Here is a 56,451-nt window from a genome sequence, read left to right on the forward strand (position 1 = left end):
CTTTGTTAATCACAAGCTGGAACATATCTTTCGGCAAAGTTGCAGAAAGAAGTTCATTGATAAGACGTTGAGTTTGCGTAACAACCAGAACTTCGGGACTTGTCACGATCATGATGGCCGTTGCTTCTTGAAGAACAGCCATTTGTGCCGGGCCCAAATCAGTTCCGACGTCGACAACGACGAACTTATAGGCGCGAGAAAAGAATTCTAAAAGTTTGCCTAGAAGATCAGGAGAGATATTCAAAGATTCTTCCGGACCACGAACCGCGCCCACGTAAGCAAGACCGGATTGGTGCATTGTTACCAGCGAGTTCATTGGTTGAGAATTTAGGGATCCTTGGAAGCTTGCAAGTTCTTTCAGAGTTTTCTGAGGCTTAATACCCATGATCACGTTCTGATCACCCACGCTTTTACTGTCAGCGTCGATCAAAAGAACCTGAGAGCGAAGTTCATTCATGAGGGTGCAAGCAAAGTTAGCTGCAAAGACAGACTTACCTACGCCGCCTTTACCGCCAACAACTGCGATGAGATTACAATTCGGATTAATAGCCAATGCAGACCTCCAGTTCCTTTATCGGCTGGAATGGGAGGTCCGTTTACGAGATCTTAGTCGCGTAAACGGAACTTCTTCTTAATTTGCTCCGCACCCGAGCTCGCAGAAGTCTTCACAATTGGAGTCACAAAGACCACAAACTGGCTTTGTTGCTTGATGAAATCTTTAGATGCATAAAGGCTGATGATCGGGTTCTTTTGTCCAGCAGGACGATTGTAACCAGTCGAAGTGGAGTTACGGATCAAACCACCCACTGCGGCACTTTGACGGTCACGAACAGTCACGGTACTCGACATTTGATTTTTACTGACGATCGGAGCGCCTAGTGGTGTATTACCCAATAAGCTGCTCACTTCAAAGCTCATATCCATTTTCACGCTTCCAGATTTTTCCCCTAGAAGTGATGGAGTGATGGCTGTCACGATACCGACAGAGGCGAACGCCGTTCCTTGGGTACCGTCTTTACCGATAACTGGATAAGGTTGGTCCGTTACCTGTTTGATTTCACCCTTTTTACCGTCCTCAACGATCAAGCTTGTACTTTCAAGTACACGAGCGTGACCGTGTTGTTTTGCCCAGTTCAGTTTAGGCAACAAGTTAGAAACCGTACCTGTGATAGAACTGATAACTCCACCAGGACTGTCACCACCAGTTTGGAAAGTCATTTGCGAGTTGTCGCCTAGCTCTGGAGTGAACTGGAACTTAAAGGCTTTTGAGTAGTCCTTATTTAGCTCCACATAGTGAATAACCATCTGGATCATTTTTGCCGGTGGACGTGGAGCCGCTTCTTTAATTTGAATAAGGTTGATAACACCATCATTCAAAGGACGACGTTTCTTGATCGGGCCGCCGTCTTCGGCAGCATCAATCACGATATCCGGAAGGTATGTTTTGGCGATGATTTCGGCACGTTTGGCTTCTTCATCACTATTAGCCCAGCCTTGAAGAATGATTTTGTCATTCACGGCACGAACTTCAATCTCGGGGTTGTTGATATCACGAGCGATAAATTCAGCGATTTTCTTTTGCGCCAAAGGACTTAAAGTCACTAGCGAAGACGCCTGATCACCGAATTGTTTTACGACGTTAAAGATACGAGCTAAGTCTTTTGGAAGAAGGATCTGACCGTCAACGACAACTTTGTTATTAACGATCTTGATATTGATACCTTCGATATCACCTAAGAGCGCACGCATTTCACGCACGACTTTGTCGAGTTTACTTTTCTTAACGTCAATACGGAATTCCGCAACGACCTTGCCGTTACGTTTGTCATGAATTGTTAAAGTCGCAAAGCCTTCCGCCTTAGGGGTGAAGCGAATGACATTGAGGTCTTTAGCGTAAGCGGCCGTGACGACACGACGGAAGTCACCTTTAAATTCAATGCTATCCGGAAGTGGTGGAAGCTTTTCATCCTGCTCAATCCCCAAAGTCAGATTGATGAATTTGCGGGAACGATAAACGCCAGTGCCTTCATCAGCTACGGCTGACGATGGTTCTGCAACGAGTTCTTCCTGGGCCATTGCACATGGTCCCACGGCGAGACTTAACAGCAGTCCTGCAGTCAGTATATTTCGTCTCATATGTTCCCCCTTCGTTCCCCTTGGTCGACCCATCTACAGTGTTTGAAATCCATTGGTGCGCGGTCTTTGTGCTGGCGGAGGCGCAGTTCTTTGTTGTTGTACGGGTGGTGTATAAACGGGTCTCTGTGGCATTGCGATTGGAGGTGCGGCTGGCGCATCCATCGATACCATTGGTTTTCCGGCAACAGATTCCGCCGTCGAGCTAGGCATGCGCGGTGGAACGGTTCTGTCGTTCGGATTTCTTAAAGCAAAGAAGATATTACCTGGAGCTGTCGACAAGATATAGAACAAGTCTTGAGCTTCCTTTGGCGTCGCTTCAACCGTGATCGTCGTATATTTCGTATCCCCAGTTAAAGCAATTTGCGTTAAGTTTTTACCTGTTGAATCCAACTCAAACATACGTGGAATGTTATTCATAACACTCACACCCGTTGCCAGAACGACAACGTCTGAAAGCATCGTGAAGACTTCACGGCGTTGGTTTACACCCTTACCACTGTCAACAGCAGCAAAGATATCCACGCGGTCTCCAGGACGAATCAGTTTTGCAACACCACGAACTTCATCCACAGGAATTGCCACCGCACGTTTGCTCGGTGCCACTTGCAACGCAATACCTGTATCAGGTCCTGGTGTAAGAAGGTTGTTCTTTACGACCATTTGGCCTTTACGAATAGGAACAGCAGCCACGTTACCGATGATTTCATCAGGGATGGTGATGGCATCCGGCTGAATGAAGTCAGCAGGTAACTCTTTAGTTTCCACCATCGTATCGTAGATGGTTTGCATTTCTGCGATATCTTCTTTAGCAACGACCACACGTTTCGTTGTGCCGTAACGCTTGTCGTACTCGGCTTTCTTTTCTTGCGAATAGCTGTACAGCAGGAAGGTAGCAAAGACCCCTGCTGCAATCGAAAGCCAAAGATTTCGAGTCTCGTTAGATCCCATCACGTCCTACTTTCTATGACCCGCCACACTTGGCATCCAAACAGATACCATAGGCAGTCTTAATCCAGATTGGGTTGGCACCGACAGTTTGATTGCGTCCATCGCCAAGTCCTCTGGTTTTTTCGTGATCACTCTTGCTGTCAAACACCGTTGCTCGAGTATCAAAATTCATAAAATCAATCAGGCGAGTGGAGGCAATCCACTTTTCCCCACGGACTTTTTCAGAAGTCGTTCCATGGAAACGCATTCCGATGTCTTTAAAGTTAAAGTCCGAATTTCTAAAGTACGTCAGGTTCGCACGATGGCGGAAAGTTTCAAAAGTATAGTTGCGGGCAGCGATCGAATTCAAAATACCCGTATGAATCGCTCCAAAGAAACCCAACGAAAAATTCAAAAACAAAACAATAACGACGATGATGGGGATCATTTCAAAGACCGCCATACCTTTTTCGTTATTGATGATGGAAGGGCGACGTTGTTTTTTTAACATCCGTTATCCTCCATCGGTGTGTATTGGTTCTCTCCGATTCCGCCCAATACCTTATAGCGGGAATCAAGATTCAGAATATTTGTGTAACGAGGCTTGATTTGTTGCTCCCAACACTCTTTCTGCGTGGGTTCACGAATCAATAAGCCGGTTACTTTAGCGGAAAATCCTCTTTCCGGATCTTCTGCCGTTGAACCTAGGAACGCGATTTTCATATTCAAAATGCGCGTTTGAAAATCAAAGCGAACACCGACCTGCGGAACGCGGTCTTCGGTGTATTTGTAATCACCGCTAAAATCACTTCCATCAAGACCACTTCGCACGTCCAAGGCGCCAAGTTTAAACCAGGCTCCGTCGTTGGAACTGTTGAAAAGAGGTTTCAATGTAGGGTTGTTCACAAGTTCGTTATACTTGTCTTTAGCGAGCTGCTGTTGTTTTGTCGGATCGACATGGCTAGCAGCGTGAGCTCGTGCCGCCGAAAAGGCGATGTATTGAGCAATCTCTGCCATTGAAAGAGTGAAGTTCAAAGCAAAAAGAATAATGCACATGCCTGCGCATAACACGAGGGCAAAAATGAACTCAGCGGAGATCAATCCGCTTTCATTCTGCACTGGTTTAAGTATTCTTTTGAATGCTTTCATTCCCAATCTTTCTTAACCTTTCGGATCGATAGTCAGTGAGCGATCAATCTGATTCGGGTGATTGGCGCGCGCCTTATCCGGCGTTTCCCAGACTCCCGATTCAATCATTCCCGAGACCTTTTCCCAAGGGCCACCGATCAGTTTGGCGAGAATCTTTTGTTCACGCAGCTGATTGGTTCCCCAGATGAAAAAACTCACACCGACAACCATCAAAAGAACGGCTTCAATTACGAACTGACCTTTTCGGTTACGAAGAGGATCTTGTCTCAATTGTCACCCGCCCATTGAACGTGGTTACCGCCTTGTGGTTTAAATCCGTCACCTGTTGCGATTTGCTGTTCGATACGAGCGCCTAACATCGGGCCCGAATTGCGAAATGCATTTCCTGGGGCTGATAAGAAAGCTTTCAGCCCAAAGAAGAACACGCAGAATAGTAACAGGACATACTCAACGGTCATTTAATCTCCCGATTAAACGCGAATTAAACTACTCAACAGACATGATCGAGCTAGAAAGAGCTTCGATTTTGCCTTCCATAGTTTGTTTAATTCTATCTTTGAACATAACAACTAGAGCCACGACAACGACAAGCAATAGGATGTACTCAGTCGCACCTTGACCTTGTTTGTTCTTCAAAAGATTCTTAGAAAAATTCTTAAACTTCTTCATGGATGTTCCCCCTTTAGATAAATATCGGCTAATTTTGGGATTCTCTTTAGAGTGAGCATTACAAAACGCCGAGGGAACGCTGTCTCAATCTGGGAATATTGGGAAAATTCAGAAAATCAGAAAGTCAGGAAAATTGAAAAAGTTTTGGACAAAGCTGTTTCGACTGAGTTTCACTTGAGGCTTAAGTCGAATCGTCCAAAGATTGCACAGGACTTTATGCGGGGAAAAGGGGTCTTTCGCAGATCGAAAAACCCCAAAAAAATTATTTGCACTCTGCCTTATCAGCAAAAGTTTTTCCTAGATCAGTACCATCGAATTTGCCCGTGACCTTCTTTTCAGTCAAAGTGCCCTTGCGCACGATTTTAGAGCTTTTTTCAGCCCATTTTGTACAAGCTTCTGCCGAATCCAATTTTTTAGATTCTTCAGTTGGATTTTTGCCGTTGTACGGTTTGAAAGCTTCGGTTTCTTTACCCGCACAAGCTTTACGTTCAATCGTGATCACACAGTCACCGGCATAGGACACAGAGCTCATTAAAAGCAAAGCCGCTACCAAAGTGGTTTTTTTCATGTTTTCTCCTTTTTAAATTACGCCGCAGAAGAATCTTTTTCTTCCGCGTCTTTATTTGCTTCTTGTTCTTCTTTTTTATTTTTTCCGACTAAAACGTGCAGGTCCTTCATCATGCGATGCAGTTCTTCGGATTGTTTCTGCATTTCTTCCGAAGAGGTCGACACGGTACTCATGGATGTCGCCACGGCCTGAATGCTGCGATCAATCTGCGAAAGCGCTTTATTCATTTGTTCAATGCCCTGAGACTGCTCGTGAGATCCCTGTGCGACGGTTTGAATAAGGTCAGCAACTTTGTGTGAATTTTCAACTATGGCGTTTAATGACTCTTCACTTTGCGCGGCTAGATTGACGCCGGTTTTACTTTTCGTTGTGGCGTCTTCAATAAGACTACCGATTTCTTTGGCAGCACCGGCACTTTTTTGCGCTAACGCGCGAACGGCATCCGCCACTACCGCGAAGCCTTTCCCTTGCTCGCCCGCGCGAGCCGCTTCCACGGCGGCATTCAACGCAAGAAGATTTGTTTGAAAAGCGATGTCATCAATCAGCGTTAGAATTTCGCCAATTTTAGAAGAGCTTTTGGAGATTTCGCTCATGACTTTGATCAGCTCTTGAATTTTCAACTGTCCTTGATGGACTGTGCCTTCACCCTCTTTAGAAATTTCAGCGGCTTGATTTGAGTTTAAGGAATTCTGGCGAACCGTTGCCGTCAGCTCTTCCATCGAAGCGACAATTTCTTCGAGTGAAGCGGCAGTCGATGTGGAGTTAGAAGAAATCTGTTCACTCGATTGAACGAGCTCGGTCGCACGACTGCGAATAGTTTCAGAACTTGTTTCTAATCCAATGGCCACATTCTTCAATGAAGATTGAACTTTGCGGATATTCCAGATACTTGCACTAGCTCCAAGAAGAATAGAGATAGAAACAATAGCAATCAGGGCAATCATCGTGACCTTGAAGTTCTTTGCAACATTTTCTGTATCCTGAACCCCAATCATGTAGCTGTCGTCAGAAAGCTTTTTAAGCGCATCGTAGGCTTGAGAAAACGCTTTTTGAGAACTGCTTGTCAGAATTTTTTCTGCTTTGGATGCGTCTTCTTTATCAACCGCCTCTTTAAACTTTTCGCTCTCAAGTTGGTACTCGTCCCATGCAGTCAAAAAGACATCGTAAGATTTTCGAAGGCCATCCGTCGTCAATAAAGGATCTAATACTTTCGAGTAGATCGTAATGTTCCCTAAAAGACTGTCCATCTCTTCAAGGAGGATTTTTCGTTCATCTGTGCTTTGGGTCGCCAAAAGATTAAACTCTAGTTTGCGGTAGTTAACGAGATTCAAGTTAATATCTGCGGACTTGCTGACAGCGGGAAGCCAGATTTCCCCGATTTCGCTAGTGACCTTGTTTTGGTAGCGCAGGCGATCTAAGGAAAGAATGTTTGTAACCAGCGCGATCAGGATCAAAAGACCCGTAACAAACAGGAATCGACCCTTTAAAGAAATGTGGTTCATGGAAAAAACCTCCGATTTCTATTTCGGAGGCTCAAAAGAAATAAGAAGTCCTAAGGACAAAAAATGAGCCTTCCGAGGACGAATGCGAGGGTAAGTTGGCTTATAATAACTAAAATTTGTTTATTTTTTAGACCTTCGTTGGGGTGTCCCTATTGACGAAGGTCTTAAGACTCATTAGATTGGCTTTAAGGGAGATCTTCAGCATGCCAAAACAACTTGTGTTCCTTTATGCCTTTTGCGTCGTAATCTTGTTTCTAGTAAACGTCGCAGTTTCTTAGTTCTTCATTGTATAGATATCTGGATAATTTCTTCCGACTTCTTCGGAATCCATTCCGTATCCAACAACGTAACGATCATCAATAGTTCTGCCGATGTAATCGGCTTTAATCGGCAATTCACGGCGTGCTGGCTTATCTAAAAGAGTCACGATTTTCAAAGAGGCTGGAGCTGAAGCAAACAAGCGGCTTCTTAAGAAGCTTAAAGTACGGCCTGTATCAATAATCTCTTCGACGATCAAAACGTGTTTGCCTGCGATATTTACTGAAATGTCTTTGACGATTTTAATCGCGCCACCTTTTTCAACAGCTTGCACGTGAACGAAGTCCACTTGTTGAGGAAGGTCAACTTTACGCATTAAATCCGCTGTGAAATGGATAGAACCACGAAGAGGACAGATAAAAACCACATCCTTTCCATCGTAATCGCTTTCGATTTGTTCAGCTAAGCTTTCAACAATCTCTGCAATTTCGTCGCTAGTAAGGAAGGGAACCATCTGTTCTTTTAGTTGTGCCATTTCATGCCTCGGTTACAAATCAATTGAAGTAATGCCAGCTGCTTGCGCCATTTTCAAATAGCGTAAGGCTTCGGGGTGTTGTGGGTCCCGAATAAGAATATTCTCCCATTGTTCAGTGGCTTCAGCAATATTGTTTGAGTTGTAATATATAGCACCGAGCTTTAGGCGAGCTGGAATTAAGTGCGGATACTCACGAATCAACGCTTTTAAGTCCTTAATCGCGCGATCGTGTTGTCCCAATTGCACGTGAACCTCTGCGATGCGCATAGTAACTTCGGCTTTTCTGCTAGAAAGTTTCTGCGCCTTAAGCAGTTGTTCAAGAGCTTCGTTATAACGTTTGTACTGATAATAAAGATCCGCAAGCTCCTCATGCTTAGAGGCAAGCTTTTCATCGACGAATGGATCTTGTTTGCCGGATTTCTTTTCTAGCTGCACTTGGGCATCTAGGAAAACTTGCTTTCCTTCGTCGTACTTACCTAAATCATTCAAAATGATTGAAAGACCCACGCTGGCATCCGTGTAAGTCGGATCGATTTCTAAAGCGCGTTTGAAAGTTTTGATGGCTTTGCTGAATTGACCTTTATCGTAAAAGATCGTCGCAAGCATCTGATAAACTTCAGGATTGCGAGTGTTCTGCAAAAGCATCTGATTCAAAATGGGTTCAGCCATTTTGTAGTTCCCGTTGATGAAGTATCCACGGGCTTCAGAAAGCATATCGTCGTGAAGAGCATTCATCACTCGATCTCCTTCGTAGCGGCTTTAAATTCTTTGCTGTCCGGGAAGTCTTTCGCTAACAACTCTTGGTATTTTTTAGCGCGAGAGGAATCACCTATCTTTGCCGCACAAATAGCTGCACGAGAAAGCGCTTTCGCATCAAAACCTAGATTGCGATAGTTGTTATAAAGCCCTTCGTAACGAGGAAGAGCGCTGTCGAAGATCTTACGTTTGAAGTAAAAATCTGCGATGTATTCTTCTTTTTCTGCTAGCATTTTAATCGCAGCACTGCGCTTTTCTTTGGCTTCAGTCACGTACTGAGAGTTTGGATATTTCTTAATGACTTCCGATAGATTGAGAATCGCATCATTTGCCAGAGTTAAATCGCGATCAATCGTGGTTGGCAGCTGATTGTAGTAACTCATCCCGATGCGGAATTGAACGTAATCAGATTGGGGAGCTGTCGGATGAAGCTCTTTGAACATTTGATATGCGACTTGAGATTCAGCGTAAGATTCTTGTTTGAAGTAAACATCGGCTATCGCAAGTTCCGCCTTTGTCGCGAAATTGCTGTACGGAAATTTGTTTTTTACTTCTGTGTAACGACGAATCGCTTCTTCATAGCGTTCACTTTCGTCGTATTCTTGCGCGATTGCGAAAGCTCCGTCTGGAGTGTCGGAGTTTTTCTCAGTAGTTGAACAGCCCGAAACAAGAAGTCCCAAAGCCGCGACGATAGTTATGACTCGGAGCGTTTTTAGCATAGAAGTAAATCATATTAAGGTCCAGGTCCTGCTGTCAACGCGTCATCAGCACAGAGGCTTTTTTAACCCATCCGGTAAGAGATCCGGGGTAAGTAATCTGCACCCAGTCTCCTTGAGTTTGGAGAGCGACGACTTCCATTCCGCCAAAGAGCTCAAGAATAGCCACCTGATTGTCCCCAGGTGCTGTCTGCAAAGACACCTTTTCTTCAATGATCGTCCCTCGTAAAATCGTGGAATCATAGACTTTCAGCGCCAAAAGCCCTGTAAATATCACAAAGCTCAGCGTTAGAAGTGTACTGACCATCGGAAATCCCGGAGCTGATGTTTCTTCCTGCATCGCTTTTCTTCGACGCCCGCCATAAGAAATCAGTGTCCATCCCGCGGCAAAAAACGTGAGCGCGGATAAAATCAAATAGGCAGAAAGAGGAACGGGTTGAATCAACTTCGTGCGCACCGATTCATATGTTTCGATTTGGCGAGGAACTTCGCGCACTCCCAGTTGTGACAGAACAAATTTGAGACCTGCTTCCGCCGGCGATAATTCAGGATCCGAAGTCAGAGCTTTGCGCAGAAGGCCGACCGCCAGAGGTTTTTTTCCCAATTGAAACTCCGCGAGCGCTAAATTCGTCAATACGACGGCGTTATTGGGATCTTGGTCCAGTGCTTGTGTGAATGACTCGCGCGCTTTCGCATAATCTTTTGCAAGATATGCTTGAGTGCCTTGCTTAAATAGCTCTGCAGAAGTTGCCGTCTGCGCCATGCACAGAGCGGGCAAAATGAGTGACAGAAAGAACACAGAGAGAGATTTCAGTTTCGACATAGCCCTCTAAGTTTACAGATAAAAGTCTTTCCGTGTCTACCACGTGTCTTGTCTTAGTCTGGGCCCGGGAGTATCCTAATTGGGCATTTCAATAACAAAGGACAGTCTGACAGGGCAGGCCGTCGCGAAAGGTATTATGAGTTCTCTTGTAGGTCATCAAATACAACAATCCGAAAAAGTGAAAACCATGGTTCAAGATCTTGTGAACGAAGTCACAAAGTTGAACTCTCAATTGTCTGGCATCCGTGCGCCGATGGACGAATTTAAAGGTGCGGGAAAACAAAAAATCGATCTTGCTGGTCAATTCCGTGGTCGCCCTTTGCACTATCCATACATGGGCACAGGTGCGGGGCGTGGACCTTACGTAGAGCTTGAAGATGGAAGCGTGAAACTGGATTTGATCAACGGCATCGGTATTCACTTGATGGGTCACGCAAATCCTCGCGTGATGGCAGCAGCCGTGCGCGGTTCTCTTGCCGATATTTTGACTCAAGGAAATCTTCAGCCAAATAACGAATATCGTTTGTTCACAGAAAAAATCGTGAAACTCGCAAGCAAAAAAAGCCGCATGAAGTATGCTTGGATTGCAACATGCGGAACGATGGCGAATGAAAATGCTTTGAAGCTTTCTCGTCAAAAAAATTCTCCAGCAAGATTCGTGATGGGATTTAAAGATGCTTTCGCGGGTCGTTCAACTATGATGGCCGAAGTGACAGACAACCCGGCTTACAAACAGGGTCTTCCTGAATACAACGAAGTTTTGCGTGTGCCTTTCTATGACAAGCGTGATCCACGTTCAGGTGAAAAAGCTTTGAACGTGATGAAAGAGCACGTGGCAAAACATGAAGGCAATATTTCTGTTTTCGGTTTTGAGCCGATGTTGGGTGAAGGTGGTTATCAAGCCGCGCCTCGTGAATTCTTCGTTCCACTTTTAGACTTCTGTAAATCAAAAAATATCGCGATCTGGGCGGATGAAGTCCAAACTTTCACTCGCACGGGTGAATACTTTGCGTTTGAAACTTTGGATATCGGTCAGTACATCGACATCTGTACGATTGCTAAGACTGCGCAAATCGGCGCCACAATTTACACTGAAGAATACAATCCAAAACCAGGATTGATCGCAGGAACATTCTCTGGTTCGACTCCATCACTTTGTGCAGGCATGGAGATGCTTGATATGTTGGGTGAAGGTTATGTCGGTCCGGATGGACGTATTAATCAAATTCACCGTCGTTTCATCGATGGTATCAACCGTCTAAATGAAACTACTTGCAAAGGTATCGCACAAGATGCAGGCGGTATGGGTTTGATGGTGGCTTTCACTCCACTTGATGGAAAAAAAGAAACTGTGAACGCATTCTTGAATAAACTTTATGCCAACGGCGTGATTGCTTTCCCTTGTGGTAAAGATCCTGTTCGCGCTCGTTTCTTGATTCCAGCGATCATCCAAGACGCCGACATTGATATCGCGTTGAAAGTGATCGAAAAGACTTTGCTTGAAGGAGTCTAGTTGGATTTCATCGAAGCTTGCCGCCAACTGATAGCTATTGATAGCACGCCTACTCACGGCAATAGAGATATTGCGAAGTGGGTGGCGGCTTTTTGTCGGCAAAAAGGGTTGCACGTCGAGGAACAAGAGGAAATCGTCGGCGACCTGCTTCAGGTGAATGTAATCGCTCGCCCGGTGGCCGAGAGACCTGATGCTGAGTTCTTATTGCAAACACATTTAGACACAGTGGATCCCGGTCCTTTTTCTTTATGGACGGAAACCGGAGCTAATCCTTTTGATGCACACATCATTGAAGGCAAGATTCACGGTTTAGGTGCAGCGGATGTAAAGTTAGATTTTCTTTGTAAGCTCGAAGCGATGGCGGCTTTCGTGAATCAAAAGAGCTGGCGCTTACCTCCGGTGCTTGTCGGGACTTTCGGTGAAGAGTCTGGCATGCAAGGGGCCCTTAAGTTGATTCGTAAAAACAAAATTGCCGCAAAAATGGCACTGATCGGTGAGCCTAGTGATTTGAAAGTGATCAACGCAGCAAAAGGCTACGCGAGTGTTGAAATTCGCATACCGTTTTCTGATGAAGAGATGCACTATCGCCATGAACACAACTTGCGTGAAAGTACTTCGACTCAATCCAAGCTCTTCCGTGGAAAGGCGGCGCACTCTTCCACGCCTCACTTAGGTGAAAGTGCCATTGCAAAAATGTTGGAATATCTAATGATGCTTCCGGATTCTGTGAACATCATGGAGATGGATGGTGGAAACAACTTTAACACTATCCCAAGCCATGCCTTTTTAGAAATCGATATGCTGACGCAGATTAAAAATCCGATCTCGAAGAAGGTTTCTAACATTTATCGCGCGGTCAAAGAGCTGGAATTAGAGTTCTTGGATTACAAAGATAATGATTTTCATCCAAGCACTCCCACTTTGAATATTGGCTTGATAAGAACAAATGAAGACGACGTTCAGATTTCAGGAACGTGTCGTATTCCACCTATTATCTCGCATGAGATCTATGAAGGTTGGATGGATCGTTTGCGTCGCGTGTGTGAAATGAATGGCGCAAGTTTCCGTGTGAATGATTATAAAAAACCTTTTCGTACAGAGATGAATTCTATCTTGGTGAAGGGGTGTCTTGATGAACTTCGAGCGATGGGTTTAAGTGACCGACCTATCACGCAGGCTTCGACAAACGAGGCCAGTATTTTTTCGCGTATCGGAGTAGAGTGCGTGTGCTTTGGTCCCGGAATCAGGGAAGGCAATGTGCACACCACTCAGGAACACGTGGCTTTAGAGGATTTAGATAAAGCCATTACTTTCTATAAAAGGGTCATCGAAAGGTTTTGCGTATGAGTTTTATAATCCGACCCGTTCAGTATGATGACTTAAGTCAGCTCGTCGATTTGGCGAAGCAGTTTAATTTGCTTAACCTGCCCGGAGACAAAAAAGTTATCAGCGAAAAGATTGAGCGCAGCGAAGAATCCTTTGCGGGAAAACTTCCCAAGCACAAGACGGAATATATTTTCGTCGTTGAAGATGTGGAAGAGAAGTTGGTTGTCGGAAGTTCTTTAGTAATCGCGAAACACGGTACAGAAGAAGTTCCTCATAGCTTTTTTAAAATCTTTAAGCGTGATCACTTTTCTCAAGATCTTGGTATTGGCTTTATCCATCAAGTTTTGCGCTTTCAATTGGACTTTGACGGCCCAACAGAAATCGGAGGACTTCTTGTCGATAAAACCTATCGTCGTCGTCCCGAAAAACTTGGAAAGCAAATCAGTCTTTCGCGCTTTTTGTATATGGGCCTTCACCGCGATAAATTTGAAGATCGTGTCTTGTGTGAGCTGACTCCGCCATTGACCGATGAAGGGCGTAGTGAATTCTGGGAAGCGTTAGGCCGCAGGTTTACGGGACTACCGTACCAAGAGGCGGATCTCCTAAGTCAGTCTCACAAAGAGTTTATCGAAAGTCTTTTTCCGCAAGACGATATTTACTTGGCTCTTCTGGATGCGAAAGCTCGTTTAGTTTTAGGTCGCGTGGGCGAAGCGACGAAGCCCGCGCAACATCTTTTAGAAAGTATCGGCTTTAATTATTTAGACGAAGTTGATCCATTTGATGGTGGACCTCATTACGGCGCTAACACGGAAGATATTTTGCCCATTAAATACGGCAAGCGTTTGAAGGTCGCTGAATTTAAGGACGCCGCTTATAAGGAACAAAATCTTGTGGCGGCAACAGGTGAAGAATTCAAAGCCTGCCTGGCTTCCGTAGATATTCGTGGCCAGGAAATCGGAATTGCACCGATCTCAAGACAGCTCTTAGGCGTTGAGATTGGCGAAGAAGTTTATGTAGCTCCATTTAATTACAACAGAGGGAAATAAAAATGAACACCACCCTATTTGACGTTAAATACAAAGGTGATTTTATCAACAACCGTTTCGTTCCTGTGACGAAAGGGGATGGAGAGTTTAAAGACATCAGTCCTTCGGACCTGAATGACCTTGTTATGACTGTGCCGTTTAAGCATGACCATATTGACGAAGCCTGTGTGGCGGCGAAGAAAGCTTATCCGGGCTGGGCGACGTTGCCAATGAATGAGAGAAAAAGCTACTTGATGCGATTGAAAGAACTTTTCGATGCGCATGCAGAGCAAATGGCGCAGATCATTTCTCGCGACACGGGTAAACCTTCTTGGGAGGCGATGACTGAAGCGAAAGCTCTCGGCGCAAAAATCGATATCACTCTTAACCACTCACTAGCGCTGATCGCGGACGAAAGAATTCCCAATGCCCTTCCCCAAGTGGAGGGTGTGATTCGTCACCGTTCTCGTGGTGTGATGGCAGTCGTGGGGCCTTTCAACTTCCCTGCGCACTTGCCGAATGGTCACATTATCCCAGCTTTGATTGCTGGAAACACGGTGGTCTTTAAACCTTCAGAACAAACTCCAGCCGTGGGTCAATTCATGGCTGAAATTTTTGAAAAAGCGCAATTCCCTCCCGGGGTTTTCAATTTAGTTCAAGGTGATGGAGCTTCGGGCGGCCGCTTGGTCGCTAATGAGCACGTCGATGGAATCTTATTCACGGGCTCTTACGAAGTAGGACTTAAAATCAAGCAAGAGACTTTGACTCACTATTGGAAGATTTTAGCTCTTGAAATGGGTGGTAAGAATGCCACGGTTGTGTGGGAAGATGCAGATTTAGACAAGGCTGTTTACGAAAGCCTTGTGGGCGCCTATATGACAGCAGGTCAACGCTGCTCTTGTACGAGCCGAATCATTCTTCATCCAAAAATTGCTGAAGAGTTTACGGAAAGATTCTATCAAGCTGCGAAAAAGCTGACGATCGGTCACTGGAAAGAAAACACTTTCATGGGTCCGCTTATCAATGCAGCGGCGGTTGAAAAATACATCCGCTTTCAAGAAATTGCGAATCGTGAAAATGCAGAAAGCTTGATGCGCGGTAAGTTGTTGGATCTCAAACATAAAGGTTACTATGTGACTCCAAGTATTCACTTGGTGAAGAAGTTTGATGCCAACAGCGTTTATCAAAAAAGTGAAATCTTCGGCCCGAACGTCGCAATCTATCAAACGGATGACTGGAATCACGCAATGGAAATCGTGAATTCGATCGGCTACGGTTTGGTGATGGCGCTCTTTTCGAAAGATAAAGCTCTTTATGAAGATGCTCTTTTCAAAGCGCGCGTGGGCTTGTTGAATTGGAATCGTACAACGAACGGTGCAAGTTCTCGTTTGCCATTTGGTGGTTTTGGAAAATCTGGCAATGACCGTCCTTCGGCGCATTTTGCAATTCAATATTGCACAATGCCGGTGGCAAGTCTTGAGGACCCAACTGCATTTGATCCGACAAAAGTTTTGCCGGGCATGAATTTGGATATGAAATAATGAAAAAAACTATTTTGGTTTTTAGTTTGGCTATTGTGGCTTTGCTTATCGCTGTGGGCGGAGGCTTGGCTTATGTTAGCTATAATTTCTTAAACACGCCTCCTAGCACGACAGCTTCAGATGTGGTGTATGAGGTAACTCCGGGATCAGGTTTTAACACCATCGCGAATGATCTAGAAAGAAAAGGCATTGTTCGCAACGGCTTCTTCTTTTCAGTATATGCTCGCTTTAAAGGTGATCGCTCCAAACTCAAAGTGGGCGAATACCTTTTAAGAACAGACATGTTACCAGCCGAAGTCCTTGCAACAATCACCTCTGGAAAGAGCATCGCGCGGAGTTTTACGGTTAGCGAAGGCCTTAGCATTTACGAAATCGCTGATCTTTATGAGAAACAAGGATTCGGCACAGCGACTGAGTTTTTGGGATTGGTGAGAGACCCGGCTTTTGTGAAAAGCCTTTTAGGAGAAAATCAAGAAACACTTGAAGGTTATCTTTTTCCTGAGACTTACATGTTAACGAAGTACACGGATGCTCGTGCTCTGATCACGAACATGGTGAAGCGCTTTTTATACGTCTATGAAGAAGTTCTAGCGCAAGCGACAGTCATGGGTTGGAAGCGCCATCAGGTAGTCACTTTAGCAAGTATCATTGAAAAAGAAACGGGCGCTCCTGAAGAACGTTCATTGATATCGTCCGTCTTTCACAACCGTTTGATGAAAAAAATGCGTTTGCAAACGGACCCCACAGTGATCTACGGAAAAGCCGAGCGCACCGGAAAAATTGAAATCAACATCACACGCGCGGATTTGACGACGCCGACTCGATACAACACCTATGTGATCTACGGGCTTCCGCCAGGTCCTATTGCGAATCCGGGAAGAGAAGCTTTATTGGCTGCACTGAGACCCGAGACGAGTGACTACCTCTTTTTCGTCAGTCAGAACGACGGAACTCATGTATTTTCTTCTGACTACAAAGGACACTCTGCGGCCGTTCAAAAATTTCAGCTCGACCGTAAAGCACGCGAAGGTAAGTCCTGGAGAGATTTGAAAAAACGCGAACTTACTCCAGCCAAAAACTAGTTTTCGTTTCTTAGGATTTCGCAACCGTAATGAAGCATTGCCTTACGCAGTTTGACCAGTCTGCGTAGGGCCTGTATCTCTTGTACATGTCGGATAATTCTAATCACGGCTCTCTGGAACTGGAAGTTCGCCGTATAGATCTTCTTTACAAACAAAATATCGCCGGAATGCTGGCAATATTTTTTAACACCGTAGCTTTTGCGACGGTGACGTGGGGATCGCTTTCACCGACATTCATCGTTATCTGGTTTTCGGTTCTAAATCTTTCAGCACTCGCGCGTTTTTTTGCCTATTATCGTTGGAATAGCGCTCGGAATTCCATTCGCAGTTTCGAAGAAACTCGTCCATGGCTCTATTTCATGTTCACATCACTGTTTATTTCAGGATGTGGGTGGGGAGCTATCGGCTTAGTTTCCCACACAGGAACTTTGCAGCAGCAAGTTTTAACTGCGCTCTTGGTGTCGTGTATGGTGGCTGGAGCTCTTGTCACCTACGTATCATCGCGATTGGCGATGGCCTGCGTGATAGTCCCTGCCATGCTTTTATGGGGAACGGGAACTTTCATTTCCGGGGCCGAGTTTTCAATGTTGATGGGGACTTTAATTATTCTTTATTCAGGTCTTTTGGTTCTGATTGGTAAAAACCTGAACCTTGCCGTAATGAAGTCTTTGTCACTGGATGTGCTTCGCAAAGAAAGAGATCTGCATGAAGCGGCCAATAGAGCAAAATCAGTTTTTCTTGCCAATGCCAGCCACGAAATTCGCACACCACTTTCAGCCATCTTAGGGTTTTCTGAAGCCCTGTTAAGAAGTGAAACTTTAAGCGAGCAGAATCGTCACGACGTGCAGGCGATTCATCGTCAAAGTAATTACATGGTTTCGCTTGTAAATGATCTTTTAGATTTATCAAAAATTGAAACCAACCGCCTTTATATTCAAAAAGCGCCGATGTCGCCGATTCGTGAAATCGATGAGTCTTTGTCAGTGATTCGCCCCGTGGCGGCAGAAAAAAAGGTGAAGGTTGAGGTTAAATATCTGAGCCTTGTTCCAGAAAGCATCATGGCCGATTCAGTGCGCTTTCGTCAGGTCCTTATCAATCTTCTGACGAACGCGGTGAAGTTTACCTCTCAGGGCTCGGTTGAAGTTTTGGTGAATTTTACTAGCGACATTCATCACCAGGGAACTTTAAGTATCACAGTCAGCGACACCGGTCTTGGAATGGACAAGCTGACTCAGCAAAATCTTTTTCAGCCTTTTGTGCGTGGGGAACACCCGGATGTGCAAAGGGTTCAAGGTTCGGGTTTAGGATTAGCACTTTCATTAAGTCTGATGAAGATGATGGGAGGAGATTTGCGCCTAGTGTCCTCCGCCCTTGGGCATGGAAGTACTTTTGAAATGTCGATGAAGCTTGGAAATTCGCAAGAACTTCGTTTGATTAAGCCTGAGCATCCTAAAATGATTTTTCAGGAAAAGATTAAAGTCGCCAAAGAGGCTGAATTCCTTAAAGGGCGTCGTGTTCTAGTGGTGGATGACTCTGTGGATTTACGAGTCTTAATGAAAAGATTCTTAAGTCGCTCGGGAGCTGAAGTGGAAACCGCAGAAAATGGCGCGCAGGCGGTTGAATATGCCTTAGATAAAGCCTTTGATGTCATTCTTATGGATATAAAAATGCCGGTCATGGATGGTTATCGAGCAACCTCTTTACTTCGCGAAAAAGGCTATCGTCACCCGATCGTCGCATTGACGGCGCAAGCCAGTGTCGATGGACAACAAAAATCTTATGAGCTTGGCTTTGACGGTTATTTGAGTAAACCCGTTGATATGAATCTGCTGAGTGAAATTCTTCGCCGCTCAGAAACGATCAACTGATTACTTTGCTTCGAAACCTTCCGGAGCCGTCACTCGATCAAAAGATTTTGTCACGGGATTGAAACGGAAAATGTTTAGACGTGGCACCATTTGATCGTCGTAGGTCGGTGCTACGATCTCTAGGCTTCCATCTTTATCGACGTCTGTTAACGCCAGATTCGTCGCATTTCCCTTAAATAAGAAATACCCATCGCGGTTTTCAAATAACGGCAGCTTCGCAAGAAGAACCATTTCTCCGCCTTCATTTTGTGAGAACACTTCCACACTTAAAGAGTTTTTACTCTGAATTTTTAAAACCGTGACCCTAGGACCTTCAGAGGAAAGTGATCCGCTCACTTTCGCAACGATGTTTCGCTCGGAGGAAAGAAAGGCATCTTTCACTTTATTGCGGAGGGATGGCACTACGGCGACGGTCACTAGAGCCATTGCTACCAGGGTCAAAACGGCCATCAGTACGAGTTCTTTGTTTTTGAATGTGGTATCAGAGGAAGTCATCTTTAAAGTCTGCCATAAAAGTCATTGAATGAAGAAGCAGAAAAGGAATAAGATTCTACTGGTTTCCAGGCCTTTGACCGAGGAGTTAATGTGGCACAGTTGATTGTTTCTAAATTTGGTGGAACTTCAATGGGAGATGCGGAGTGCATGCTTCGTAGTGCGGAAGTCAGCTTTCGCCAAGGTTCCAGTCTTGTAGCGGTATCAGCAACCTCTGGCACAACAAATGATCTGATTGCATTGGGTAAAAATGCCGAGTCTCAGGCGTGGGCGGAGGCGGAAAAAATCCTTTCCAAAATCCAAGATAAGCATATCAAGATCGCCAAAGACCTGAAGATTTCCGAAGGCTCTCAGAAGAAACTAGAAACTCTTTTTGAAGAAATGAACTCCATCGCTAAAGGGGTTCATTTGCTGCGCGATTGTTCCGTGAAAGCTATGGATACTTTAATGAGCTTGGGTGAAAGAATGTCATCGGTGCTTTTCACGGAAGCCATGGGCCAAGTACTAAAAAAACATTCTTCTTTGAAGACGGCAGAACTGTTTGATGTCCGCCAGGTTTTACGCACAGATGACTCTTTCGGGAAGGCTAAGCCTATCACGACGGAAGTAGCCGCTCTTTGCCAAAAGCATCTGGGATTTTTGCGTCAAGGCCAAAAAGTCATCGTCACTCAAGGTTACATTGGTATGACTGAAGAAGGTGTTACAACGACTTTAGGTCGCGGTGGTAGTGACTATTCAGCGGCGATTCTTGCTGAAGGTGTTTCGGCCGACGTTTTAGAAATCTGGACGGATGTAGCTGGTATCGCGACAACGGATCCGCGCATTTGCCCGAAAGCAAAGCCCATCAGTGAAATTTCCTTTAAAGAAGCTTCAGAGCTTGCGACGTTCGGAGCTAAAGTTCTGCATCCTGCAACTCTTTTGCCGGCAATCCGTAAAAATATTCCTGTCTTTGTTGGATCCAGCTTCGATCCCGAAGCACGTGGCACGTGGGTTCGCAAAGATGTGAATGACCTTCCATTGATTCGCGCGATGGCTCTCAGAAAAAAACAAGTCTTAGTGACTTTATCCACGCCGGAAATGTTGCACGCGCATGGTTTCTTGTTTCAGATTTTTAAAATTTTCAATGATCATAAAGTCAGTATCGATGCGATCACGACATCTGAAATTTCCGTCAGTGTGACTCTGGATGATTCGACTCTTTTGAATAAAAAATTGATTGCAGACCTTTCACAAATTGCAGACGTGCAGGTCGAAGAGAACCTAACTTTAGTGTCTTTAATTGGAAACAACATCAATCATACTCCAGGCCTAGGTAAAACCATTTTTGATGCAATTTCAGATATTAACGTACGCATGATTTGTCTCGGTGCAAGTAAACACAACTTCTGCTTCTTGGTGAACGAAGAGCAAAGTACAGACGCCATTCGTCGTTTGCACGAGACATTTATTGAAGCTGGAACAGAAGAGATGGCGTAATGAACAAAGAAGAGTTTTATCAATTACTAGAATCCCGCAAGTCGATCCGTAAATATAAAACGGATGAAGTGCCTAAAGAGATCATCGAAAAAATTCTGATGGCGGGAATGCAGGCGCCTTCAGGAAAAAACCGGCAAAACTGGCGCTTCTTTGTCGTCACTGGAAAGAAGCGTGACGAGTATTTATCTTATTCCCAAAAATCCTGGTTGGGCATTAAAGACATCCTTTCACAAAGACTGAAACCTTCATTGTATCAGTTCACGGAAAGATTCTTTTATACCTTAGGCGATGCTCCGGTGATTATCTTTGCTTATTCTCACAACGATTCGGAAGAGCGCTACCACACAAGTATCGGCTCTGTGTACATGGCTGTGGAAAACATGAATCTAGCGTGTTTGGTCGAGGGCTTAGGTTCTTGCACTATGGGTGCACCCTTAGAAATCAAAGACGATGTGGATAAGTTTTTAGGTGTGGATAAACTTCCGGAATACCAGCGAGGGGAACTTGAGCTTCTTTGTGCGATGGTGTGTGGGTATCCTGATCACAATCCTCCGAAAGCGCCACGCCAGCTTGAAGGCCGTGTGACCTGGTTAGAATAAAGGGATAACCAGTGCTTGATCTGTACTGGTTTTAGACAGTCCTTCCTTTTTTTCCATTACAGAAATGAATAGGGAAAAGTAAAAAGCCTTCGCTTATCTTGTGCGCTCTTAAAAAAATTAGGAGAACGTATGAAGAAGCTAATGTTTGTTATGCTTTCGGTATTTCTGGGAATAACGGCATCTGCACGTAGTATTATTCCGACTCCCACTTTCGAAGAAGCAACGATCAATGTGTGCCCGAAAGGTATCGTTGGTTGTGCTCACACTATCAATCTTGATGGCAAAAAATTTGCGATGGCGATTGATGAAGATTCTCGCGATGCTGAGCAATCCATCAATGCTTTGATTGGCGCAAACCAATTCCACAAGATTCGCAAAACGCAACCTTTCACAGTTCGGGGCTATTTCATCGAAAAAGGTGTTTTCCCGAACCCAACGGTGAAAAGAACGGTGTTTGTGATTCTTGAGGTCTCAAACGTAATAAGTCCCAAATAGTTCAACTCCCCCAAAGATGAACGGAAGGCCTCTTACGAGGCCTTTTCTTTTTCCGCCGCCATTGCCAGATCCAATACATTCGTTATGAACGCCTAAGCCCATGAAATAAGGTCATTTTTTAAAAACTCCAGTATCCTTTTCATTACGATTTTGCTATATCCGTCGACCTATGAATCCAGTTCAAGCCCTTAAGACGAACCCGTTTGTTCTTGCCCCTATGGCAGGGATTACGGATCACGCCTTCCGTACTTTCATGAAAAAACTTGATACCAGTGTTGTCGTCACCGAACTGGTGAGCGCTAACGGCATTGAATACAAGTCCGAGCGTACGATGAAGTTGATGAGTTTTGATGAGTCGCAAAGACCTATCGGAATTCAACTTTTCGGAGAAGAACCAGAAGTCATCGCTCGTGCGGCTCAAGTAGCCGAAGCGGAAGGGTGTGACTTTGTTGACTTGAACTTCGGTTGTCCAGTACCGAAAGTAGTTAAAAAAGGCGCGGGTTCCGCGATGCTAAAGGATCCGATTCAGCTGCAAAAAGTTTTGTCTGCAGTAAAATCCGCGATCAAGATTCCTTTGACGATTAAAATCCGTACGGGATGGGATGCGAACACTCGTAATGCCATCGAGGTTTGCAACATCGCTTATAACGAAGGCATTGAGTGGGTGGCCATTCATGGTCGCACTCGCGCCCAAGGTTATTCTGGTTTAGCTGATTGGGATTTTATCACCGAGGTGAAAAACCAAGCGAAGCTTCCTATCCTGGGAAATGGAGACATTCTCACACCTCGTCAAGCCAACCTAAGACTAGAACAGTCGGGCTGTGACGGCGTTATGATCGGTCGTGGTTGCCTTAAAAATCCATTTATTTTCATGGATGCGCTTTCAATGTGGCGTGGGGAACCAGTTAAGAACGTCAAACGTGACTTTGTTAGCTTATTCCAGGGTCTGGAACGTGAGATTGTGGCGCATTGTGATGCTCATATCACAGGTATTCAATTGAGAAAGTTTGCAGCTTGGTTCTCAACAGGTTATCCTGGAGCCGCACAGTTCAGAAAGAATCTTTTCCAATCCAAAAGCAACGAAGAGATCATGACTTTGGCGAACGAATTCTTCGCAGGCATCGGTGAGACCGAGCAGGAAGATCAAAGCCAAGACGAGTTCCTAATGGGAGGCCACGGGTAGCCGTGAGCCTGACAAAAAACTGGCGTGCGAATTTATAAATTTAGTTTTAGTGTTTTGAAGTTTTAAGAAAAAACGAAGGGTAAATATGGTTCAAGATCCAAAGAAAATTAGAAATATTGCTATCATCGCGCACGTCGACCACGGAAAGACGACGCTTGTTGACCACTTGATTAAACAAGCAGGTACTTTCCGTGACAACGAACACGTTGAAGAACGTTTGATGGACTCCATGGATCTTGAAAGAGAGCGCGGAATCACGATCGCAGCAAAGAATGCTTCGTTCATGTACAAAGACATCAAAGTTAATATCGTAGATACACCGGGACATAGTGACTTTGGTGGTGAAGTTGAGCGTATCTTGAACATGGTGGATGGTTGTATCCTTCTTTGCGACGCCTCCGAAGGTCCACTTCCACAAACTCGTTTCGTATTGAAAAAAGCTCTTGAGGGCGGCAAAAAAGTTATCGTTTGTATCAACAAAATTGACCGTGCCGATGCTCGTATTCAAGAAGTTCACAACGAACTTTTCGATTTGTTCATCGACTTAGATGCTACAGAAGAGCAATGTGACTTCCACACTGTTTACGCGATTGCGCGTGAAGGTATGGCGACTCTAGATCCAAAAGTGAACACAGGTTCTTTGGAAGTTCTTTACGATGCTATCGTAAATCTAGTTCCTCCTCCAAAAATTGAAGAGAACGCTCCACTTCAAGTTATGGTTTCTAATATTTCATACAATGACTACGTAGGTCGTTTGGCGATCGGTCGTATGAGAGCGGGAACTATCAAAGTGGGTGACGACGTTCTTTGTGTTCAAGCGAACACTCAAAAGAAAGTGAAAGTTTCAGCGTTATTCCAGTACAAAGTGAACTCGCAAGTTCCAGCGCAAGAAGTTGGCGCAGGTGACATCGTCGTTATCGCGGGTATGGAAGATTTCACTATCGGTGACACTATCACTTCGGTTACGGATCCTCGCCCGCTTGAGCGTATCCGCGTAGAAGAGCCGACAGTAGGTATGGTGTTCTCGGTGAACAACGGACCTTTTGCAGGTTTGGATGGTAAAAACGTAACTTCTCGTAAAATCCTTGAGCGTCTTGAAAGAGAGCTTTTGTATAACGTTGCAATCCGCGTAGAAAAAACAGACAGCACTGACGCGTTCAAAGTTGTTGGTCGTGGTGAATTGCAATTGGGCGTTTTGATCGAACAAATGCGCCGTGAAAACTTCGAGCTTCTAGTATCTAAGCCAACAGTTGTCTTCAAAGAAGAAAACGGCAAGAAAATGGAGCCAATGGAGATCGCGGTTATCGATATCGAAGACAGCTTCGTAGGTGCGGTAACGGAAAAACTTGGTAAACGTAAAGGTGTGATGACGAACATGGTTCAAAAAGGATCTGGTCGTACACGTCTTGAATTCCGTATCCCTTCTCGTGGTTTGATCGGTTACCGTTCAGACTTCTTGACTGACACTCGTGGTACAGGTCTTTTGAATACACAGTTCGACGGTTGGGATGAATACCGTGGTGAAATCGAACACCGTATGAACGGTGCGATGATTTCTGACCGCAAAGGCCAAGCAACTGCCTACGCAATCTGGAATCTTCAAGAGCGCGGTATCATGATGGTTGAGCACGGTGATGATGTGTACGAAGGCATGATCGTCGGCGAGCACGCTAAAGAGAATGATCTAGAAGTAAACATCACTCGCGAGAAAAAATTGACGAACGTACGTGCTTCAGGTTCTGATGAAGCTATCCGTCTAGTTCCAGTTAAGAAAATGACTTTGGAAAGAGCGATGGAATGGATTAAGGATTCAGAGTTGATCGAGGTCACTCCGAAAAACATCCGTCTTCGTTTGAAAGAACTAGACCCACACAAACGTGCAAGAGCAGCGAAGGAATAATGAGTACAAACGTCGCCATTGAGATCAAAGATTTAACCAAAAAATACGACGATAAAGTCGCTGTCGATGGAATAAATCTGGAGATTTACAAAGGCGAATGTTTCGGTCTCTTAGGTCCTAACGGGGCGGGCAAGTCTACAACCATGAAAATGATGTATTGCTCGGCCCTCGTTACCAGCGGGGAGCTTTACGTTCTCGGCCTGAATGTTAAAAAGAATTATCGCGAAATCAAAAATCGCATCGGGGTCGTCCCGCAAGAGGACGGCCTAGACCCTGACTTCACCGTCCTTGAAAATCTTCTGGTCTACGCTAGCTATCATAAAATCCCAAAAGCGGAAGCCGAGCTTCGTGCACAAGCCTTGTTGCGTCTGATGAAGCTTGAAGAATACCAAGACCGTTCTGTGGAAACCTTAAGTGGTGGTATGAAACGTCGTCTGGCGATCGCGCGTGGCCTTATCAATTCTCCTGAAGTTATCTTCCTGGATGAACCGACAACGGGTCTTGATCCCCAGGCACGTATCTGGATTTGGGATTTCTTTAAGCATCTTAAGTCCGAAAAAAGCACTTTGATTTTAACGACTCACTATATGGAAGAAGCCGAACAGATGTGTGACCGTGTCGCCATCATCGATAACGGCCGTATTCTGACGATTGGTAAACCTCGCGATTTGATTCGTGAGCTGATTGGAAAAGAAGTTGTTGAATTTGATACAAATCCTGTCGACCTGAATTACTACCTGGGTCGTTTGCGCGCCGAAGGTTTTGCCTATCAAGTTATTAAAGACACTGTCTCTGTCTTGGTGAAAGAGAATCAAGAAGGTCGTCGTGTCGTGGATCTTATTGCGAGCGATAAGATCTTTATCCGTAAGCCCACTTTAAACGATGTATTCTTAAAACTTGCCGGCCATCAACTGAGGGACGAGTAATGAAGTTTAAAGAATATTTGACGATGCCGAAGGTGAATAGCGGGGCCTTTCAAGTATGGTCTCGTAACTTTCTGTATTTCAAAAAGACATGGCTGGTTTCGTTTTTCTGGATTGTTCTTGAGCCGGTGATTTATCTGGGAGCGATGGGTTTTGGCTTGGGTGCCTTTGTGAACAACATGGGCGGCATGTCTTATATCGAATTCTTCTTTCCGGCACTTCTAGCTACGACCGCGATGCTTGTTGCCTTCTTCGAGGGAACTTACGCTAACTATTCTAAGCTCACTCACCAGAAAACTTATGCGACGATCATGTTAACTCGTGTGGGACCTGAAGAAATTGTTGCCGGTGAACTTTTATGGGCTGCCACCAAAGGTGTGTTCGGTGTTTTGGGTGTAACCCTGGTCGCGATGTTCTTTGGTTTGATTGATACCTATCGCATTATCTTTGCACTACCTGTTTTATTTTTACTGTCGGGATTGTTTTCATGCATCGGAATGATTTTAACTTCTTATGCAAGAAACTATGACTCGTTCATTTATGCGACATCAGGACTGATTGTTCCGATGAGCTTATTAAGTGGCACTTATTTTCCGTTAGATCAGTTGCCGACGGTTCTTCGCTATATCGCTTATCTTTTCCCGCTGACCCATGGGGTGGCGGCTGTCAGAGCTATTTTGCATCAGGGTTTAGGCGTATGGGTTTTCGTGCATATCTTGATCCTTATCCTTGCGACTTGGATCTGCATGAATATTTCGTTTGTACGTATTCGCAAAAAACTTTTGAAATAATCAGTCAACGGGAGTGATTTTTATGCCGTGCTTTTTTAATAGCTCGGCAAAAACACCGTCGCCGTCTTTAAGATTTCCAGAAAAAGTTCCGTCGTAGATTTTTCCAAACCCACACATCGGGGATTTGGATTTAAGTAAAGCTTCGGTGGCTCCGCAAAGTTGTGCAAGCCGAAGCGCCTCTAGAGCGCCCTGCTCATACTGGGCTGTGACGTCGGCACCAGAATTGGTAAGAACCTTGTCGCCGATTCTTTCTGCCGGAGGGCGGGGAGTAGAAAGTCCACCCAGCTGTTCAGGACAAACCGGAATAGCTTCACCATTTTTGACCATCTCTTCGATGGAAGAGCGTGTTTGGGCTTTGCAATCATAGCGACAATGGACTCCGGATAGGCAGGCTGAAACAATCTTCATTGCACAACCTCTTCTTCTTCCTGAAGCTCTGCATTTTCCAATTCTTCCAGAGTGGGAATTTCTTCAACAGCAGCATTAAGCTCTTCTGGCGGTGGTTCCGGCTGGAAGAAGTAGGAAAGCTGATAAGTGGCAGCGTCGTATTCTTCTTGATTGATGCGATGATATTGAAACATGTTGTCGATAATAGTAGTCAGACGGCGTTTCGCGAAGGAGGTGAGCTCTTTACGATAGTAAGACTGAGAATACTTTACCGGATTTGGCAGAACCATGGCCAGGAACGCACTTTCCACGATGTTGAGCTCTGACGGAGATTTTTTAAAGTAATATTTAGCTGCGGCTTTCACGCCATAGATGTTTTTACCAAACTCCACGACGTTCAGATATCGCTCTAGGATTTCTTTTTTAGTTAAGGTGCTTTCGATCCGATCTGTGATCAGTGCCTCAAGACCTTTGCGGATAAAGGTGCGGTCTTTTGAAAGAAACATATTTTTAGCAAGTTGCTGAGTGATTGTCGATCCGCCCCTTTTAAAGACGCCTGCTTCCCAGCCTTCACGCGCATTTTTTTCGATGGCGATCCAATCAAAACCTTTATGATTATAAAAGTCTGAGTCCTCGGTCAGGATGATCGCTTTTTGTAAGTACGGAGATATTTGTTTTAAGGGAACATAGTTTTTAGATGTAGGGCAGAGATCTACCTGATACATCTTAGTGACCATACAGCCACGAATGTCTTCTGGTTTGGGAAGCCAGTTCCAAAGGTAGCTCGCCGCTACCGCCATCAAAGATACTGCTCCCAGAATAAAAAAGAATGCGCTCTTCATTAAAACCTTACTTCAGTAAACCTTGATCTTTCATCCATTGAACACTGTTATGGATGGCTTCGCGCGCTGGACGAGGTTTAAATCCTAATTCCTTTTGAGCTTTGGAAGAGTCAAACCAGTGATACATCGTTGCCGTGTAAGCGTTTTCTCGACTCAAAGGACCTTTAAGTCCCAACTTTTCCATTGTATCGCCGATAGCACCCACGGCGTGTAAAACTGAGTCCGGCATTTGGTAAGGAGGAGGTTTTACTCCCGCTTCGGCTGCGATCATCGCGAAAAGATCCTTAATCAGGATATTTTCTCCAGATAAAATATAACGTTCGCCGCTTCGTCCATTTTTCCAGGCACTCAAAATTCCTTGAACCACATCCTCAACGGCAACAACGTTCACGCCTCCGGAAGTATAGAACTTGAGTTTTCCTTGAGCGACTTTCAACTGCATCTTGCGACTGCCTTTTTTTGCATCGCCAGCGCCATAGATAGTGGATGGATTTAACATCACGGCGTTGATTTCGCCTTTGTCACAGGCTTTCTTAACAATCTTTTCAGCCTCGTGTTTGGTTTCAAAGTAACCAAGGTTTAAGTCAGAAATATTATAGGCAGAATCTTCATTCAGGATATCTTGAGGTGTGTAGCCGGCGCCGATAGCTACTACGGAAGAAAGATAAACCAGGCGACGAACTTTGTGTTCGCGACACACGGATACGACGTTAGCGGTGCCTTCGACATTAACCTTATCCATTAAATGACGTTGAGATTTTTTGTAAGCAATGACTCCGGCAAGGTGGAAGACAGTGTCAGCGCCTTTAAAGGCTTCTAATAAAGAGTGAACGTCAGTCACATCACCATGAACGTATTTGCACTGAACACCGGAAAGTTCAGAAAGGTCACTTTTAGGGCGAACAAGGGCATAAACATGATGTCCTTCGTTCACTAAAGCGCGCGTAACCCAGCTTCCTAAAAACCCGTTGGCACCTGTAACTAGAATTTTCATGATGTGACTGCCTTCTTCTCATCCATTTTGGACAGGATCTTTTGACACAAAAGCGCGAATAAAATTCCGAAAGCGATTCCTAACAGAGCTCCCGCGAACACGTCCGTTGGGAAGTGGACTCCATTATAAACACGGCTATATCCGATCAGAGTGGCTAAGGCATAAACCGGAATTGCCGCAGCTGGGAACATGATCGCGGTAAATGAGGCGAAGCAAAACATATTCGTCGCGTGATTGGAAACAAAACTGTAGCCGCCGTAAGGAGCACGAACCACGACATGCAATCCAGGCGTGTCACCCGGCCGAGGCCGTTGAATTGTCTTTTTAAAGGCTTTGTTGCCGACTCCATCAGAAATTGAGATAGCGGCAAGACAAAGAAAGAAGATGACGAGCCCTTTTTTTATGCCACGTCTCCACATAAAAATGCCCAACACGATGGGAACGAGAACTGTTTTGAAGAACGAAGTTTTATGTAGATCCGTAACAAACGGAAAAAACTGATCCGCCCAAGAGGCCGTCCACTGAGAATTGATCAACATCAAAAGGTTTTTATCGAGACTCAAAAGAAAATCTAACATCATGACGACTTTACCTTAGTTTTTCACCCGCAGAAAGTCTAGGTCTTCAGATGGTCCAAGTGTCAGCGTTAAACTCGTGTGGCACTATTTTGTTTATGGATAAAGCAACATGGTTTGGCCTCCTTGTAGGCTTCGGTGGGATATTGCTCGGGAACCTACTTGAGGGCGGGCACATCAGCTCTTTAATGCAGTTCACAGCTTTCGTTATCGTTCTTGCGGGAACCGTTGGTGCCGTGATGGTTTCCAGTTCAGAGAAAGACTTAAAAACCGGATTAAGTCTTGCAAAAAAAGCCTTCAATAAAGAAGAAAGCCAAGCCAAGAAACGCATTCAAGAAATCGTGGATTGCGCGCGTTTTGCCAAAAAAGAATCTATCTTGGGATTAGAGCCTCGCATCAACAAGATTGAGGATCCGTTCTTAAGAAATATTCTGCGTAATGTTGTTGATGGTGTGGAAGTTGAAAGCATCCGCGATATTTTCGAAACACAAATTCAAACGGAAGAAGATGAACAACTTGCGGGTGCAAAAATCTGGACTGATGCGGGCGGATTTGCTCCAACGATCGGGATTATTGGTGCGGTATTAGGTCTTATTCATGTTATGGGAAATTTAACTGATACCAGCAAGCTAGGCGCAGGTATCGCTGTCGCTTTCGTTGCGACGGTGTATGGTGTTAGCTCTGCCAACTTATTATTTTTACCATTAGGAAATAAATTAAAACGCAAAGTTCAATCCGACTCTCGCGAAAAGCAGATGGTGCTAGAGGGCGGCCTTCTTATCGCTAGCGGCATGAATCCCGTCGTCCTTGAACGAAAGCTATATGCCTTCTTAGACTCTGAACAAAGATAGGTCTAAGACAGAATGGCAAGAAAACACAGGAAACACGAAGAACATGAAAATCACGAGAGATGGCTAGTCTCTTATGCGGATTTTATTACGCTTCTTTTTGCTTTCTTTGTGGTGATGTATGCGACTTCCACCGAAGACGCTGAAAAGCAAAAAGAATTTGAAGATTCTATCAAACTAGAACTGCGTCTGACCGGACGCGGTGGCTCTGATAGTGCAGGAAATGAACTAGAAAATGCTATTGCTGAACTCGTGATGCCTTTGGGAAACTTCCCCAAAAAAGGTGGACCCGGTGAAGTTGAGGATTATGTTGTACGTTCTTTAGATAAATCCATGGGAGCTCAGCAGAAGAAAGAGTCCATCCAAGACATCTATCATGATGCTGTCGGTGTTCGTATTGCGTTGGCAGCATCAACTTTCTTTCCATCAGGCTCTGCGAAGCTGAAAGCCTCTGCTTTGAGCTCTTTAGATAAAGTGGCCGAAGTTCTTAAATCAAATACAAAACGCATCATCGTCGAAGGACATACCGACGATACTCCGATTCAAGACAGCCTATTTCCGAGCAATTGGGAACTGGCGGGTGGACGGGCCTCCGCAGTGGTTCGCTATTTCGTGAAAGTGCATCAGCTGGATGCAAAAAGATTTATTTCTATCTCATATGGCGATCAAAAACCGATCGTCCCTAATGACACTGAAGAACATCGTTCGATGAATCGTCGTATCGAAATCTTTATTGTGACCGACGATAAAAAAGTGGAAATCTAGAAAATAAAAAAGCCGAAGCTTAGAAGCTTCGGCTTTGGTGGTTCGATTTACAATTTAGATTAAACGCATTCTTTAAGTTTTCTTACGATCTCAAGAGCCTTTGCGCGATCAACTTTTTTCACTTCCATGATAGCTTGAACGAAGTTGTCTTCATTCTTTTTAGAAGCTGAAGAGTTGTTCAAGACATCATATCTTTCGATGATTTGAGTGTAGGAATCTCTTTCTGCTTTAGAGAAATCCGTTAGCATTTTTGTTGGAATGTCATTTTCCATTCTATCAAGAGCTTTGGACGTCACTTCCATTTCTTCTTTCGTTAGATTCGATTCTCTGTCGAGTTTTCTCATCCAACTATTAGCAATTACTTTTGCTGAAGCGTCAGCAGAATCTCTTAGGGATTTTCCTTCGGCGGCATCAGTTTTAGATACTTCACCACTCATTTTTTTGGCCGCTACGATCGTCATCATCGATTCGATGCGCGCTGGGCTGTCTGAAAGAGATTTAGCAATGTCAGAAGCATGACTAGGAAGTTCGACGGCTTTTGCGATCGCTTCATGAGCTTCTTTGCTTTTTTGGATTTTAGTAGCCGTGCCACCTTTACCATATGCAAACTCTTTGATTTGCTTTGTGTAGTCCACTAGCAACTCACGAGAAGTTTTAACTGGTGCTGCCACTGCAAAAGAAGATGCCAAAACGATAATTCCTGTTACAAATGCCTTTTTCATACTCTCTCCCTAATTTTGTAAATCGATACAATGGATTAATAAGCAAAAGACTTACCAGGTCCTTAGGCACTCTATACGCATTAGTTCTAACTGAAGTGTCAGAGATCTAACGGAGAGCGTTTTTTGTTAGTCGGATCTCGTTTTGAGACGGGGCCTAAAGCCATAATATTACAGGATTATTCAGAAACGAAAAAAGGGCGTGGAGATTCACGCCCTTCAAATTACCGGTACTTCAAATTGTCGATTTTAGTGCTTACCTGGCATTGAGATGCCTCTCATGGCATCTAGCCTTGCTTGAATTTCGTTATTGAACTTTTGTTGTTCAATATCGAGTTTCTTCAAGTTTCTGATCTTGCTCCAGCTAACGGCATTAGCCATCGATCCATACATCATCACTTCGGTCGCCAAGCCTTGAAGCTGTTCCAAAGCGGTAACGGCGACATTGCGCTGTTGTTTGTTCAATTGAACAACGGCACCTTCTTGCTCGTCTCCGACACCTAGAGCTGTCGCAAGCTTTTTTACAGAACCTTGGATGTTTTGAAGTTGTTCCTCAAGCTCATAGTTTTCAAGGTCGGATTCAACAACTTCACGGCCTTCTTTATTGGTAACCTTAATACGTTTCATCATGCCGTTAAGAACAGCGAATTGATTTTCTACTTCTTTCAATGCTGGATGAGTTAAATCCTTTTCAAGGATGTGCGCGATATCAACCTTAAATTCAGAAGAAGGTTGCAGCAAATCACCCAAGATCGAAAGATACACTCTTTCTTCTTGGAATGCAGAATTCATAGCGCCGTTGTAAACCGGACCACCTTCCAAATAGCGACTGCGAGTTGTCGAATCGAAATAAATTTTCAAAGTTTTCACTGGATTCGTTACCAAAGGACGACCATTGAAGAATTTACGACCTGGGTAATAGACGGCTTTCACCATCTTAGCGACGATTTCGTCATAGCTTTTGCCATACTCTTCAAATGCTTTTTGCATTTGTGCTTCTGTTCTTGTTTTCCACCAATTCTGGAATGCCGATTCTTCAGCAGTGCCGATGACTGACGGACGAGTTTCGTGGATAAGATAGTCAATAGCGCCTTTGTACTGCTTTTTTCTGTCAGCAGTTTGAAGAGGATATTTATAGATATCTTTAGGCATAAGTGGAGCCATGCCTAAGTGATTGCAAGCATTAAACTGATCTGCCGGATTTCCGATCTGCGGGGGCAAGAAGACCGATGGATATCCGCGAGAATTCTTAATAGCTTGACCGCCATTTTCAACATCAGGTCCGCACAGCATCTGCATGACTAAATAGTCAGTTACCTTTGGAGTCATGAAAAGACCCACTTGGCGATAGTACTTCGCACCTTTCACAGTTTCTTCATTCATCGGCGCATTTGCATAGGATTCCACCCAACCGCGACCGGGCTCCATCATTGGGTAAGGCTTACCGAAAGACCCATAGATCTTTCTAAGAAGATCGCGGTAAACCATAGATGTAGAGATGTTTTGCATAGCGATGCCGATTTCTTCGTAAAGTTCAGAAAGACCAGCACCGATAACGTCTCTTTCGGTAGAGCGAATTTTTTCAAGAATGCCCGTAATCTTTTTCTTTTCTGGCGGATATAAATACTTCGCGTCTTCGCTTTGAAGAAGAGTATCAGCATTTGCTAAACCTTCTTTGATAGTTTTCAACTGCATACCTTCTAAAACTTGCGGTTTTAGGTAGTAAGTATCTTTCATGTCGTCCGTAAGGCCTTTAGCGACGACACCGTTGAATGGATAAGTCATAGTCAGGAATTTATTGGGAGCACTTTCGTCCCGGGCTTTTCTTACTTCAGAAACAAAAGCATCATAGAACGAATAGCTCGTATTAAACATAGATGTCATTTGGTGCAAAGCCTCTGACCAGTTCGAGTGAGCCTCGTACACCTCAGACATATTCATCATACGCCAGTCTGTCATCTTTTTACGGAAGTCTTTCATTTCTGCCTGAAGATCTTTGTCGTCAGCGGCCCAACGGCTTTTCTTCATAAGATTCATTTTATCGTTCAAGCGGTCATTGACGTCGTAGAAATCGGCACCGTCGTACATGTTTTTCCATGTTGAGACCACGATGCGGTTTAGCCACATGTCGATAGCTACGAACGCCGTGATTTGCAAACCTTTTACTAGAAGAAGACGGATGCCTTTAAGGTGCATTGTGCCTGGAACCAACCAAAGAGCGATATCCACGCCTGTGATGCGCAATACAGTTTTAGTAAGAACCGATTGAGCTACACCCGCAAGACCTGAAGAGATCAACATAGAAACGATGCCCGGTGCGAACTCCCAAAGTTTCTTTTTCAGAACTAGGTATTCATAGGCTTTAGAGCACGGATCTGCATCAATGCCATTAGCTTGGTCTTTTTCAGAGACTTTACCACCCATCATGACTTTTGCACACGCCATAACATTTGGATCAGACGCCACTTGAGAAAGGTAAGTTTGCAAGAAAGCTCCGACCGTCATTCCAAGGTAAGGAATCATGTGGTGGAACTTAGGATTTTTCATATACATAGAAAGAACATTGGCCGTAACACCTTGTGAATACATGAACGTAAAGAAACCAAAAACACCAATAGGTGAAAGGGAGTGCTCAATGTGTTGTTTCATCGCAATGGGATTTTGCGAATAGTTCGTAATAAGCTGACCCGCAACCACAGCTCCCATCGCTACGAAGAAGATCGCAGATTCAGCAGGAAGATTTCTTACAGAGTGCGACCAAGAAGCTTTAGAAGCTTGTTTTACGCGCACCATTTCTTCCATCAACATATGATTTAAAGATTTTGGAGAGTACTTGCGAAGTTCACCTTCTTCAGCAAAAGGAACTTCCATAGCTAACTTATTAGTATTCTTATCGTAAACTAGCGCTTTCTTTTCATTAGGATCTAATGTCAGACGGTATCCGAGTGGTTCCAAGTAATCGCGATAATGAGCTAATTGCGCCTTATCTTTTTCCGTCCACTCTGGGGCAGCCGAAGCAATAACTGGCGAAAATACCATATTGAACGTGGCGATCGCAGTAAGTGTTTTTTGGAACCATTTCATGGCTGCTCCTTGAAGACGGTTGTGTCTCACACTGGATAGAAGCAAGCTTTGGGCCCTTTAGATAAAATATAGAAGAGCTTGGCACGTCTCATTGTGAGACAGGACGAAACTAGGCACCCTGGTGTCTAGAATATGACAGAGGCGGTAAATTCGGGGAGCTCATCCCGCATGCGACCTTCGAAACGAATTTCGAAATTAAGAACATCGAAAGAGACACCGGCCTTATTCTCAAAAAAGCCACGGCCTTCAGAAGTATTGTAAAGATACTTGGTACCGACAAGAGCACGCATTCCCGGTGTCTTTGTCATCAGTAAAATCTCGGGACCTAAATGAGGTTGAGCAACCTCTGTCAGATTTAAGTTTTCAGAGACGCCAAGCAATGAAATCCTAGTGGCTTCAAGAAAAGAAAAATCAAAACTAAATCCGGCCGCCATGTTAAAATAGGGGACAAGTTTTGGCATAGTTCCAACTTCAACTCGCCAAGAAACGGGAGTATCCAAAGTGGTCACGGGCGCCGTTGAAAAAGATTTTAAAAGCACGGCTTCATAAAGATCCAAATTTTGATTCTCTGAAAAATAGCGAAAATCAAAACTCAAGATTTCTAAATGAGAAAATGGCGAAAGCCCACTGTCATCGGATAAAAGATCGTGAAAAGCTCTGCGAAACTTAAAGCGATAAAAATCTTCGTGATCAAATTGACTGTATCCTAAATACCAAGCCACGGAATTAGGACTGCTTAAAGGTGACCGCGGTTGGGGAATCTTCACAGGAGATGTTTGGGGCCCCAGTCGCGCGCGCGCTACTGACAAAGCATATTTCTCATTTTTATATTCTTTTTCCTCTCGATATTCTTTTACCGCTAGATAGCTAATAGAGGCCTCGAGAGTTTCGGCTTTTTCTTTCACGTCTAAACTTGCGAGTGATGAAGTATCTTGATGTCGCACTATTTTCTTAAGTGCGTTTTTCTGAGCTAAATTTAATCCGGCGTAACGAGCTCGCCACTCTGTTTGAAGCGAAAGTCGCAGTTTTTCATCGGAAAGCAACCAGTGATCGTTCAATGTTTTAACGGTGTCCAGGGGGATCGTCGCATCATGGAACTGGCCCGACAGATCTAAATGGGGTTTTGCAACTTCAATAAGTTCCAAAATTTGCTGAGAGCAATTATCGCTTAAAAAATAATAATCAGCATAGCTGCCCTCAAGCTCAAGCAAATGATCGATTAAAAACGAAACTTCAGAGGAGGAAAGATTTAATCGATACTCCCAAAGGTTTCTTCCTTCGAGGTTCGTGTACTCGCGCATTTTCTGATAATAGGGAAGCATCGAATAATTTCCGGGATAAAAACCAAAAAGGCCCTTCAAGGCGTAAAGTGCGCCACCATCAGGTCCGGTCATCGCAGCATAGTTGATTCCGTAATCGAGAAGTTCCAATTGCTTTACATTTTTAGGGTTATGCAGGCGAAGAAAAGTGTGACCGAAGCTAGAACCCGCACTATTCAAATCACTTGAAGCAAAGACTAAAAATAATTCTGTGGCACCCAGTTGCTTCTTCCAGGCATCGCGCTCAGGACAGGCGACGATATCTTTCGCATCCATCTTAAGCGCGCCTTTCAGCCATGACGTGCGCGCAAGGTAATGACACTGATACTTTTTAGCACTCTCGTCAGAAGAAAAAAGAACCTCGATGGTCTTTAATAGTTCTTCACGCGGACTCACAGAACCTTCTGAAGAAAGGAAAAAGTTTCCTAACAGAGGAGACTTAAAATCACCAAGCCAAGTCTTGCGATAATGACCCAAACGAATCCACTGAGGATCTTTCCACATCTCGCGTTCGATAGCTTGTTTTTGATAGGCAGAGATTTTATCTAAAGAAAAGCCCCACGTAAAAAGTGGGGCAATAAGAAAAAGACAAAAGACGAAATTACGAACCATGACACATTGTATTTAGATCACTCTGTGTCGCAAGTTCTCTGTTTAAATTTTGCACTAGGTCTGAAGCTGTTGTGTTTGCAGCAGGGATGATTCTTTCATAAGAGCTTTGCGTGAAAGAACCAAAAGCTTTTTGAGAAGCTTCATTATGGCAGCCTTTCATTTGCGCCAAAGTCGCTAATTTTTCACCATGACCTTGCGCCATCTCGCGAGAAAGATCTTCTTGATTCACTTCCACGAAGTATTGAACTTCTTTTTCAGCCATAACCAAACCGTGAGCGTTGCAACCGGAAGTACCTGAAGTAATACCGAAAGGTTGAGTCAAAGTCGTATTATTCGTCGTCATTGCAAAAAGTTGCAGAAGTTTTGTGTTTTTAGAAATTACCATGCTGCCCAAACCACAGCCAGCATCGCCAGCGGCCCAAGCATTAGCTCCAAATAAAACGATGAACGACAAAATTAACTTTTTCATCCGTGAATCCTCCATAAGTTTTATTAAATCGTTGCGTATTTAAGTTTTAACATCAAAGCTTTTAGTAGGTGCAAAAGCATTCATGGACCAACGCCTAAGGAGGATATTCACGATGGCTGTAATGGTAATGACGAAAGACAACATCAAAGAAACTGTCGAGAACAACCAACTTGTGATCATAGATTTTTGGGCAACCTGGTGTGGGCCTTGCCGTCGTTTTGCGCCTATCTTTGAGGCCGTTGCCTTAAAGCATCCCGATGTGGTGTTTGCAAAAGTAGACACAGATGCTGAGCTGGAGCTGGCTTCGCAGTTTGAGATTAAGTCAATTCCTACTCTGGCAGTTATTAAAGAGGGCGATATTATTTTTGTGCAGCCAGGTGCTTTACCCGAAGAAATCCTCGAACAGGTTGTAGAAAAATCAAAAGAAATCGACATGGAAGAAGTCCGCAAACAAAATTCTTAGAAATAAGATGCCAGGGCTCTATTTAATTGATAGATAGGGCCCCATGAAAAAGACTCTATTCGCTCTTATTTTATCAGCTTCTTCATACTCTCAAGCCATTACTTGGGAGGTCTATGGTCCTTGCGACGACAAGCCCGTTCATCACGGCAAAGTCGATGTCGATTTAAATAAGTCGGTTGGGGACATCACGGTCGCAATTTTCGATGCGAACAAAATTCCTTATATCGGCGGGCCTGAAGGCATGAACTCTATCATCAATACGCCGACGGGGTTGGATTCGTTAGAAATTGTTTCTAACTCCGAAATGCGCGCCTACGGCTGGTGTTATGCGATCAACGGCAGCACTCCTTACAAAATGCCCAACGTGCTGAATCTGAAGTCTCAAGATGACAGACTTGTTTGGTATTATGGCTACACCACGAACAAAGAAAATGTGTGGCAGGACGATATGTGTACACCGGCGTTCTGGGTTCGTTCTGAACAATTTTGTCCGAAGAAGAAATAAAAAAAGCCCGATGGAAACATCGGGCTTTTTAGTTTTTAAATCAATTCGAAACTATTTTACGATCTTAACGTGTTTGATCACAACAGCTTCAACTGGGCGGTCCATCGGACCCGTTTTAGAGTTCTCGATAGAGTGAACTACGTCCATACCTTCAACAACTTCACCGAACACTGTGTGACGGCCATCCAACCAAGGAGTTGGAACAGTTGTTACGAAGAACTGTGATCCGTTTGTATTTGGACCTGCGTTCGCCATAGAAAGGATGCCTGGTTTATCGTGTTTTTGTTGGCCAGGAGTGAACTCGTCTTCAAAACGGTAACCTGGGCCGCCAGTTCCAGTTCCAAGTGGGCAACCACCTTGAATCATGAAATCTTTGATAACACGGTGGAATACCAAACCGTCATAAAATGGCTTTTTTACTTTGCTGCCAGTTTTAGGATCAGTCCATTCTTTCGTGCCTTCAGCCAAACCTACGAAGTTTTCAACTGTCTTAGGCGCTTTATCGCTCAAAAGCTTAACTTTAAAGTTCCCTTTAGTTGTTTCAAATAGTGCGAACATTTCCTTATTTCCCTTCTTCGTCGTTTTTGCGTCGGTCTTTGCGTCTGCGCGGAAACTGAAAGCCGCTAACAAGAATGCAAATAGGTAAATCCAAAATACCTTTTTAATATCGATATTCTTCGACATTTTTACTCCCTGACTTTTGTCCAACTCTCTCACTATTAGTGAGGCTGCCTGCGAGGGTCAAGTGCCTTCAGGAGTGTAATATTCCCGTTGATCAGACGAGAAACTTCCAGTTGTAATTCATCAGGAGAAATTTGGAGCGCTAAGGCAAGCGCTTGAAAGGACTCGTGATTTGACTGCAGTTCGACGAGTGATTCTGACGCAACAAGTTGTAGCATTTGTTCAATTTGACGCAATCGATCGTAATTCTGTTGAAGAACAGATCCTTCGGCTCCCATGGCCGCAAAAAAACTCGTCGTATTTGAATTCTTAGGAGTGATTTTGTGAAAAAGGACAAAGGCTTGCGCCGCAAGTTCTACGTCCACCAAACCGCCTTCGCTGTATTTTAAGTTCGATGCGGACGGCACCACAAGTTGCGTGCGGATTTTTTCAAGCTCCAAAAGATCCGCATCTGTGAGGCCACGATGGATATAGGATTGCAAAGGAGACACTTCGTCGCTCCCAATAAAGCGCGCCTTTAAATAAGCCTGTCGCTCCCAAGCCGAGGCTTCTTTCGACAGATAATCTTCTAAATCTTTGCGAGGAATTACGATGGGACCTGCTTTTCCAGAAGGACGAAGACGCATATCTATAGAATAGATATTTCCTCCGCGATGCGGTTCAGTCAGCCGGGTGATAAATCTTTTAGCGACTTTAAAATCATTTTCCGTGGGTTCATCAGGAACGACGAAAAGAAAATCTAGATCTGATCTAAACCCTAATTCTTCTCCGCCCCATTTTCCTAAAGCCAAAACTTGAATGGCAGAAGGGTGATCGCGCTTCAAAGCGCGCAATAGATTTTCAACAACGAGATCCGCAGTTGACGTCAGATTCTTAACCAATACAGGCAGATTTTTGTCTTCGAGATACTGACTTCCATTGATGACTTCCGAAAGAAGCTTTTTTTCCGCAAGTTCTTCCAATAAAGATCCAAGATCTTCTGAAAGTTTGTCCTGCATGCGATACACGAAACTGTCTAGTAGTTCTGGCCGATTGCAAAGAATGCGTGATAGATAGGGTGAATGACCAAAAAGCCAAGCCAGCTCTTGCAATAATTCCTTTTCTCGCAAAAGCATCGAAAAGAAGGAAGCTTTCGCACGTGTACCATGAATAAAATCTTTTAAAAGCAAAAGCCCACGATGGATGTCCCCTTTTTGTTCACGCAAGGTTTCTAAGAAGGCTGCTAAAAACGCTTTACGGGCAAGCTCGTCGCGATTTTTATTTCGCGAAAGAACTTCTTGGCCCAGAATTTCCTGCCAAAGTTCTTGAATTTGATTTTCCGGAAGGCCGAGCTTTTTTAACTCTTGTTCTAAAGAAAGATCCGAAGGAGCTTCACCAAGAAGTCCTTTCACGATTTGATCACAGCGTTTCATCTGCGAGGGGAGGCTTTTTAGTGACTGCGTGATGAACTCTGGGTGTTCGTCTTGTGTATTGATCAAATGTGTCTGTTCATCGTTAAGTGCTTGAACATAGTTTTCGATACTTCGTAAATTCCAGTAGTGCGACTTCAAGAACTCCGCTTCATCCGAAGGCAAAAGATGCTTTTGACTGAGAAGATTCAACGCTTCCGTGGTTCCACGCACTTGCAGGTCGGGATCTTTGCCTCCGTGAATGACTTGCAAAGCATGAGCAAAAAGTTCGACGTCTCGGATGCCGCCGACACCGAGCTTCAAATCAATCACATCTGCTGTCGTTCTGGCCCAATAGTGACTTTGAATTTTGGAGCGCAAAGTTTTTAAGTCTTCTAGAAGTGTAAAGTCCAAGTGCTTGCGAAATGAAAACTTTTTCGAAAAAGAAAGGACTTCCCTTTCAACATCGCTATCACCACAGATGGGTCGCAGACGGACAAATGCCAATCTTTCCCAAGTTTCGCCGTAGTTGCCGTAATAGTCTTTGAATTGATCTAACGTGGGAATGAGCGGACCCTGCTTTCCCCCGGGTCGTAAATCAAAATCCACGCGAAATACAAATCCCTGGAAAGTTCTTTCCGTCAGAAGCTTTTGAAATTTACGAAGAGACGAAAGCGAAACATCATTCCCGGTTTCAGCAACCAGCAAAACATCTACGTCAGAGCTTAGATTCAATTCTAACGAACCCAACTTGCCCAGGGCAAAGAGGGCTATTTTCTGTCCTGAAAAACAATGTTGAAATGCGATTTTTAGAAGACTCTCTGCAGAGTGACTCCACTCAAGACAGATTTTTGGGGCGGATTCAGAGTTGTTTTTTGAAGCCAGAGCGAAGCGAGACCAGATCTCGTTTCGCTCTTTTCTAAGTTGTTCCTCTAAAGGAAGATTACTCAAGGTTTTTAGACCACTTCGGCTTGTAGTAGTTGTAGTTGTCTGTCGTCACGCGACGCTCTTCAGTTCCGTCGACTGTGGAAATATAGATCTGATTTTTTCCAGTGCGGTTGCTTGTGTACATGACAAAGCGACCATCCGGAGAGAAGGAAGGATCTTCATTGCTAGCCCATTTTCCGTTGGGCTGTTTTGCGGAAGTCAGACGAATCATTCCAGTGCCATCCGCATTCATCACGAAGATGTCGAAGTGATCTTCACTTTGACCCGCGAACGCGATTTTGGATCCGTCTGGAGACCAACTTGGCGAAGAGTTAAACACGCCCGCGAAAGTGATACGTTTCACCGCCGAACCATCGCCATTGGCTGTGTAAATCATCGGACGACCGGCGCGATCTGAAGAAAACGCAAGTTTTCCGTCATTAGACAGAGTGGGTTCTACGTTCATTGCTCCCGAAGGACCGTTAGTGATTTTACCCACCAAAGTTCCATCCAAAGTCATTTTGTAGATATCAGGATTGTTTCCCTGAGAGATCGTCAAATAAATGTGACGATTGTCTGGCGAAAACGCCGCTCCTGAATTAATCCCTTGGCGATAAGAAATTAAAGAGCGACGGCCCGAAGCCAAGTCTAATAGAAGCATGTCTGCGTTTCTGAATTTAGCACCAACACGTTTCACGTAAGAAGTGTAAGCGATTTTCTTTCCGTCAGGAGACCACGCCGGAGAAATTGAAATACTGCGATGGCTGGAAACCTGATCCATATTCGCGCCATCCCAGTCCATCACAAAAATCTCTTTTGTTTGCGCGCCGGCGCGATCTGAAGACGCCACAACTTTTGAAAGGAAAGGGCCTTCTTTACCAGTTAAAGCTTTAAGAACGTCGTTAGAGAATGTATGAGCAATACGACGTGCGCTCGAAACCGGCCCTTTATACTTTTTGCCTGCGATCAAGTTCGCACGAGGGACGTGGTAAAGGTAAGTTTCTAAAGTGAGTTCATTGCCTACAATAGAATATCCTGCGCGAATCAAGAAGTCGGCCCCAATAGCTGACCAGCTTTGAAACTTAAATCCATTTGGAGAACCCGGTGCGGGCATCAAACCCGTTTTGCTAGTGTCTTCAAGGAAAGCGCTTTGGCTGATGAACTGGAAATAGGCCGACACTGTCAGATCATTAGTGATGGTATTAAAGATCTCTACACCGACAGATTGATTTTTGGAACCCGATGAAGGAGAGCCAAAATATTGCAGAGCGGGCAAAGCCAAAAGACTTTTCTTTGTACGAGCTTCACCAAGTTTAATATAGATACCGCTCGATTGAGCTTGAGCGAACAAAGGACAAATACTTAGTACAAGGAGCAAGGCTAAGAGCTGCTTCATCATGTGTGATCTCCTATTCTGGGAATCCAATCAGAATTCCATCTACGGATACGATGGCTAAAAACTTCTCTGGCGGCGCAGGGAAGGGAGCCGACTTATCAATAGTTTGTAATACTTCCTCATCGTAACTGGGATTTCCACTGCTTTTAACAATTTTTCTTCCCAAAATGTTGCCACGTGAATCAATGAAAACTACGGCTTGGGCTTTGAAGTCTCGCTTCGCCAACCACTCGGGAAGGGCCCAATTGTTTTTGATATGTTTATCTAAGTCAGAGGCGTATGTGTCATGTTGAAGTTTCGTGAGTCCGGTCAACGAAGTTCCCGGTGACAACACATTGCCTTTGATTTTTTGCGCACCGGAATCAGATTTTCCCGCACCGGCTGCGGCCTTTCGCTTTTCTTCAGCGACATCGTTTTTGATCTTATCTAAAGCCGCCATGGCTTTGAGTTTATCCAGCGCGTTTTGTTGCTGTGATTTTACTTTTTCAAGATTTACGCCGTCTTCTTTTTTAGCAACAGGTTTTGCGGGCTCAGGCTTTGGCGGAGTTTTCTTTTCAACCACTTTTTCAGGTGGTTTTTCCACAGTTTTTTCCTCGGCCTGATTCTTTTCTGGCAAAGCGGCCTTGGCCTCTTCTTTCGCGGGCGCAGGCAAAGTTTTAGGTTCTACCTTATCCGGAAGTCCCACCATATCAACTCGGACCGCTTGAGAAAAATCAATAGGCTCGGGCGTAAAGAAAACAGCCTTCAGTGTGAACACTGAAATAATAGCCGCGTGCAGAGCAATAGAGATCCCTATGCCGCGAGAGAGTTGGTCATCATGCTGTTTTTCTTCTTCTAAGTAGTTCACTGATCTTTTGGAACCGTGATAAGGCCGATGTTAAAGATCCCTGCAGCACGTACTTCCGCCATGGCTTCCGCGACGAAGCCGTAATCTACTTTGCGGTCTGCTTGGATATAAACTTGTTTGTTCTTTTTATTTTCAAAGATGGCTTTTAATTTTGGACGAAGCTCGTTCATGGCAATTTTCGTTTTTGCCACGGTCATTTTTTGGTCCGGCCCAATAACCAAAACAAAAGGTTCCTCGTTCAATTCGACTCCCGACGACGATGTCTTCGGAAGATCCACTTCGATCCCTTGTTGCATCAGCGGAGTCGTCACCATGAACATAATGAGAAGTACCAGCATGACGTCCACCAAAGGCGTCACGTTGATCTCACTTAATGTTGCGCGGCTTTTTGATTTTCCGCCCCCATTACCCATTCCCACGATTAGTTTCCTTGGAAGAAGTTGCGTTTAACAATATTCAAGAAGTCTGCGTTGAAGTTGTTCAAAGCGATTTCTTGTTTGCGAATGCGAGAGATAAAATTGTTATACAAAACAACGGCTGGAATTGCCGCCGCAAGACCGATCGCTGTTGCAATCAATGCTTCCGAGATACCAGGAGCAACAACTGCAAGGCTTGCTGTACCAGTTTGACCGATTTTGTGGAAAGAACCCATGATCCCCCAAACCGTTCCGAAAAGACCGATGAAAGGACCTGTACTTCCTGTTGTCGCTAGAACAGTTAAACGAGATTCCAATTTAGAAATTTCGTTTTCAGAAGCCTTATTAAGAACACGTTGAAGATTGTCGATGCCTGAAAGAATTGGCTTATCGCCCTCTGTTTTCGCTAGCAAAGGCGATTCAGAGATCTTCTTCATTTCAAGGTATGCCGCTTTAAACACACGCGCGATTGAAGAGTCGTTGTACTGGTCGATGTCTTCATAAAGAGTGTCCAGAGAATTCACTTTCCAGAATTTGCTTAAGAAAAGCTCGTCCGAGTTAGTCATCTTCTTAAACGTTTGATATTTCGTAAATCCGATGGCCCAACAAAACACGGAAAGCAGAATAAGGATAAGAAGAGTTAATTGGACAACAGGGCTAGCTTGAAAAATCGCATCCATGGAGCTTGTGTTCACTGACACAGAGGGTGCGGCCTGAGCCACGTTAACAAATAAAGCGGACATATCTTGACCTCCGATATGGGACGCATCGATCCCTAAGGTAAAAAGATATGTCCAAATGGTCCTGAGTTCAACCTATTGAGCAGGACCTTGGCCGAGAAGATGAAGTAATTGTGGTAAATTGTCCGTGATCAAACCATCTGCCTTGTAGCGACTCGCTTCAGCAAATTGAGATTCACTTTGAATAGGACCCAAGAAAATTCTTTTTTTGCGACGACGCATTTCTTCAATGATGTCGTCATTGAATGCGGGGCGTTTCATCAAAGTAAATGGTGCGATGAAAACATCTCCAGCAAATTGCGTCGATGGAAGAATCCACATCGAATCAAATGTCAGCATACGCATAAGATCCGGAGTGCTCGTTCCATACACCCACTCTGGCTTGATCTCTTTGATCGTTTTCATAATGATCAAGGCGTCACTTTGAATAAGAGTTCGCTCGTTGGGTTTTAAATCTTGGATCGTACTAACCAGCGTCGTATGCGCGTCAGCCACGTTATCAACGACATTCAGGATGAAGCGAGTTTGCGGAAACTGTTCGTAGTATTCTTTGAGGGCCGGGGTGGTTTTATAGAACTCGTTGATTTGCTCCCATGGATATTCATTCAGCTTTCCACCAATCATGATAGGTGTTGAGGGATTTTCCTCTTGCAGCTTGTGTTTCATGTCTAGGAATTCAACATCGCGAGAAGCGGGCAAAATAAAAGGCGTCTTTTCGCGAGAAAAGCGCACATCCAACCAAAGAACGACGTCAGACTTGGTTTTGATCGCCTGTTGCGCTTTTTCCAGAGTGTCCGCTTTTACGATAATCAGCGGAGCAGGGCCCGAAAAGAAGGCGTGCTCGTAAGCTTTATAGTGTTGGCCCAGGCCCCAAATACGGGCGGACAAAATAAGAATACCGACGACGGCAAGGCTGCAAATGGTAATGAAAAAGATTCTCATAAGACCTTCGTATAGCATTCTAAAGCATTGAAATCAGCAAATTTTTCCAAAACTAAGCGATTCTTTTCTGTCACAGTCTTAAATACGTTAAAATTAGGCGTATTTACCCTTGTTTTTCATTTCACTTTCGTTTAGAAACGGGGTCATAGCCCTACTGTGGACGCACATTTAGATGCCCACTGAAAGCAGCTCAAAAAGAGCAGAGAACGAATCATGAACAAGATCAACCGCAAACTCGAATACGCCCTCATGGCTTTAAAGCACATGAGTAAAAAGATTCCTGGCGAATTGACGTCCGCGAAAGAAGTTTCCGATTCTTTTAATACGCCTTTTGATGCGACAGCTCGAGTTATGCAACAAATGGCACAAAAAGGAATTCTTCGCGCCGAATATGGTGCTAACGGTGGTTATCAAATCACGAAGGATCTTTCTAAAGTCTCTATCCACGATCTTGTGGAAATCATCGAAGGCCCAACGGCTTTGGTGAAATGCCTTCACAAAGAGGCTCCTTGTGAAATTCAAGGAACTTGCAACATCGTTTCCCCCATCACTCAACTTAATCATCGTCTCACGGAATTCTATCGAAGCCTGAGTTTGAAAGAGCTGCTTGTGGATAAATCATCATTAGCTGGCAAAAAGTCAGCGGAGGCAGAGGCTCATGGACAATAAATCCTCCAACAACCCTCTTGAGTCTTACGAATACAAATACGGTTTTACGACAGATATCGAAACCGACGACGTTCAAAAAGGTTTGAACGAAGACATCATTCGTTTGATCTCGCAAAAGAAAAATGAACCTGAATGGATGTTAGAATATCGCCTGAAGGCTTATCGTCATTGGTTAACAATGGTTGAGCCCACATGGGCGCATGTTTCTTATCCAAAGATTGATTTCCAGGATATTCGTTACTATTCCGCTCCGAAAAAACAGGCGGAAGCCGACAAACCAAAATCTTTGGACGATTTAGATCCCGAGTTGATCAAGACGTTTGAAAAGCTGGGCATCCCTTTGTCAGAGCAAAAGCGTATTTCTGGTATTGCCGTTGACGTAGTTTTTGACTCTGTCTCTGTCGGCACAACACACACAGAAGTTTTGGATAAAGCCGGAGTTATCTTCTGCTCTATTTCTGAAGCTGTGCAAAAGCACCCAGAGCTCGTTAAAAAATATTTGGGTTCGGTTGTTCCCTACACTGACAACTACTATGCGGCTTTGAACGCAGCTGTTTTTACAGATGGTTCGTTCTGCTACATCCCTAAAGGTGTTCGTTGTCCGATTGATCTTTCCACTTACTTCCGTATCAATGCGAAAGACACCGGTCAGTTTGAAAGAACTCTTTTGGTTTGCGATGAAGGTGGTTACGTGAATTATCTTGAGGGCTGTACGGCGCCTCAACGTGACGAAAACCAATTGCATGCCGCTGTTGTTGAATTGGTAGCTTTGGACGATGCAGAGATTAAGTATTCGACAGTTCAAAACTGGTATACGGGTGATAAAGAAGGCCGCGGTGGTATCTACAACTTCGTAACGAAGCGTGGAAAAGCGGCCGGCAAACGTTCAAAAATTTCTTGGACTCAAGTGGAGTCAGGCTCTGCGATCACTTGGAAATATCCTTCTTGTATCTTGCAAGGCGATTATTCTGAAGGTGCTTTCTATTCTGTGGCTTTGACTCATGATCTGATGCAAGCCGATACCGGCACGAAGATGATCCACATCGGTAAGAATACAAAGAGCACGATCATCTCTAAAGGTATTTCAACGGATAAGTCTTCAAATGCTTACCGTGGCCAAGTAAAAATCATGCCTTCAGCAGAAAACGCGCGAAATTATTCTCAGTGTGATTCGATGCTTGTGGGCGATAAGTGCAGTGCCAGCACTTATCCTTATATTGAAGTGAAAAATAAGTCTGCCATGATTGAGCACGAAGCGACGACTTCACGTATTAGTGAAGATCAGATCTTCTATTTGCAATCTCGTGGTTTGGATATGGAAAAAACAATTTCGATGCTCGTTAACGGTTTCTGTAAAGAGGTCTTTAAAGAATTGCCTCTAGAATTTGCCGTAGAAGCCGTGAAGTTGATTGAAATGAAATTGGAAAATAGCGTGGGTTAATCCCGCGACGTAAAGGTAAGAGTTATGTTAGAAATTAAAAACCTCCACGCACGTGTTGAAGAAAAAGAAATTCTTAAAGGCTTGAACCTGACAATCAAGCCAGGTGAAGTTCATGCGATCATGGGACCCAACGGTTCTGGTAAATCTACTTTATCTAAAGTTCTTGCGGGTCACCCTGCATATGAAGTGACTGGCGGAGAAGTAAAGTATGAAGTGAACTTCCAAATGAAAAACCTTTTGGAACTTGAGCCAGACGAAAGAGCCAAAGAAGGTATCTTCTTGGCATTCCAATATCCTATCGAAGTTCCAGGCGTTTCAAACTTTACGTTCTTGCATACGTCTTTTAATTCGATCTTGCAACATCAAGGTTCTGAGCCAATGCCTGAAGGGGAGTTCCGTGAATTCCTAGTTCAGAAATTAAAGCTTGTTGGTATGAAGCCCGAGTACTTGGATCGCCCTGTAAACACCGGTTTCTCTGGCGGTGAAAAGAAGAAAAATGAAATTCTGCAAATGGCGGTTTTATCTCCGCGCTTAGCTCTTCTTGACGAGACGGATTCAGGTCTTGATATCGATGCTCTTCGCATTGTTTCTGAAGGTGTGAACAAGCTTCGTCGTAAAGACAACGCGATCGTGATGGTCACTCACTATCAAAGACTTCTTGATTATATCAAGCCTGATTACGTTCATGTTTTGTTGGGTGGAAAAATCGTTGAAACAGGCGATAGCTCTTTGGCCCTGAAACTTGAAGACAAAGGGTATGACTGGTTGACGTAAGTCAGCCGTCGAGGTGAAGAAATGAATTTGCTTTCAACCTATGAAAAATTCAGTCAAACACAACCGGCAGAAGGAGCTCTAGCGTCCTTCCGTCAGGCTGGCTTTGACTATGCCTCTCGCAAGGGTCTTCCGACTCGTAAAGATGAAGAGTGGCATTATACCAGCGTAAAAGTTCTGGGCGAAACTGAGTACACTCCGAGTGCAGTGAATCCTTTTGAGCCTAGCCACGACACAGTGGTGACGATCAAAAAGTATTTGAATCCAGAATTTATCAACATCGTTTTCTTTAACGGTGTTTTGAATAAAACTTTATCTGAAGAATTGCCGATGGGCTTTTCTTTGCGTGAGCTTTCAGAGTATCCGACTCAATTCGATGATACTTTTGATGCTCTCAACGGCGCTTATCTTTCTAAGCCGTTTGTTCTTTCGTTGGCGAAAGAAACCTCTGTGGAAAAACCTGTGAATTTCGTGTTTTTCACTTCTACAGAAGGCGGCAAAGCCTTGATGGTGAATCCGCGTATTTCAGTAAACATCGGTGCGCGTTCATCTGTTAAGATTTTGGAAAGCTACTATGGACAAGCCACTTCTTACTTCGTGAACTCTGTGATGGATCTTCACGTAGGTGAAAGTGCGAAAGTCGTGTACGTGCGTGTGCAAGGCGAAGGAGAGGCGGCCGTGAATATCGGTCGCACTCGTCTGACAGTTGAAAAGAATGCGAACGTAGAAAGCTTGGCTTTTGCGACGGGTGCGATGTTATCTCGTCACTCTTTAGATGTGACTTTAACGGGCCAAGGTTCTTCGACAGAGATCTTGGGCGTTTATGCTGTCAGCGGCAAACAACATGTGGATAACACTTCCTTGATCAACCATCAGGTTGGTGAGTGTCACACGAATCAGCTTTATAAAGGCATTTTGGATGGAGAGTCCCGCTCCGTATTTAGCGGTAAAGTTCTTATTCAAAAAGGCGCGCAGAAAGCCGATTCAGCTCAGCTTAATAATAATTTGCTTTTAAGCTCTAAGGCTGAAGCGGATAGCAAGCCGGGCTTAGAAGTTTATGCTGATGACGTAAAGGCAGCGCACGGTTCGACGGTGGGTCAATTGAATCGCGAAGAGCTTTTCTATTTACAATCACGTGCGATTCCCAAGTCAAAAGCGATTCCGATGCTAAGCTACGGTTTTCTTTCTGAAGTTATTTATAAAATTTCTGACGACAGCATTCAAAAATGGCTGACTCGTCATTTGGATGAAGCGTTCACGCGTCTTCATGTAATTGGATAAGAAATGAGTCAACTAGAGCAGATCTTCACCTCCGTAAGAAATGAATTCCCTGCCCTGACACAAAAGGTGCATGGGAAGAATTTGATTTATTTGGATAGCGGCGCAACAACGTTGAAGCCGAAGTCGGTGATTGATCGTATTACTCATTTTTATTCTTTCGAAACTTCCAACGTGCACCGTGGCGCGCATTACCTGGGTGATGTTGCTACTCAAGCCTTTGAGTCTGCTCGCAATAGCGTGGCTCAGTTCTTAAATGCCCGTATGCCAGAAGAAATCGTTTTTGTTCGTGGAACCACTGAGGGTGTGAACCTTGTTGCTCACTCGTGGGCGATGATGAATCTAAAAGAAGGCGATGAAATTCTTATTACGGTGATGGAGCATCACGGGAATATCGTTCCTTGGCAAATGGTCGCCGAAAAAGTCGGTGCGAAAGTGTTAGCCGCAGATATTTTAGATAATGGCGAACTGAATATTGAAGATTTCAAAAAGAAACTTTCTTCTAAAACAAAAATGGTGGCTTTCACGGGCTGCTCGAATGTTTTAGGCACGAACAATGATATGAAACTTTTGACGAAGCTTGCTCATGAAGTGGGCGCAAAAGTTCTTATTGATGGTGCCCAAGTTGTTTCTCAAGCCAAAGTGGATGTCCAGGATATCGATTGTGATTTCTTTGTATTCTCGGCTCACAAGGTTTTCGGACCTTTTGGTATGGGTGTGGTTTACGGAAAAAAAGAAATTCTTGATGGAATGTCTCCGTATCAAGGTGGCGGCAGTATGATTGCTAAAGTCACTGTTGAAAAGACGACTTACAACGACGTGCCTTTCCGTTTTGAAGCGGGAACACCGCATATTGAAGGCGCGGTCGGATTGCACGCGGCGATCGATTTCGTCAACCGTATCGGACTCGATAAAATCCACAGCTATGAAATGGATCTTTTAAAGTATGCGACTGAAAAGTTGTCAGCGATTCCAGATGTGAAAATCTTCGGAACTTCTGAAAACAAAGGTCCTATTCTTTCCTTTAATATTAAAGGGGCTCACCATTCTGACGTAGGTCAAATCCTAGATCAGGAAGGTGTAGCGGTTCGCGCGGGCCACCATTGCACTCAGCCTTTAATGACTAGACTGGGTGTTCCTGGAACCGTTCGCGCTTCTTTTTCCGTGTATAATAATCATCAAGATGTTGATGCTTTAGTAAAAGCCGTGGTGAAAGCCCGGGAGATGTTGTTATGAGCAGCCAAGATGTACTCATCCGTATTCAAGCGACTCCGAACCCTAATGCTTGGAAATTTGTATTGGATCGCCCTGTTTTGAATGAAGGTAAAGCCACTTATGCTGATGCCAAAGAAGCTGATCAAAGCTTGCTGGCTTCCGCTTTGTTTCAAGTTGATGGTGTTCGTCAGGTTCACTTCTTCCAGAACGTGATCACGATCACGCACAACTTCGATGCGGACCCTGAAGAAATTCAAAAAAATGTTTGTGCCGTGATTCAAACGCGCATGCCGGTGCACAATCCAAATCAAACGCAAATGGACGAAAAGAAATTGCGTCGTGCTAGTCTTCCGCCAGAAGTTCAGCGCATTGAAGAGATTTTGGATGAAACAGTTCGTCCTGGTCTGCAAGGTGATGGTGGTGACTTAGATGTGGTGAAATACGAAGACAATAAGCTTTACGTGTTTTATCAAGGGGCTTGCGGAACTTGCCCTAGCGCCACGTCAGGAACCTTGATGGCGATCGAAGGAATTCTTCGTGATCAGTTCAATTCCGAAATCGAAGTGATTCCGGTTTAATTTTTCTTATCGGCCGACTGGTTTAGACTCGGGACCGAGTTGTTCATCAGCGGCCTTTTTCATTTCAACTGCCACAGACTCCCAAGTATCTTCGGGACGACTGACGACAACGGCAGAGCTTCCCATTTTTTCTTCTCCGCGCGAGCCCGAGGCCTGCAAGGAAATCATGCGCTGCTTTTCTTTATTAAATCCGCTGACGGTTAATCTTACTTCAACGATCTGACCCATTTTAACGTTAGCAAGGCTGTCGCTAAGCTGACCCTCAACGACTTGCACGTCTTCAGGGATGGCCCAGACATACGAAAGATCGCTGGTCATCTCTTGATTCACTAAAATTCGACCTACGAGGTTTACATCTGAGTTTCCTGAATCAGGAATTTCAGTCGGAGCCACTTCAACTTTTAGAAGAGCAAGATGTTTTCCCACGGGAACTGGCATCCAGAACTTGCTTTTCACCGAAGCAGGTTCACGCTTTTTATCTTTATTGGAAACATAGGCCCAACCTGTGATTCCAAAAATAAGAGCTACGAATAAAGTTAAGGCTGTTCTGTACCGCATAGCTGCTGGGATCCTTTTCTAATTGTGTACGTCGACGAGCCGGCCATCTGCCAGTTGTCTTTTCCGTAAGCATTGATTTTCACATTGAGCATGTAATAGCCCGCTGGCAATCCGCTCAAAGAAACAGTTTCTGAACTTGAGGCCACGGTTCTACTTTGTTTCGCAATGTAAGGGCTTTTGTAATTTGCGTACCAATAGTCATCTTCGAAGTAGACGTAAGATCCGTAGTAAAGAATTAGATCAAGATCTGGCGGATAACTACCAGACGTAGAGATATCAATCGAAAGTGTCGCAGACCCGCCATCGTGTTTATAAAGATAGAAGTCATTATTCTTTTGTTGATTGGAGCGACGGACTGAATCCGAAGTGCTCATCTTAACTTCAGCGGCACCACCGTTGAAAGTCACGCCACTGCAAGTGCCGGCAGATAAGAAATAGGCATAATCCTGCGTAGTTTTATTCTGCTTTTCTTCAGTCAAAATGTCATTCCACTGAGTCGTATCGAAATTACTTTGATCTAAGAGCCAGTTAAACAATCCCACGTTAGGAATAGGATATTTTGCCGTATTTGCGAGGCTTAGACTTAAGGGATTCGCACGATTGTGGCTCGATGTATCTTCCCCTGCAAAAACCTTCCAAATATTTGCAAACGTCACTCCTCCGCCTGGTTTTAAAGTGTCGTAGCTTGAAGATGTGCTGCGAGTAGATTTATAAAGCGTACGAGCGATTGAAACTTCGCGGAAGGTTCCAGTCCCTGCAAGGTCTGAGTTCACGTTGTCGGGTTGCGAGGTGTCTGTGCCAACTGCGGCAAGATTGAAGGAAATACCAATACAGGTCGAACATCCACCTTTGTATCCGTATGTATCCACGTAATAGTGGAATTTTTTAGAGGTCGGAATGCGATCTTCAGATGCAGAATTTCCTTTGGCATCGGCACCAGTAAGAATAGCGCCTTGAAGATAGTTTGCCCAGCCTTCACTCCAAGCTAAGCGCGCATCAATGATAAAGTTACCGTTGTGCGATCCACCCGGAGATTCAGAGTTTCCGTAAACGTCTTCTAAGAAATGACCGTATTCATGAAGAATCACGGAGTCGTCAAAGTGATCGGTGTCTGACCCCTTAACATCGCCATTAACTCCGCCAAGAATATAAAGCTTTCTTTCTCCTGGAGAATAAAAGGATAGGGGACTTGATGAATTGAAGTAAGAATAAGGATTAAAGCCGGCCTTCCAATAGACGGTCACTTTTTCAGCCACCCACCATTTGTTAGTGTTGGTTTCTGGTTGTCCCGCTACAGTGCCGTTCTTGTTAATGTTGCGACGAATGTATTCGTTAGCTAACAAGATATCGTACATGATATTGAAAGCGCCACCTTCAACTTTTGAAGAGATGGCCTCGTTCGCTTCTGCATATACAGGAGACGACGTAAGATCTAACGTTCCTGACGTCACATTGGAACTTCCAATCGTAAACGTTTTGGAAATGGAGTACGGAGTATTGGCATAGATATCTTCAAGCACGCTAACTTTAAGGTAGTCGTTGTAAGCGCGGGAGAAGACTCTCAAGGTATAAGTTCCCGTAGTCTTGGGCATTTCAAAGATGGCAACGCCTTGAGTATTTGTTTCGCCTTGTTGCACGCGGTTGCCGCCAGAGTCGTAAACATGGAATTCAGCGAACGGAATTGGGAATGCATTGGCTGCGGATACGACAGCGCCTAGTCCATTACGATTTCCAGAGTCTTCAGGAATATTGAAAGTAAGCGCACGATAAAGAAACTTCGCTGGAATCGTGACCACCACCGGATCACTGACATCCTTGGGACTGCCATAGTAGGCAGGTTCCGCCGAGGCCGGTCTAGAAGCATAGTCATTCGGCGAAAAGCCGCCACCACCGCATGCAGTAATAGATAACGAGAGGATGCAAATAGCAGCCGCTAAAATCCTTGATTTCATAAGGAACTTATCGGCCTTAAAAAGGCATGACTGAACGCGGGTTTAGATGGAATTTTCTTTTAAATTTGTCGCAAATTGACGAAGTTTTTTGCAGGACTGTCTCAAGAAGAAACGCTTGAAAAAATAAAAAAAGGCTCGATGGCCACTCTGAAAACTAAACCTCTATAGCTAAGGTGGGTGACCATGGTAACAACTTTAGGCTTCTCAATACGAGTTGAGCTTGCACACCATTGTCAGGGACAGTCCCCGTGATTATGCTTGTAAGGTTTATTTTCGATGAGCTTTACGCCGTCGAACCCTTAAAAACATTCTATCATGGAAGTTCGTCCCGTCAATTAAACCGGACTCTTACTTTGTGGCAAAGCTCCGATAAATTGCTTATGACACCAGAAAAGCTCGATTTTATTTTTCCGTTCTTCGTTTTTTTCTATGGACTGTTAATGGTCTTTGTGCTGGAAAACCCTTACCTGGCGCGGGTTGGCCAAGAGCGCATGGGCGAGATGTATCAAAATCTTGCTCGTCACAAATCTCTTGGCTGGGTGTGTTTCTTCGTCGGTGGCCTGTGGTCCGCACAAAACGTGTGGTATTCATCTCTGTAAGTTGACTCTCAATGTATTGACTCAAGAAGCGGGGGAGACTAACTTCTGCTTCCATGTCAGATGCTCCAAATCAACCTCTTCGCAAAACGGATGTCTCAGCTCAAGCCACTCTCGGCGCGGCTGATATATTAACGAAATCCAGTGAGCCTTCGATTCTTTCTATTGAACAACTGAATGTCTACATCAAGCAGTTACTAGAAGGCCAAGTGGGCATGGTGTGGGTGAAGGGCGAGATCTCGAACTTTAAGGCTCACTCTTCGGGGCATTTTTATTTCAGTCTGAAAGATCCGAAGTCGCAGATTACCGCTGTGATGTTCCGGGGCCATAATTCTCGTTTAAAGTTTAAGCCGACTGACGGTATGGAAGTGATCGTTCGTGGCCGTATCACGGTGTACGAACCTCGCGGGAACTATCAGCTGATGTGTGAAATGATGGAGCCCGTAGGCGCCGGTGCTTTGCAAAAAGCGTTTGAGCAACTGAAGGCGAAACTTAAGGCCGAGGGTCTTTTTGAAAGCTCTCGTAAGAAAGCCATTCCGACATTTCCCCGCCACATTGCTGTTGTGACTTCACCAACGGGAGCGGCGATTCGAGATATTTTAAATGTCTTATCTCGTCGTGCAAAATCCATTCAGGTCACTGTGGTGCCGACCGTAGTACAAGGCGAAGGGGCTGCCCCACAAATTTGCGAAGCACTTAAAAAAGCGATGAAGCTTCCAGGTGTTGACGTGGTCATCGTTGGTCGCGGCGGCGGTTCTATAGAAGACATGTGGTGCTTCAATGATGAGACTTTAGCGCGTCTTATTGCCTCTAGCTCCATTCCGATTATTTCTGCTGTAGGACACGAGATCGATTTTACCATTGCCGATTTTGTAGCAGATTTACGCGCACCAACTCCGTCAGCAGCGGCAGAGCTTGTAGCAAAAAGTTCCGGCGAGCTTGTGAATAAAGTCAAATCATTGGAACGCATGCTTCACATGTCTTTTGAAAAGAAGATGAAGCACTTACGCGAAAAGATGTTGGGACTGTCAAAACGATTGGTAGATCCTAAGCGCCGTTTGCAAGATTTAGAATTAAGAAACGATGATTTGTTAAATCGCTTGGAATTTGCGATGAATCGTTTGTTGAAAGAGCGTTCTCACCGTGTCGAGCTTTTGACAGAAAAGCTGGGCTCGCCGCAAGATCTGATCGATGAAAAACGAAAAGACCTTCAGTATCTTAAAGCGCGTACGGAAAAAGCACTTCTCTTTTCCATTGAGAAAAAACATGCTCGCATGTCACGTCTGATGGGTATTCTAGATAGCTTAAGTCCGCTGAAAGTCGTGGAGCGTGGCTACTCGATTGTTACAAAAAATAATGAAGTTATTAAATCTGCGAACCAAGTGAAAAAAGGCGATATGATCGACGTACGCCTGGCACAGGGTTCGTTGACGGCTGTCGTTGATAGCGTGAAAGGTGAATAAATGGATTTCGAGAAAAAATTAAACCGCCTAGAAGAAATCGTTCAAAAGATGGAAAAAGGCGATCTTGCGCTGGAAGATTCTTTGAAGCTTTTTGAAGAAGGCGTGAAGCTTTCCCGCGAATGCCATCAGCGTTTGAATGAGGCTGAAAGCAAAGTAAAACTTTTAATGTCTGTCGGAGCTGATGGACAACCGGTTGTTACAGATTTCTCTTCAGAGGAAAACTAAGCTTGGATTTGGCAATTCAGTTAGATCAAGAAATTGCAGCGCGTGTTCGGTCCGTGAATCAGTATGTGGATAGCTATCTTGAGTCCATGGATCTTCCCCACGGACCTGCCATTGCTGAACTAAGAAAGTCGATGCTGTATTCAGCAACGAACGGCGGCAAGCGCTTCCGTCCCGTCCTTTCAGTTTTAGTCGGTGAACTTTTTGGTTGTCCTGCAGAGAAGATCCTTCCCTTTGCAACAGCAGTGGAACTTGTTCATACTTACTCCCTTATCCATGACGATCTTCCATGCATGGATAACGACGACCTTCGCCGTGGCAAGCCCACCAATCATAAAGTTTATGGCGAAGATTTCGCATTGCTTGCCGGTGATGCTCTTTTAACCGAAGCCTTCTATTTAATTTCAGACAAGTATAGCGACTCAACATTTCTGGTTGGTCAATTAGTGCGCCTTCTTTCTTCAGCGGCGGGAATTCGCGGCATGGTCGGTGGTCAAGCGATTGATCTTCGCCCGGGCACACGCAAAATGACGAAA

Annotated in this window: 59 protein-coding genes and 1 other RNA gene (2 of these 60 cut by a window edge); 27 read left to right on the top strand and 33 right to left on the bottom strand. The window is 44.5% G+C overall.

Annotated features, from left to right (window positions below):
• The 14 genes from ACLWBD_RS00585 to ACLWBD_RS00650 form a co-directional block, all read right to left on the bottom strand.
• Positions 1–553, bottom strand: partial view of an ATPase, T2SS/T4P/T4SS family gene (locus ACLWBD_RS00585; RefSeq protein WP_063205926.1) — the beginning only. It extends 1,667 nt beyond the left edge of the window; only the first 553 of its 2,220 coding nucleotides appear in the window; it begins with the start codon at positions 551–553; its stop codon lies beyond the left edge, outside the window.
• A gap of 53 nt (positions 554–606) precedes the next feature.
• Positions 607–2,136: a BON domain-containing protein gene (locus tag ACLWBD_RS00590; RefSeq protein ID WP_063205928.1), complete on the bottom strand. Its 1,530-nt coding sequence runs from the start codon at positions 2,134–2,136 to the stop codon at positions 607–609.
• Between the two features lie 33 nt (positions 2,137–2,169).
• Positions 2,170–3,084 (bottom strand): Flp pilus assembly protein CpaB, encoded by a 915-nt coding sequence (gene cpaB, locus ACLWBD_RS00595; RefSeq protein ID WP_063205930.1) that lies wholly within the window; start codon positions 3,082–3,084, stop codon positions 2,170–2,172.
• Between the two features lie 13 nt (positions 3,085–3,097).
• Positions 3,098–3,574 (bottom strand): hypothetical protein, encoded by a 477-nt coding sequence (locus ACLWBD_RS00600; RefSeq protein ID WP_063205932.1) that lies wholly within the window; start codon positions 3,572–3,574, stop codon positions 3,098–3,100.
• Positions 3,568–4,212 (bottom strand): hypothetical protein, encoded by a 645-nt coding sequence (locus ACLWBD_RS00605; RefSeq protein WP_063205934.1) that lies wholly within the window; start codon positions 4,210–4,212, stop codon positions 3,568–3,570. Before ACLWBD_RS00605 ends, ACLWBD_RS00600 begins: the two co-directional genes overlap by 7 nt.
• A 12-nt stretch (positions 4,213–4,224) precedes the next feature.
• A complete protein-coding gene (locus tag ACLWBD_RS00610; RefSeq protein WP_253696544.1) occupies positions 4,225–4,482 on the bottom strand; it encodes a hypothetical protein in 258 nt (85 codons plus the stop codon).
• Positions 4,479–4,670 (bottom strand): hypothetical protein, encoded by a 192-nt coding sequence (locus ACLWBD_RS00615; protein ID WP_063205936.1) that lies wholly within the window; start codon positions 4,668–4,670, stop codon positions 4,479–4,481. The genes ACLWBD_RS00610 and ACLWBD_RS00615 overlap by 4 nt, the downstream gene beginning before the upstream one ends.
• 28 nt (positions 4,671–4,698) lie before the next feature.
• Positions 4,699–4,881, bottom strand: coding sequence for a Flp1 family type IVb pilin (locus tag ACLWBD_RS00620; protein ID WP_063205938.1), 183 nt, complete (start codon positions 4,879–4,881; stop codon positions 4,699–4,701).
• A 262-nt stretch (positions 4,882–5,143) separates the two neighbouring features.
• A complete protein-coding gene (locus tag ACLWBD_RS00625; RefSeq protein ID WP_063205940.1) occupies positions 5,144–5,449 on the bottom strand; it encodes a hypothetical protein in 306 nt (101 codons plus the stop codon).
• 17 nt (positions 5,450–5,466) lie between these two features.
• Entirely contained in the window at positions 5,467–6,951 is a 1,485-nt protein-coding gene (locus ACLWBD_RS00630; protein WP_413569197.1) for a methyl-accepting chemotaxis protein, read from the bottom strand.
• A gap of 274 nt (positions 6,952–7,225) precedes the next feature.
• A complete protein-coding gene (gene hpt, locus ACLWBD_RS00635) occupies positions 7,226–7,744 on the bottom strand; it encodes a hypoxanthine phosphoribosyltransferase (RefSeq protein ID WP_063205944.1) in 519 nt (172 codons plus the stop codon).
• Between the two features lie 12 nt (positions 7,745–7,756).
• Positions 7,757–8,479 carry a tetratricopeptide repeat protein gene (locus tag ACLWBD_RS00640; RefSeq protein ID WP_063205946.1) on the bottom strand — a complete coding sequence of 241 codons (723 nt, stop codon included), beginning with the start codon at positions 8,477–8,479 and terminating at the stop codon, positions 7,757–7,759.
• Positions 8,479–9,219 (bottom strand): outer membrane protein assembly factor BamD, encoded by a 741-nt coding sequence (locus tag ACLWBD_RS00645; RefSeq protein ID WP_413569198.1) that lies wholly within the window; start codon positions 9,217–9,219, stop codon positions 8,479–8,481. The genes ACLWBD_RS00640 and ACLWBD_RS00645 overlap by 1 nt, the downstream gene beginning before the upstream one ends.
• A 34-nt stretch (positions 9,220–9,253) precedes the next feature.
• Positions 9,254–10,039: a tetratricopeptide repeat protein gene (locus ACLWBD_RS00650; RefSeq protein WP_413569199.1), complete on the bottom strand. Its 786-nt coding sequence runs from the start codon at positions 10,037–10,039 to the stop codon at positions 9,254–9,256.
• A 136-nt stretch (positions 10,040–10,175) separates the two neighbouring features.
• On the opposite strand from ACLWBD_RS00650, the gene ACLWBD_RS00655 reads away from it, so the two are divergent.
• From ACLWBD_RS00655 to ACLWBD_RS00680, 6 genes are all read left to right on the top strand, one after another.
• Entirely contained in the window at positions 10,176–11,552 is a 1,377-nt protein-coding gene (locus ACLWBD_RS00655) for an aminotransferase class III-fold pyridoxal phosphate-dependent enzyme (protein WP_063205952.1), read from the top strand.
• Entirely contained in the window at positions 11,553–12,899 is a 1,347-nt protein-coding gene (locus tag ACLWBD_RS00660) for a M20 family metallopeptidase (RefSeq protein WP_413569200.1), read from the top strand.
• Positions 12,896–13,924 (top strand): arginine N-succinyltransferase, encoded by a 1,029-nt coding sequence (locus ACLWBD_RS00665; RefSeq protein WP_063205956.1) that lies wholly within the window; start codon positions 12,896–12,898, stop codon positions 13,922–13,924. Before ACLWBD_RS00660 ends, ACLWBD_RS00665 begins: the two co-directional genes overlap by 4 nt.
• Before the next feature lie 2 nt (positions 13,925–13,926).
• A complete protein-coding gene (locus ACLWBD_RS00670) occupies positions 13,927–15,444 on the top strand; it encodes a succinylglutamate-semialdehyde dehydrogenase (RefSeq protein WP_063205959.1) in 1,518 nt (505 codons plus the stop codon).
• A complete protein-coding gene (gene mltG / locus ACLWBD_RS00675) occupies positions 15,444–16,526 on the top strand; it encodes an endolytic transglycosylase MltG (protein ID WP_413569201.1) in 1,083 nt (360 codons plus the stop codon). Before ACLWBD_RS00670 ends, mltG begins: the two co-directional genes overlap by 1 nt.
• Before the next feature lie 86 nt (positions 16,527–16,612).
• Positions 16,613–18,394, top strand: a complete 1,782-nt coding sequence (locus tag ACLWBD_RS00680) for a response regulator (RefSeq protein ID WP_063205962.1) — start codon at positions 16,613–16,615, stop codon at positions 18,392–18,394.
• On the opposite strand, the gene ACLWBD_RS00685 is transcribed toward ACLWBD_RS00680, so the two are convergent.
• Positions 18,395–18,889 carry a hypothetical protein gene (locus ACLWBD_RS00685; protein WP_413569202.1) on the bottom strand — a complete coding sequence of 165 codons (495 nt, stop codon included), beginning with the start codon at positions 18,887–18,889 and terminating at the stop codon, positions 18,395–18,397.
• A gap of 90 nt (positions 18,890–18,979) precedes the next feature.
• Between ACLWBD_RS00685 and lysC the strand changes: the two genes are divergently transcribed.
• From lysC to ACLWBD_RS00720, 7 genes are all read left to right on the top strand, one after another.
• On the top strand, positions 18,980–20,362 hold the full coding sequence (gene lysC, locus ACLWBD_RS00690; protein WP_063205966.1) for a lysine-sensitive aspartokinase 3: 1,383 nt from the start codon (positions 18,980–18,982) through the stop codon (positions 20,360–20,362).
• Complete coding sequence (locus ACLWBD_RS00695; protein ID WP_063205967.1) at positions 20,362–20,961, top strand: nitroreductase family protein; 600 nt, start codon at positions 20,362–20,364, stop codon at positions 20,959–20,961. The genes lysC and ACLWBD_RS00695 overlap by 1 nt, the downstream gene beginning before the upstream one ends.
• A gap of 129 nt (positions 20,962–21,090) precedes the next feature.
• The gene (locus ACLWBD_RS00700; RefSeq protein WP_413569203.1) at positions 21,091–21,456 is read left to right on the top strand and encodes a hypothetical protein; all 366 of its coding nucleotides are present in this window, start codon (positions 21,091–21,093) and stop codon (positions 21,454–21,456) included.
• A 169-nt stretch (positions 21,457–21,625) separates the two neighbouring features.
• The gene (dusB, locus tag ACLWBD_RS00705; RefSeq protein WP_413569204.1) at positions 21,626–22,639 is read left to right on the top strand and encodes a tRNA dihydrouridine synthase DusB; all 1,014 of its coding nucleotides are present in this window, start codon (positions 21,626–21,628) and stop codon (positions 22,637–22,639) included.
• A gap of 85 nt (positions 22,640–22,724) precedes the next feature.
• Positions 22,725–24,539 carry a translational GTPase TypA gene (gene typA, locus ACLWBD_RS00710; protein ID WP_063205973.1) on the top strand — a complete coding sequence of 605 codons (1,815 nt, stop codon included), beginning with the start codon at positions 22,725–22,727 and terminating at the stop codon, positions 24,537–24,539.
• Positions 24,539–25,465 carry an ABC transporter ATP-binding protein gene (locus ACLWBD_RS00715; RefSeq protein ID WP_063205975.1) on the top strand — a complete coding sequence of 309 codons (927 nt, stop codon included), beginning with the start codon at positions 24,539–24,541 and terminating at the stop codon, positions 25,463–25,465. The genes typA and ACLWBD_RS00715 overlap by 1 nt, the downstream gene beginning before the upstream one ends.
• The gene (locus ACLWBD_RS00720; RefSeq protein ID WP_063205977.1) at positions 25,465–26,253 is read left to right on the top strand and encodes an ABC transporter permease; all 789 of its coding nucleotides are present in this window, start codon (positions 25,465–25,467) and stop codon (positions 26,251–26,253) included. The genes ACLWBD_RS00715 and ACLWBD_RS00720 overlap by 1 nt, the downstream gene beginning before the upstream one ends.
• Here ACLWBD_RS00720 and ACLWBD_RS00725 read toward each other — a convergent pair whose 3' ends face one another.
• The 4 genes from ACLWBD_RS00725 to ACLWBD_RS00740 are packed head-to-tail and all read right to left on the bottom strand — an operon-like array spanning position 26,254 to position 29,057.
• Complete coding sequence (locus tag ACLWBD_RS00725) at positions 26,254–26,661, bottom strand: DUF523 domain-containing protein (RefSeq protein WP_063205978.1); 408 nt, start codon at positions 26,659–26,661, stop codon at positions 26,254–26,256.
• Positions 26,658–27,482, bottom strand: a complete 825-nt coding sequence (gene mtgA / locus ACLWBD_RS00730) for a monofunctional biosynthetic peptidoglycan transglycosylase (RefSeq protein ID WP_063244965.1) — start codon at positions 27,480–27,482, stop codon at positions 26,658–26,660. Before mtgA ends, ACLWBD_RS00725 begins: the two co-directional genes overlap by 4 nt.
• Before the next feature lie 7 nt (positions 27,483–27,489).
• Positions 27,490–28,476 carry an SDR family oxidoreductase gene (locus ACLWBD_RS00735; RefSeq protein ID WP_413569205.1) on the bottom strand — a complete coding sequence of 329 codons (987 nt, stop codon included), beginning with the start codon at positions 28,474–28,476 and terminating at the stop codon, positions 27,490–27,492.
• Positions 28,473–29,057, bottom strand: a complete 585-nt coding sequence (locus ACLWBD_RS00740; protein WP_413569206.1) for a phosphatase PAP2 family protein — start codon at positions 29,055–29,057, stop codon at positions 28,473–28,475. The genes ACLWBD_RS00735 and ACLWBD_RS00740 overlap by 4 nt, the downstream gene beginning before the upstream one ends.
• A 92-nt stretch (positions 29,058–29,149) precedes the next feature.
• Between ACLWBD_RS00740 and ACLWBD_RS00745 the strand changes: the two genes are divergently transcribed.
• Positions 29,150–29,902 (top strand): flagellar motor protein, encoded by a 753-nt coding sequence (locus tag ACLWBD_RS00745; protein WP_413569207.1) that lies wholly within the window; start codon positions 29,150–29,152, stop codon positions 29,900–29,902.
• Between the two features lie 12 nt (positions 29,903–29,914).
• Positions 29,915–30,664 (top strand): OmpA family protein, encoded by a 750-nt coding sequence (locus tag ACLWBD_RS00750; RefSeq protein ID WP_413569208.1) that lies wholly within the window; start codon positions 29,915–29,917, stop codon positions 30,662–30,664.
• Positions 30,665–30,723: 59 nt separating this feature from the next.
• Here the strand turns inward: ACLWBD_RS00750 and ACLWBD_RS00755 are convergent, their stop codons facing one another.
• The 4 genes from ACLWBD_RS00755 to ACLWBD_RS00770 form a co-directional block, all read right to left on the bottom strand.
• A complete protein-coding gene (locus ACLWBD_RS00755; protein WP_063205991.1) occupies positions 30,724–31,386 on the bottom strand; it encodes a hypothetical protein in 663 nt (220 codons plus the stop codon).
• A gap of 246 nt (positions 31,387–31,632) precedes the next feature.
• The gene (locus tag ACLWBD_RS00760; RefSeq protein ID WP_413569209.1) at positions 31,633–34,467 is read right to left on the bottom strand and encodes a hypothetical protein; all 2,835 of its coding nucleotides are present in this window, start codon (positions 34,465–34,467) and stop codon (positions 31,633–31,635) included.
• 125 nt (positions 34,468–34,592) lie between these two features.
• Complete coding sequence (locus ACLWBD_RS00765; protein ID WP_413569210.1) at positions 34,593–36,398, bottom strand: DUF4105 domain-containing protein; 1,806 nt, start codon at positions 36,396–36,398, stop codon at positions 34,593–34,595.
• Positions 36,388–36,867: a DUF3015 family protein gene (locus ACLWBD_RS00770; RefSeq protein ID WP_063205997.1), complete on the bottom strand. Its 480-nt coding sequence runs from the start codon at positions 36,865–36,867 to the stop codon at positions 36,388–36,390. The genes ACLWBD_RS00765 and ACLWBD_RS00770 overlap by 11 nt, the downstream gene beginning before the upstream one ends.
• Positions 36,868–36,949: 82 nt before the next feature.
• Here ACLWBD_RS00770 and trxA point away from each other — a divergent pair, with 82 nt between their 5' ends.
• Both trxA and ACLWBD_RS00780 read left to right on the top strand, forming a co-directional pair.
• On the top strand, positions 36,950–37,330 hold the full coding sequence (trxA, locus tag ACLWBD_RS00775) for a thioredoxin (RefSeq protein ID WP_301335609.1): 381 nt from the start codon (positions 36,950–36,952) through the stop codon (positions 37,328–37,330).
• A gap of 43 nt (positions 37,331–37,373) precedes the next feature.
• Positions 37,374–37,835 carry a hypothetical protein gene (locus ACLWBD_RS00780; protein WP_063206001.1) on the top strand — a complete coding sequence of 154 codons (462 nt, stop codon included), beginning with the start codon at positions 37,374–37,376 and terminating at the stop codon, positions 37,833–37,835.
• Between the two features lie 51 nt (positions 37,836–37,886).
• Here the strand turns inward: ACLWBD_RS00780 and ACLWBD_RS00785 are convergent, their stop codons facing one another.
• The 7 genes from ACLWBD_RS00785 to ACLWBD_RS00815 form a co-directional block, all read right to left on the bottom strand.
• On the bottom strand, positions 37,887–38,393 hold the full coding sequence (locus ACLWBD_RS00785) for a peptidylprolyl isomerase (protein ID WP_063206609.1): 507 nt from the start codon (positions 38,391–38,393) through the stop codon (positions 37,887–37,889).
• A gap of 161 nt (positions 38,394–38,554) precedes the next feature.
• Entirely contained in the window at positions 38,555–40,855 is a 2,301-nt protein-coding gene (locus ACLWBD_RS00790; protein ID WP_413569211.1) for a glutamine-synthetase adenylyltransferase, read from the bottom strand.
• Complete coding sequence (locus ACLWBD_RS00795; protein WP_063206004.1) at positions 40,848–42,230, bottom strand: PD40 domain-containing protein; 1,383 nt, start codon at positions 42,228–42,230, stop codon at positions 40,848–40,850. Before ACLWBD_RS00795 ends, ACLWBD_RS00790 begins: the two co-directional genes overlap by 8 nt.
• A gap of 10 nt (positions 42,231–42,240) precedes the next feature.
• Positions 42,241–43,074 carry an energy transducer TonB gene (locus tag ACLWBD_RS00800; protein ID WP_413569212.1) on the bottom strand — a complete coding sequence of 278 codons (834 nt, stop codon included), beginning with the start codon at positions 43,072–43,074 and terminating at the stop codon, positions 42,241–42,243.
• Positions 43,071–43,487 (bottom strand): ExbD/TolR family protein, encoded by a 417-nt coding sequence (locus ACLWBD_RS00805; RefSeq protein WP_063206610.1) that lies wholly within the window; start codon positions 43,485–43,487, stop codon positions 43,071–43,073. Before ACLWBD_RS00805 ends, ACLWBD_RS00800 begins: the two co-directional genes overlap by 4 nt.
• Before the next feature lie 8 nt (positions 43,488–43,495).
• Complete coding sequence (tolQ, locus tag ACLWBD_RS00810; protein WP_063206008.1) at positions 43,496–44,233, bottom strand: protein TolQ; 738 nt, start codon at positions 44,231–44,233, stop codon at positions 43,496–43,498.
• Between the two features lie 72 nt (positions 44,234–44,305).
• Positions 44,306–45,172, bottom strand: a complete 867-nt coding sequence (locus tag ACLWBD_RS00815; protein WP_413569213.1) for a hypothetical protein — start codon at positions 45,170–45,172, stop codon at positions 44,306–44,308.
• Between the two features lie 213 nt (positions 45,173–45,385).
• On the opposite strand from ACLWBD_RS00815, the gene ACLWBD_RS00820 reads away from it, so the two are divergent.
• The 6 genes from ACLWBD_RS00820 to ACLWBD_RS00845 are packed head-to-tail and all read left to right on the top strand — an operon-like array spanning position 45,386 to position 51,124.
• Positions 45,386–45,841, top strand: a complete 456-nt coding sequence (locus ACLWBD_RS00820; protein ID WP_063206012.1) for an RrF2 family transcriptional regulator — start codon at positions 45,386–45,388, stop codon at positions 45,839–45,841.
• Positions 45,831–47,282 carry a Fe-S cluster assembly protein SufB gene (sufB, locus tag ACLWBD_RS00825; protein ID WP_063206013.1) on the top strand — a complete coding sequence of 484 codons (1,452 nt, stop codon included), beginning with the start codon at positions 45,831–45,833 and terminating at the stop codon, positions 47,280–47,282. The genes ACLWBD_RS00820 and sufB overlap by 11 nt, the downstream gene beginning before the upstream one ends.
• Before the next feature lie 24 nt (positions 47,283–47,306).
• Positions 47,307–48,056 (top strand): Fe-S cluster assembly ATPase SufC, encoded by a 750-nt coding sequence (gene sufC / locus ACLWBD_RS00830; RefSeq protein ID WP_041872487.1) that lies wholly within the window; start codon positions 47,307–47,309, stop codon positions 48,054–48,056.
• A gap of 21 nt (positions 48,057–48,077) precedes the next feature.
• Positions 48,078–49,334, top strand: coding sequence for a Fe-S cluster assembly protein SufD (gene sufD, locus ACLWBD_RS00835; RefSeq protein WP_413569214.1), 1,257 nt, complete (start codon positions 48,078–48,080; stop codon positions 49,332–49,334).
• A 3-nt stretch (positions 49,335–49,337) separates the two neighbouring features.
• Positions 49,338–50,567: an aminotransferase class V-fold PLP-dependent enzyme gene (locus ACLWBD_RS00840; RefSeq protein ID WP_413569215.1), complete on the top strand. Its 1,230-nt coding sequence runs from the start codon at positions 49,338–49,340 to the stop codon at positions 50,565–50,567.
• Entirely contained in the window at positions 50,564–51,124 is a 561-nt protein-coding gene (locus tag ACLWBD_RS00845) for a NifU family protein (protein WP_413569216.1), read from the top strand. The genes ACLWBD_RS00840 and ACLWBD_RS00845 overlap by 4 nt, the downstream gene beginning before the upstream one ends.
• A gap of 6 nt (positions 51,125–51,130) precedes the next feature.
• Here the strand turns inward: ACLWBD_RS00845 and ACLWBD_RS00850 are convergent, their stop codons facing one another.
• The 3 genes from ACLWBD_RS00850 to ssrS all read right to left on the bottom strand — a co-directional run bounded on the left by ACLWBD_RS00850 (position 51,131) and on the right by ssrS (position 53,937).
• Positions 51,131–51,682 (bottom strand): hypothetical protein, encoded by a 552-nt coding sequence (locus ACLWBD_RS00850; RefSeq protein WP_413569217.1) that lies wholly within the window; start codon positions 51,680–51,682, stop codon positions 51,131–51,133.
• A complete protein-coding gene (locus ACLWBD_RS00855; protein ID WP_413569218.1) occupies positions 51,661–53,634 on the bottom strand; it encodes a hypothetical protein in 1,974 nt (657 codons plus the stop codon). The genes ACLWBD_RS00850 and ACLWBD_RS00855 overlap by 22 nt, the downstream gene beginning before the upstream one ends.
• Positions 53,635–53,760: 126 nt before the next feature.
• Positions 53,761–53,937, bottom strand: a non-coding RNA gene (ssrS, locus tag ACLWBD_RS00860) — 6S RNA.
• Between the two features lie 77 nt (positions 53,938–54,014).
• Here ssrS and ACLWBD_RS00865 point away from each other — a divergent pair.
• The 4 genes in view from ACLWBD_RS00865 to ACLWBD_RS00880 are tightly spaced (at most 53 nt apart) and all read left to right on the top strand, a layout consistent with a single transcriptional unit that may run on beyond the window.
• Positions 54,015–54,233, top strand: coding sequence for a hypothetical protein (locus ACLWBD_RS00865; protein WP_041872473.1), 219 nt, complete (start codon positions 54,015–54,017; stop codon positions 54,231–54,233).
• Positions 54,234–54,286: 53 nt separating this feature from the next.
• Entirely contained in the window at positions 54,287–55,693 is a 1,407-nt protein-coding gene (gene xseA / locus ACLWBD_RS00870) for an exodeoxyribonuclease VII large subunit (protein ID WP_413569219.1), read from the top strand.
• The gene (locus ACLWBD_RS00875) at positions 55,694–55,918 is read left to right on the top strand and encodes an exodeoxyribonuclease VII small subunit (protein ID WP_063206020.1); all 225 of its coding nucleotides are present in this window, start codon (positions 55,694–55,696) and stop codon (positions 55,916–55,918) included.
• Between the two features lie 2 nt (positions 55,919–55,920).
• Positions 55,921–56,451 carry the 5' portion of a polyprenyl synthetase family protein gene (locus ACLWBD_RS00880; RefSeq protein ID WP_413569220.1) on the top strand. It continues 339 nt past the right edge of the window, so only the first 531 of its 870 coding nucleotides appear in the window; its start codon is at positions 55,921–55,923; the stop codon falls past the right edge of the window.

The organism is Bdellovibrio sp. HCB117, assembly GCF_047305915.1.
Lineage (GTDB): Bacteria > Bdellovibrionota > Bdellovibrionia > Bdellovibrionales > Bdellovibrionaceae > Bdellovibrio > Bdellovibrio bacteriovorus_B.

Coding starts and splice junctions, on each gene's coding strand:
- ACLWBD_RS00600 (WP_063205932.1), bottom strand. CDS start 3,574: ATGTTAAAAAAACAACGTCGCCCTTCCATCATCAATAACGAAAAAGGT.
- ACLWBD_RS00815 (WP_413569213.1), bottom strand. CDS start 45,172: ATGAGAATCTTTTTCATTACCATTTGCAGCCTTGCCGTCGTCGGTATT.
- ACLWBD_RS00755 (WP_063205991.1), bottom strand. CDS start 31,386: ATGAAAAAGGCATTTGTAACAGGAATTATCGTTTTGGCATCTTCTTTT.
- ACLWBD_RS00840 (WP_413569215.1), top strand. CDS start 49,338: ATGAGTCAACTAGAGCAGATCTTCACCTCCGTAAGAAATGAATTCCCT.
- ACLWBD_RS00700 (WP_413569203.1), top strand. CDS start 21,091: ATGAAGAAGCTAATGTTTGTTATGCTTTCGGTATTTCTGGGAATAACG.
- ACLWBD_RS00770 (WP_063205997.1), bottom strand. CDS start 36,867: ATGAAAAAGTTAATTTTGTCGTTCATCGTTTTATTTGGAGCTAATGCT.
- cpaB (WP_063205930.1), bottom strand. CDS start 3,084: ATGGGATCTAACGAGACTCGAAATCTTTGGCTTTCGATTGCAGCAGGG.
- sufD (WP_413569214.1), top strand. CDS start 48,078: ATGAATTTGCTTTCAACCTATGAAAAATTCAGTCAAACACAACCGGCA.
- tolQ (WP_063206008.1), bottom strand. CDS start 44,233: ATGTCCGCTTTATTTGTTAACGTGGCTCAGGCCGCACCCTCTGTGTCA.
- ACLWBD_RS00725 (WP_063205978.1), bottom strand. CDS start 26,661: ATGAAGATTGTTTCAGCCTGCCTATCCGGAGTCCATTGTCGCTATGAT.
- ACLWBD_RS00875 (WP_063206020.1), top strand. CDS start 55,694: ATGGATTTCGAGAAAAAATTAAACCGCCTAGAAGAAATCGTTCAAAAG.
- sufC (WP_041872487.1), top strand. CDS start 47,307: ATGTTAGAAATTAAAAACCTCCACGCACGTGTTGAAGAAAAAGAAATT.
- trxA (WP_301335609.1), top strand. CDS start 36,950: ATGGACCAACGCCTAAGGAGGATATTCACGATGGCTGTAATGGTAATG.
- ACLWBD_RS00740 (WP_413569206.1), bottom strand. CDS start 29,057: ATGATGTTAGATTTTCTTTTGAGTCTCGATAAAAACCTTTTGATGTTG.
- ACLWBD_RS00805 (WP_063206610.1), bottom strand. CDS start 43,487: ATGGGTAATGGGGGCGGAAAATCAAAAAGCCGCGCAACATTAAGTGAG.
- sufB (WP_063206013.1), top strand. CDS start 45,831: ATGGACAATAAATCCTCCAACAACCCTCTTGAGTCTTACGAATACAAA.
- ACLWBD_RS00665 (WP_063205956.1), top strand. CDS start 12,896: ATGAGTTTTATAATCCGACCCGTTCAGTATGATGACTTAAGTCAGCTC.
- ACLWBD_RS00745 (WP_413569207.1), top strand. CDS start 29,150: ATGGATAAAGCAACATGGTTTGGCCTCCTTGTAGGCTTCGGTGGGATA.
- ACLWBD_RS00650 (WP_413569199.1), bottom strand. CDS start 10,039: ATGTCGAAACTGAAATCTCTCTCTGTGTTCTTTCTGTCACTCATTTTG.
- ACLWBD_RS00640 (WP_063205946.1), bottom strand. CDS start 8,479: ATGAATGCTCTTCACGACGATATGCTTTCTGAAGCCCGTGGATACTTC.
- ACLWBD_RS00850 (WP_413569217.1), bottom strand. CDS start 51,682: ATGCGGTACAGAACAGCCTTAACTTTATTCGTAGCTCTTATTTTTGGA.
- ACLWBD_RS00795 (WP_063206004.1), bottom strand. CDS start 42,230: ATGATGAAGCAGCTCTTAGCCTTGCTCCTTGTACTAAGTATTTGTCCT.
- ACLWBD_RS00715 (WP_063205975.1), top strand. CDS start 24,539: ATGAGTACAAACGTCGCCATTGAGATCAAAGATTTAACCAAAAAATAC.
- ACLWBD_RS00785 (WP_063206609.1), bottom strand. CDS start 38,393: ATGTTCGCACTATTTGAAACAACTAAAGGGAACTTTAAAGTTAAGCTT.
- typA (WP_063205973.1), top strand. CDS start 22,725: ATGGTTCAAGATCCAAAGAAAATTAGAAATATTGCTATCATCGCGCAC.
- ACLWBD_RS00680 (WP_063205962.1), top strand. CDS start 16,613: ATGTCGGATAATTCTAATCACGGCTCTCTGGAACTGGAAGTTCGCCGT.
- ACLWBD_RS00655 (WP_063205952.1), top strand. CDS start 10,176: ATGAGTTCTCTTGTAGGTCATCAAATACAACAATCCGAAAAAGTGAAA.
- mtgA (WP_063244965.1), bottom strand. CDS start 27,482: ATGAAGAGCGCATTCTTTTTTATTCTGGGAGCAGTATCTTTGATGGCG.
- ACLWBD_RS00695 (WP_063205967.1), top strand. CDS start 20,362: ATGAACAAAGAAGAGTTTTATCAATTACTAGAATCCCGCAAGTCGATC.
- ACLWBD_RS00760 (WP_413569209.1), bottom strand. CDS start 34,467: ATGAAATGGTTCCAAAAAACACTTACTGCGATCGCCACGTTCAATATG.
- ACLWBD_RS00750 (WP_413569208.1), top strand. CDS start 29,915: ATGGCAAGAAAACACAGGAAACACGAAGAACATGAAAATCACGAGAGA.
- ACLWBD_RS00765 (WP_413569210.1), bottom strand. CDS start 36,398: ATGGTTCGTAATTTCGTCTTTTGTCTTTTTCTTATTGCCCCACTTTTT.
- ACLWBD_RS00780 (WP_063206001.1), top strand. CDS start 37,374: ATGAAAAAGACTCTATTCGCTCTTATTTTATCAGCTTCTTCATACTCT.
- mltG (WP_413569201.1), top strand. CDS start 15,444: ATGAAAAAAACTATTTTGGTTTTTAGTTTGGCTATTGTGGCTTTGCTT.
- ACLWBD_RS00735 (WP_413569205.1), bottom strand. CDS start 28,476: ATGAAAATTCTAGTTACAGGTGCCAACGGGTTTTTAGGAAGCTGGGTT.
- ACLWBD_RS00605 (WP_063205934.1), bottom strand. CDS start 4,212: ATGAAAGCATTCAAAAGAATACTTAAACCAGTGCAGAATGAAAGCGGA.
- ACLWBD_RS00865 (WP_041872473.1), top strand. CDS start 54,015: ATGACACCAGAAAAGCTCGATTTTATTTTTCCGTTCTTCGTTTTTTTC.
- ACLWBD_RS00685 (WP_413569202.1), bottom strand. CDS start 18,889: ATGACTTCCTCTGATACCACATTCAAAAACAAAGAACTCGTACTGATG.
- ACLWBD_RS00845 (WP_413569216.1), top strand. CDS start 50,564: ATGAGCAGCCAAGATGTACTCATCCGTATTCAAGCGACTCCGAACCCT.
- dusB (WP_413569204.1), top strand. CDS start 21,626: ATGAATCCAGTTCAAGCCCTTAAGACGAACCCGTTTGTTCTTGCCCCT.
- ACLWBD_RS00620 (WP_063205938.1), bottom strand. CDS start 4,881: ATGAAGAAGTTTAAGAATTTTTCTAAGAATCTTTTGAAGAACAAACAA.
- ACLWBD_RS00630 (WP_413569197.1), bottom strand. CDS start 6,951: ATGAACCACATTTCTTTAAAGGGTCGATTCCTGTTTGTTACGGGTCTT.
- hpt (WP_063205944.1), bottom strand. CDS start 7,744: ATGGCACAACTAAAAGAACAGATGGTTCCCTTCCTTACTAGCGACGAA.
- ACLWBD_RS00625 (WP_063205940.1), bottom strand. CDS start 5,449: ATGAAAAAAACCACTTTGGTAGCGGCTTTGCTTTTAATGAGCTCTGTG.
- ACLWBD_RS00855 (WP_413569218.1), bottom strand. CDS start 53,634: ATGAAATCAAGGATTTTAGCGGCTGCTATTTGCATCCTCTCGTTATCT.
- xseA (WP_413569219.1), top strand. CDS start 54,287: ATGTCAGATGCTCCAAATCAACCTCTTCGCAAAACGGATGTCTCAGCT.
- ACLWBD_RS00820 (WP_063206012.1), top strand. CDS start 45,386: ATGAACAAGATCAACCGCAAACTCGAATACGCCCTCATGGCTTTAAAG.
- ACLWBD_RS00590 (WP_063205928.1), bottom strand. CDS start 2,136: ATGAGACGAAATATACTGACTGCAGGACTGCTGTTAAGTCTCGCCGTG.
- ACLWBD_RS00645 (WP_413569198.1), bottom strand. CDS start 9,219: ATGCTAAAAACGCTCCGAGTCATAACTATCGTCGCGGCTTTGGGACTT.
- ACLWBD_RS00670 (WP_063205959.1), top strand. CDS start 13,927: ATGAACACCACCCTATTTGACGTTAAATACAAAGGTGATTTTATCAAC.
- ACLWBD_RS00720 (WP_063205977.1), top strand. CDS start 25,465: ATGAAGTTTAAAGAATATTTGACGATGCCGAAGGTGAATAGCGGGGCC.
- ACLWBD_RS00615 (WP_063205936.1), bottom strand. CDS start 4,670: ATGACCGTTGAGTATGTCCTGTTACTATTCTGCGTGTTCTTCTTTGGG.